The sequence below is a fragment of the Streptococcus mitis genome (assembly GCF_946188695.1).
GTDB classification, from domain to species: domain Bacteria; phylum Bacillota; class Bacilli; order Lactobacillales; family Streptococcaceae; genus Streptococcus; species Streptococcus mitis_DF.
On record NZ_CAMHWI010000001.1, the window covers coordinates 1 to 57,671 of the forward strand.

Below are 57,671 nucleotides of genomic sequence, written 5' to 3' on the forward strand. Positions count from 1 at the left end.
CCGAGGGAAATCAATGGGCTTGGCTGTCAGATATCCTAGCTTGGCATGTCGATACACCGTAGCTTTCGACACAGGTAGGTTATGTGTCTGAATGATATGGTAGATGCTTTGTTTCTTCTGGATGCCTAGGGTTAAGACCTTGTCCATCTGATAAAAACTTTCCTTGTTTAGGGGAATGCCCTCTCTGGATTCCCTCAACATAGTCTTGTACTGTTCCTGCGCCTTTTTCGCGTAGTAAAGATAGCGGTTAAACCCACAATCCGTCCTCTTTTTTTGACAGTTGTTACAGACATAAGGAGCTTTTTTGAGAAGAGGGCAATCCGTGCAATCAGATTTGACAGATGTTGGATGAATGATGCGATTGCGCTTGATTTCCTTTGAAATCGTTGACGGGTCTTTCCCCATCTTCTCAGCGATGGAACGGAAAGTCTCCTGTTGGCTGATTCCAGTTTGGATGTCAATACGGTCTTCTAGAGTGAGATGTTTTTGTTTTTTCGTCATGAGGTGCCTCCTCACGAAAAGTCTCAGACTTAATTCTAGCATAATTCGTCGTCTGAGACTAACTTCCAGTTTTGGGAGAGAGATGGAAGTTACTTTGAGAAGTTACGTCTAAAAATTAAATTTAACAAAATGCTTGACAGAAGCTACCGAATAGATTATAATTTATATAATCTTAATGAACGAGTGCCGTCGCGCTCATGGAACGGGTCTTGCTGTCGCAAGACCTTTTCTTATTTTCTTGGAGGTATTCAGTGGATAAACCCTTTAAAAATATTGATGAACAATTAGACATATTACGGTCACGAAATTTAGAAATTGATGATGAAAAAGAGGCAAGAGAAGCTTTGACTATTTACGGCTATTATGAAATAGTCAACGGATATAAATCCTTTATTCTGGAATCGGACGATAGCGATAACTTCAAAACAGGTGAAACATTTTCTCATCTGTACTCTCTATATCAGCTAGATAAAGATATTCGGAACGGTGTTTTAAGGGCCACTCTAGAAGTTGAGCTAAGTCTCAGAACTGCTATTGCTTATACAATAGCAGAAGACTTTGGAGAAAAGCAAACCGATTATCTAAACCCCAGAAACTACAGAAGAGGTCATAGACGCCAAAATTCCAACCGATATCCACTTTACCAGTTGCTAGATAAATTAAATAATATAGCGAATGACGATATCGAACCTTATAAGCATTATCGAGAAAATCACGGAAATATTCCTCCTTGGATACTTTTAAAAGGGACAAGTTTTGGAAATTTGGTGAACTTTTATAAATTGCTAAAACCAAAACAAAAAGATAAAGTTATTTCAATTTGTACTGGACTCCCTGAACAATTTATAACTGATTCAATAAAATTAATGTTTGCCCAGGCTCTTCGTATGATCCATTCATACCGCAATCGTGCAGCACATAGTGGTAGATTGTTTAGCTATCGTTCACAAAACATAATGGAATACAACGAAGCTCTACATGAGAAAATCATGGAAATCACAAGAGAAGAATATAATAATGGTGTTGGTCAAACTGGACTCTTCACACTCCAAAATATTTTAAGTATATTTAAAAATCGGCGTTCTGGGTTCTTATTTGAATTTAGTGTTTACTATTCAATAGGCTACCATTGTCAGTACTACCCATCAGATTTAGATTTATTATGTGAACAAACGATGATAAATAAAACCGATATGTTAAGAGGTATCGAAAAATACTCTAAATAAAATAAAAAAATCCCCACACTCGCCATCGCCAAATTTTGAGTGTGAGGAACTTCGTATAAGAAACAACCATTCAAAAGGTCGTTTTCTTATACCCATTTTATCAAGAAATGAGGTAAAAATCAATGGAAATAAAGTCTTATAAAAAGAAAAACGGAGAGACGGCTTATATGTTCCGTGCATACATCGGGAAAATTAACGGATATAGTCAATACGCTACTCGACGTGGATTTGAAACGAAAGCAAAAGCAAGAGCAGCACTACTTCAGCTTCAGGACGATATTGAGAGTGGTGAGCAAAGCAGGAAAGAAATCACGGTTGAGGAGATTGCTAAAAAATGGCTTAAAGATTATTCTGAAACCGTACAAGACAGCACCTATATCAAGACATCTAGGAACTTCAAGAATCACATCTATCCAGTTTTCGGCAATAAAAAAATAGCTAGTATCACTCCTCTTCAAATGCAAGAGCAGGCCAATGAATGGTCTAGAAAATTAGTCTATGGTCGTAAATTAAAAGGATTGATGAACAATGTTTTTAAATACGCAATTAGGCATGGATATATTGATACAAATCCAGTTGATAGCGTGATTACTTCGACAAGAAAGAAATCAGATGGCAAAAGCGACTTTTACAACAAAGATGAACTTCAAAAATTCTTAAAACTTGTCTCCAAAACAAAGAATCTAGAGAAGATAACTCTATTCCGTCTTCTGGCCTTCACAGGAGCAAGAAAAGGGGAAATTTTAGCCCTTGAGTGGAACGACTGGACAGATAATACTCTGGACATAAACAAGGCTATTACAAGAGGTTTTGCAGGCGAAGAGATAGGAAACACCAAAACGGTTAGCAGTAATCGACTAATAAGCTTAGATAAGAAAACAAAAAGCATTTTAAAAAAATGGAAAAAGCAAAATCCAAACACCAAATACATTTTTGAAAATGAATTTAAAAAGCCAATTCCAAGTACATTGCCCAGAAAATGGCTTATCAAAATTGTGGAAGGCAGCGACTTGCGTCCAATTAAAATCCACGGATTCAGACATACACATGCCAGTCTATGTTTCGATGCCGGTATGACCTTGAAGCAAGTCCAACATCGCTTGGGACATTCAGACTTGAAAACGACCATGAACGTTTATACCCACATAACCAAGCAAGCTAAGGACGACATCGGAGAACGCTTTGCAAAGTATATCGATTTTTAAGGAGGTTCGCCTCCTTTTTGTGACTCCTTTTGTGACTCCCTTTTTCGCAAAAGAATACCAAGGAATACCAAAGATAAAAACAAAAAACGTTGATTTAACAACGTTTTACCAAGGAATGCAAAAGAATGCAAAGGAATAATGGAGCCGGTGGGAGTCGAACCCACGTCCAAACACCTGCCAACATATTTGTCTACAACCATAGGTTATGTATTATTTTAACAGTCTCTCGACACATAACTCAAGCCTAGAAACTGCGAGTCTATCAATCTCTTATCAAGCCGCTAGACAAGACTTGATCGTATCTCGCTAATAATAAGACCTGTCATTGAACACGAGCAATCCAAATCGGGTCACGCCTGCTGGTTTTTAGGCAGCTAGAGCGTAAGAAGTGTTATTTTTTGCAGTTATATTTAACTGAGCGTTTACGTCGCCACACGAGTCGCAAAATATGCCTCATAATGCCTGTCGAATCCGTAACGACCCCAAAAGATAATAAAACTATTATACCTCATCTAACACAAAAATGCAAAAAGGAAATCAATTAACTAGAAAAGATAGTCTTTCAAAGCTTTTGACAAAATCTGATAACCAGCAATACTGAGGTGCAGTCCGTCAGTAGTGTAGTCTTTTTTTAGTTGGCCTGCTTGGTCTGTCAAACAATCAAATACTGGCACAAATTCCACCTGCATATAGGCAGAAGCAAGCTCTTGATAGACTTGATTCCACTCTTGTATCTTTTCATTCGTGCGGATATAGACTGTCTGCTTGTACTCCTCACCCTCATTGACAGGCAAAATGGAAAGCACTTTAATCTCAGTCAATGGATAATCGCGAGCAATGGATTGTATGATCGCTTCGAGATTATTGAGAGCCTCATTCGAAGGCACATCCTTTCCGATATCGTTTGTCCCAATCAAAAGGACAATTTTATCTACTGCTCCACCGTATAGATGCGCATCAAGATTCTCTCGTAACAGCCCTGTCTGATATCCTCGAATGCCTCGATTGACAATAATCTTTGCAGTCCCAAACAACTCCTGCAGAGGATAATATTCGACAATAGAATCCCCTATAAAAAGAATATCTGGCTCTAGAACAGAAACCTGATTTAAGTGACGATACTTGGTTTGGATTTTTTCTTGTTCCTTTAGGAGCCAATTTTCTAATAACTGTACTGCCACTTCATTCTCCTTTTTCTAACCAGTTTTCCAAGACTTGGTAAACTCCTCCTTGGCTGTTGGCTGGTGCTAGAGCAGTCGCCACAGCTTTGGCCTTATCATCAGCATTTTCCATCGCATAAGCAATTCCAGCCATTTCAAGCATTTCAACATCATTTTCACTGTCACCAAAAGCAATAATTTGTTGGGAGTTCAAGTCCCAACGCTTGAGTAATTCTTCCAAGCCCCATGCTTTATGAATCCCAGCTTGGAGAATATCAATACAACCATAGCCACTCGAAACAGCCCGAACACGGCCATCAAAGAGGTCATTAATCTCTGCCAAGACCGAACTCAAACGCTCCTCACCAACAACCATGCTCATCTTGAGAACCCCACCAAAGAGGTCAGATGTTAACTCATCCACAAAATGCATCCGTTGGTAGAATTTTTCAATCATTTCTGGAGTCATAAAACTTTCAAGGTCTGTAAAAATCGTACCTTCTTTGACGAAACCACCCTTCATAGCCGTCACAACAAACTGATCCTGACACGCTCGACCCTTGAAATGAGCCAAAGCCTTATCGACAATGGCATCATCCCAAGTCTGCGCCTGAATCAGTTCATTGTTTTCAAAAATACGAGCACCGTTTGCAACAACCAGAACCACTCGATCGACCAAGTGCTCCAGTAGTTGCCTCATGCGATGAATTTCATTGCCCGTCGCGATGACAAAACGAATACCCCTTTGATCCAACTGATCTAAAATCTTTTCCAAACGTGGGAGATCAAGCTGGCCTCTAGCATCCAGCAAGGTCCCATCCATATCTGTCGCAATTACTTTAATCGTCATTTACTTCCCTCTGGATTCAAGCTAATCCCACTTCAATCCCACATGTTCGTTCATTTCTTTATAGGCTGTATCAATTCGTTCCTTAGTCGCTTCATCTAATTGATCACGATGACTGCCACCCTCTATGAAATCTTCCAAGATATAGGTTTGATAATGATATAGGGGATATCCTTCTGGTGAAAAAGTTCCCTTTGGTGTTCGATTGACCCAAGTAGGATGAGCTTTAGCTGTTCCGATAGTTGTTTTTCCATCCTTCTTCTTAATGGTCACGTCCATGAGAACGCCACGTTCAGTCCACTTAGCATTTTCTACCCCTTGCATGGTCTCAATTCGTTGATTGGAAATGAAGTTCCCCATTGAATAGATGATGAGTTTCTTGTCCCCATCTTTTTCAACAATTTCAGACGGTTCAACTACGTGTGGATGCCCTCCAAAGATAATATCTGCTCCCCAATCAATCATCTTGTGATAAAGAGCCTTTTGCTCTTCAGTCGGTTCTATGCGATACTCAACACCCATTTGTGGCATGATAATGGTGATATCTGCTTCCTTTTCCGCCCGTTCAATTTCAGACTTCATTTTATTCTCATCTAAATCTGAAAGATAGTGATTATAATCCTCTTGAGAAATATTTTGCTCAATTCCATTAAATCCATAAGAATAAGCCAAAAGTGCAACCTTGATACCATTCACTTCCTTAATGACCAGCGGAGCCTGATCACGTGGCTCATGCGTATAAACTCCGATTGGAGTGATTCCAGCTTTCTCAATAATATCGGCCGTTGAAATAACTCCCTCAATTTGCGAATCCAAAATGTGATTATGAGCTAAATCTAGAACATGATAACCTGCATCCTTAATGGCATCCATAACTTCAGCAGGAGCATTAAAGAGAGGATAACCTGCTAAATAATGATCCTTATTAATGGTTCCTTCAAAGTCACCAATAGCTAAGTCTGCTTGCTTAAGCCAAGGAGTAACATACTCAAAATTCTCATGAAAATCATACGTTCCATCATCCTTTTTTGCTGAAAAGTAAAGAATATCATGATAAAGCAAATCACCATGAGCCATAATTCTAGCAGTTTTTTCCTCTTCCTGCTCCTGAGACTTTTTCTTAGTTCCTTCTTGAGAAATAGTATCTCGTTTTTGACTGGTCATAGGCATGCCTTGGAAGCTTTCAAACAACAAAACCAAGCCCATTGATAAAGCAACTGCTAGCAAGAGTACCGCCACAAATCCCTTGTTACTCCACTTACGATAACGTCTAAAAAAGTTGACCAAACCTTTCACAAAGCGAAAAACTGGTCCACGTTTATGTCTATCTTGTCTTCTTTGCATCTTCATTCTCCCTACTTTCTAATGCAAGCCTTTTCTTTTTATTATAACACAGATAAGTATTTCTTTCACAATTGAATCGAACCTAAAAGGCATTTTCTATAAAAGCTCGATGCCGTAATGCTTTCAATCCTTGTCATTTTGTGATATCATGTAGAGGTAATGAAAGGAGAGAAAATGTCTGCTATAGAACGTATTACAAAAGCTGCTCACTTAATTGATATGAACGATATTATCCGCGAGGGGAATCCGACTCTTCGCGCAGTTGCTGAGGAAGTTACTTTCCCCTTGTCTGACCAGGAAATCATTCTTGGCGAAAAGATGATGCAATTCCTCAAACATTCCCAAGATCCTGTCATGGCTGAAAAGATGGGGCTCCGCGGTGGGGTTGGACTTGCTGCTCCTCAATTAGATATCTCAAAACGCATTATCGCTGTTTTGGTGCCAAATATTGTTGAAGAAGGCGAAACTCCAGAGGAAGCCTACGATTTGCAAGCCATTATGTACAATCCAAAAATCGTCTCTCACTCTGTTCAAGACGCTGCTCTTGGCGAAGGAGAAGGTTGTCTGTCTGTTGACCGCAACGTGCCTGGCTATGTGGTGCGTCATGCTCGCGTTACTGTTGACTACTTTGACAAGGATGGAGAAAAACACCGTATCAAACTCAAAGGCTACAACTCCATCGTTGTTCAGCATGAAATTGACCACATTAACGGAATCATGTTTTACGATCGTATCAATGAAAAAGACCCATTTGCAGTTAAAGATGGTTTACTAATTCTAGAATAAAGAAAATCCCGTTGCAAGACGGGGTTTTGTGTTATAATAGAGGCATGAAAACAAATGATATTGTCTATGGCGTTCACGCCGTTACCGAAGCCCTCCTTGCAAACACAGGAAACAAACTTTACCTCCAAGAAGATCTCCGAGGTAAGAATGTTGAGAAAGTCAAAGAACTGGCTACAGAAAAGAAGGTATCCATTTCTTGGACTTCAAAAAAATCCCTCTCTGAGATGACTGAAGGTGCTGTCCACCAAGGTTTTGTTCTACGAGTGTCTGAATTTGCCTATAGCGAGCTGGATAACATCCTTGCCAAAACGCGTCAAGAAGAAAATCCACTTCTATTGATTCTAGATGGTTTAACCGATCCCCATAATCTGGGTTCTATCTTGCGAACAGCCGATGCGACCAATGTTTCCGGAGTCATCATTCCCAAGCACCGTGCTGTCGGAGTAACACCTGTCGTTGCCAAAACAGCCACAGGTGCTATTGAGCACGTTCCAATTGCTCGAGTGACCAATCTAAGCCAAACTCTGGACAAACTCAAGGATGAAGGCTTCTGGACCTTTGGAACGGATATGAACGGTACTCCTTGCCACAAGTGGAATACAAAAGGGAAAATTGCCCTCATCATTGGAAATGAAGGAAAAGGTATCTCTAGCAACATCAAAAAACAGGTTGATGAGATGATTACCATTCCGATGAATGGACATGTTCAAAGTCTCAATGCCAGTGTTGCTGCGGCTATTCTCATGTATGAAGTTTTCCGAAATCGCCTATAAAAGAGGCTGGACAAAAACTAACTTCTAGCTAAAAGAACACAGTGATTTTTAAATAACTGATTTGTAGATTGAATTCTTGGACAATTTTGTAACCCCCATGCTCATTAAGATGAATCCTAGCTCTACTACGCTGGCCTACTTGTCTCTAACACACACTCTTAGCACGCCAAAAATATTCTCTAATTTGCGAAAAACGAGATCAGTTGCCCTCCTCCATTTGACATAGATGCTAAATTCTTCTTCGATATATCATGTGTTCTGAACGAAGTTTCCTAAAGAAATTCTAATACTCAATGAAAATCAAAGAGCAAACTAGGAAGCTAGCCGCAGGCTGGACTTAAGTACGGCAAGGCGAATCTGATGCGGTTTGAAGAGATTTTCGAAGAATATAAGTTGTATCATAACAAATTGATTTCTGAATTTCTTATATAAGAAAATGAGCATCTCCAACTACGAGAATGCTCATTTTTAGGATTGTATAGGCAAATTTTACATATGTTTCAAACGCTCAATCCGTTCTGAAATAGGTGGGTGGGTATAAAATAGTTTTTGGAACCCTCCCCCTTTCTTGGGATCATTGATATAAAGTGCGCTACTAGCATCATCGACATGGTGATGCATCGGCTCGCTATTGTCCAACTTACGTAGAGCATTGATCATCCCTTGAGGATTGCGAGTCAACTCGACACTAGAAGCATCAGCTAGAAATTCCCTCTGACGAGAAATAGCTAGTTGTACCAAGGTTGCAGCGAGAGGTGCCAGCACAATAGCTAGTAGGGAAACCACTAGCATAATGATTTCTAAGCCATTTCCATCTCGATCATCGTCACTTCGTCTACGACCTGCGCCACCCCACCACATCATACGACCTGCCATACTAGAAAGCATGGTGATAGCACTAGCGAGAGCGACAGCAATAGTCGAAATACGGATATCGTAATTACGAATATGACTAACCTCATGTCCCATAACAGCTTCTAGCTCCTCGCGATTCATGATAGCTAGGAGACCTGACGTCGCAGCAACCGCCGCATTTTGAGGATTAGAACCTGTCGCAAAAGCATTTAAGGCTGGATCATCAATGATGAAAACTCGTGGCATGGGAATCTGACCCATCATAGCCATATCTTCCACTACATGGTAAAGGTCTGGTGCCGTTTGCTCATCAACCTCACGCGCTCCATTCATGGACATGACAATCTCTGTTGATTGAAAAATCATGGACAAAGCATAGATAAAGCCGATAATCAGTGCGATAACCAAACCACCAAGCCCAGATCGCATAAAGAGGTAACCAACCGCATAGCCAACAAGAGCTAAGAGTAGGAAAAATACCAGCAACAAAATCCACGTTTTTCGTTTATTGCTTGCAATTTGATCAAACAACATCTTAGTCACCTAAACCGCTAAAATCAACTTTAGGAACTGCCTTTTCCTCTTCTGGTGTTTGAAGGAAATCTGCTGCTTTAAAGCCAAACATTCCAGCGATAATATTGCTTGGGAAAGTTTCTAATTTTACATTGTAGTTGCTGACAACACTGTTGTAGAGTTGACGGGAGTAAGAAATTTTATTTTCTGTGTTTGTCAACTCCTCTTGCAATTTAACAAAGTTGGCACTAGCTTTCAAATCTGGATAGCTTTCTGCAACTGCAAAAATACCTGAAACCTGACGAGTGAGGGCATCACTAGCTTTCATAGCTTCTGCTGGTGAAGTCGTTGCTGCCACTTGGTTACGCAGTTCTGCCACCTTTTCAAGGGTAGAACCTTCATATTTGGCATAACCTTTTACAGTCTCAATCAAGTTTGGCAAGAGATCATTTCGACGTTTCAACTGAACATCAATCTGACTCCAAGCCTCCTTTGTTTGCATACGATTCTTAACCAAACCGTTATAGCTAACGATCACAAAAATAACAACAAGAGCTAAAACTCCAAGAATAATCCAAGTCATTATATAAGTCCTTTCTACTTTTAGATTAGTACCAGTATATCAAATTTTTAATGATTGTGGTAAAATAAGATGATACTAAAGAAGGAAATAACTATGAAACCAGAAACATTTTACAACTTGCTCGCCGAGCAAAATCTTCCACTTTCGGACCAGCAAAAAAAACAATTTGAACGTTATTTTGAGCTCTTGGTCGAATGGAATGAAAAAATTAATCTAACAGCTATTACAGACAAGGAAGAAGTTTATCTCAAACATTTTTACGATTCGATTGCACCCATTCTTCAAGGTTTGATTCCCAATGAAACTATCAAACTTCTTGATATTGGAGCTGGGGCAGGATTTCCTAGTCTGCCGATGAAAATTCTCTATCCTCAGCTTGATGTGACTATCATTGATTCGCTCAATAAGCGCATCAACTTCCTCCAACTTTTGTCTCAAGAACTGGATTTGGACGGTGTTCATTTCTACCATGGACGTGCAGAAGATTTTGCCCAAGACAAGAATTTCCGTGCTCAATATGATTTTGTAACAGCTCGTGCGGTTGCCCGTATGCAGGTCTTGTCTGAATTGACAATTCCTTACCTTAAAGTTGGCGGAAAACTATTGGCACTCAAGGCCAGCAATGCGCCTGAGGAATTATTAGAAGCTAAGAATGCCCTCAACCTCCTTTTTAGTAAGGTCGAAGACAATCTCAGCTACGCTCTACCTAATGGAGATCCGCGCTACATCACAGTGGTAGAAAAGAAAAAAGAAACGCCAAATAAATATCCAAGAAAGGCTGGCATGCCCAACAAACGCCCGCTTTAAATTTTTTAGTAAAAAATATTTACAAAGTTTGTAATTTTTGCTATACTATCACAAGCAAAGGTTTTTAATGTCATCCCGTGAGGTGACGAAGACGCAGAAATATTTAAAACTCTTTAAAGTCTAGATTTTAGAGAAGTCTTACTCTGAGGGCCTATTGCTGTAAAATAATGGGCTCTTTTTTGATGCCCAAAAGTGAGGTTTATATGAAACAAGAATCAACTGTTGATTTGTTACTAGACGTTGACCAACGTCCTTCGGCTGGAAAAGGAATTCTCCTTAGTTTCCAACACGTTTTTGCCATGTTTGGAGCAACCATCTTGGTACCATTGATTTTGGGAATGCCTGTATCTGTTGCCCTTTTTGCTTCAGGTGTAGGAACACTCATCTATATGATTTCAACTGGTTTTAGAGTTCCAGTTTATCTAGGTTCTTCATTTGCCTTTATCACAGCTATGTCACTGGCTATGAAAGAAATGGGTGGTGATGTATCTGCTGCCCAAACAGGGGTTATCTTGACTGGTTTGGTCTATGTCCTTGTGGCTGCTGGTGTTCGTTTTGCAGGTACAAAATGGATTGATAAACTCTTGCCACCAATCATCATCGGACCTATGATCATCGTTATCGGTCTTGGACTTGCAGGTTCAGCTGTTACCAACGCTGGTCTTGTAGCTGATGGAAACTGGAAAAATGCTCTTGTAGCAGTTGTTACTTTCTTAATCGCTGCCTTTATCAACACAAAAGGAAAAGGCTTCCTACGAATCATTCCATTCCTTTTTGCCATTATCGGTGGTTACCTCTTCGCACTAACTCTTGGCTTGGTTGACTTTACACCAGTTCTAAAAGCTAACTGGTTTGAAATTCCTGGTTTCTACTTGCCATTTAGCACAGGTGGTGCCTTTAAAGAATACAATCTTTACTTTGGGCCAGAAACCATCGCTATCTTGCCAATCGCTATCGTAACAATTTCTGAACATATCGGAGACCATACTGTTTTGGGTCAAATCTGTGGCCGTCAATTCTTGAAAGAACCAGGTCTTCACCGTACTCTTCTTGGTGATGGTATCGCAACTTCTGTTTCTGCCTTCCTTGGTGGACCAGCCAATACAACTTACGGAGAAAATACAGGGGTTATCGGTATGACTCGTATCGCTTCTGTCTCAGTTATCCGTAACGCTGCCTTTATCGCGATTGCCCTTAGCTTCCTTGGTAAATTCACTGCCTTGATTTCAACCATTCCAAATGCTGTACTTGGTGGTATGTCAATCCTTCTCTATGGAGTTATCGCCAGCAATGGTTTGAAAGTCTTGATTAAAGAACGTGTTGATTTCGCTCAAATGCGTAACCTAATCATCGCAAGTGCTATGTTGGTCCTTGGACTTGGGGGAGCTATCCTTAAACTTGGTCCAGTTACCCTTTCAGGTACTGCCCTATCAGCCATGACAGGAATCATCTTGAACTTGATCTTACCATACGAAAATAAAGATTAAGAGACTTGACACAGAAAGAGAATGAACAAAAACGAGCTTCTCTTTACTAACCCCAAAAAGTTGCACAAATAATTATTGAAAGGATTTAGTTCTGTACTGCACAAGACTAAGTCCTTTTATAGTAAAAGGAAGCAAAACAGTACATAATGTGGTATCGTCAATTGAAACAAGGACAAGATAAAAGAGCATCAAAAAAAGGTATTGCAACTTGGCAATACCTTTTTTGAGGTGCTTTTTGAAAGCCATCAAATGATGACTTTTCAGAGGGAGCAAAAAACTGTCCTCTTTATATTTTAAACATTTAAATGTCTTCTTTAAACAGTTTATTAAAGAAACCGTCTGTATTTTTAAGAAGGGCTTTGAATACTTTAGATTTAAGAGCTACAGTATGAGAGAAGTCATCTGTTTTTTTCAAATCTTCTTCGACTGCTTTATCAAATAAAGGCCTTAACTCATCATAGTTACTGATATGGACGCCATCAATATCAATACCTTCAAAGCCTTTCTTAGCTTTAGCAAGAACCTCCTCGTACCAATGTCTCTTCCACTCTTCAAGTGTCTTGAACTTGTCTCCAGATACTTTCTTGATGATAAAATCATCGCCTAGCAAACCTTTATTCTCTTTAATAGCTGCATCTTTGTATTTGTTAGATACATAACTAGTGAAACCTTTGTCATATCCAAAATAACCCCACATGCGGAAGGCATTGTGTTTGAATGATAATGAACCAGGAGCTCCAAGACTAGTATTACCACCATAAATACCAGCCATCATATTGACGTTTACATATGCTGAGTTGACAGCATAATCTTCAGGGCGATAACGTCCGTTACCTGGATTTCCATGTTTTGTCATGAAGTTATTATCCACTAAATCATTGACGCTAGATAAAGTCATTACCTTTTCTTCACCTTTCAAATCACGGACACTATCCCATTGGTTTGGACCTAAAAGATCATTGTACTGAATCTTAGAGCGCATTTCTTTGTCGATTTTCTTGAACCACTTACTATTGTCTCCTTTAATTTTAGGAAGTACAGCATCAGCTTCTACATAATCAAGCAACATCATAGCTTCATTGTAGTTTCTCATGTAGCGGTCAATGTCATTACGTGTCTTTAATTTGTCAGGATCTGGGTTGTACCATTGGTTACCGTCATTTGGACGATGGTAAGCCATGTTAATTCCAAGTGCGCCGTATTCACCATTAGTCGTTGAACTATCAGGTGTTTGCAGCATACCTTGTGCATAGGCTTCTGCATTTGTACCAACACGTTGACTGTATCCTCCGTAATAGAGCATTCGGTCATTGACGTGTGTTGTTTCGTGAGTAAAGGCTGAAATACCAAATTGTGATATTAAATCGGTTACCATAAAGTAAACTTGGTCATTATTGTTTGCACTATCGTAAATACTAGCCATAGCTCCCATGGCTCCATTTGTTGCGTGGAATTTGCCAGTTGGACCATACAATTCTCTAATAGGTCTGATAATTGCCCCGTTCTTTCCGTACCCCATGCTGTTGGCACCGTCGACTCCATGGTAGTTTTGGTTATCCCAAACTGGTGTCGGTACCATATTTTGACTCTTAAGAAGTCTATCACGAACATTAGATAATGATAAACGTGACCAGAAATCTAAATAAGTTTGTTGAGCATGTGCAACTTCATCAATCTTAGTTTTGAACTCATTACGAGCTTCTTCTGTATGTTTTCCATATTTCTCAAATGAACTGTACGCCATCGTGTTATATGTTGAAATTAAGAACATATGGGCATCTTTAAGCGTTAGAAGTGGTAAAATCATACGACCATGAACGCCGTTATCTAGCCCATCAAAGACTCTATGACGTTTATTGACAAAGTCAGGATTTGTAGTTTTAGGTTCTGAAACATAAACATTCTTAGCTGAGTGGATAAACCAATCATTGATGTCTTTATCCTCTGTAAACAAACGCATGTTGTATTCTAGGAAGTTACGAAGACTACCTTTACCAGTATTACTTGCAATGATTTCACGATAAGCATCCTGAGTTCGGTCACCCTTTAAGTTCTTTTCACTTGAACCGATGTTGATGAGTCTGTCAATAACACTTGGTGTCTTACCATAAAAATCAGGTTTGAACATCATGATGTTTTTTATACTCATGTCACCGTATTTGATATCATAGTAACGATTGAGATAAGTCAGAGCCATCATGATTTTAGCTTTATTGGTTTCTACTTTCTTGAGAAGTGCGTTTATCGCAGCTTCATCACTATTCAATTGATGGTCTTCATTTTCGACCAAGGCTTTGACTAACTTATCTAGATTTTGCTTCACTTCGGCAAAGCTTTCTTCTAAGTATAGATTGCGAATATATCCATCTTTACGTGTGTTGGTATTTTCTTCAGCTTTCTGACGATTATCCATTAGCGCGCGTACTTCAGATGAAATTAAGTCAACACTTGAAAGTCTTTCTTTCACATCCGCAATCAGTTTGTCTCGATTTTTAACAACCATATTTGGTGTATAGACAACATCACCAAGACCAGATACGCTATATTCACGCACTTGTTGGACTTTAGAATCCTTGAGTGTGACCCCCATTTCTTCTTTTGTACCATCTGCATAGTGAATCATTATTTTATCGATATCCGATAAATCGGTCACGAATTGACCATCCTTCATTCCCGTAACAGAAAGGACTTCTTTCTTAGCTAAGTTTGAATCTTCTGCAAGTTTGTTACCTTGGTTGACAATCCATTCTTTGTTATAAAATGGTTGAAGTTTCTCAATATTACGATAAGCCAGATCTCGATCTACTTTATAGTCTTGGGTTGACTTATATTCATCTTCTCTTCTGGTTAAACGATTTAAGCGATTGACCACAGGTTCGTTGATTTCGTATTTGTCAGCAGTAATATTAAAGGCTGCAATTCTCTTGTTAGCTTCATCTTGACTAATTTCTTTAATTTTGTCACGAGAATATTTGTATGAATGCTTACCTGAACTGACACCTTTGACAACAAAATTACGCTCTAACCATCCATTTGTGAAATAACCACCATCGTAGTCCAAATCCGAAGAACCAAAGAACTCTTCACCATTTTCAACTCTCATCATTGAAATATTATCTTCCAGTTTACCAAAAGGAAGATTGCTATTGATAAATCCACCTGTTTCAAACAAAACTTTAGTCTTAATGGTTCCTTTGGTGACCGACTTACGAATTGAACCATATTTACCAATTCCCATAGAGTCGTTGCCATTATCTGTTTTAGCAACTAAACCACCTATACGGGCTCTGTTAGCAACAATATCAGCCTCGACATATGCTTTTGCAATATTACCTCTCCAAATCTCACCGGCAATGCCAGCCATATATTGACCTTTATCACCAACACCCGTGAGTTTACCGATGAAGGCTACATTTGTCAACTGACCACCACTATCGATTTTATTGACGATACCCGCAATATTGTTATTAGCAACTACATTACCAGTCACCTTAACATCTTCAACAGTTGCATTTTTCACCATGTTGGCAACAGGTGCTATTCCGTCAGCCCAAGGCATATTGATATCCACATTACCTAAATTAATATTTTTCACAGAACCATTTTCAACACGGTCAAATAAGGGACGGGCAATGTTATGAATTGTATATTGTTTACCATCAACACTTGATAGATGTCCCTTAAACGTACCTGGAACATATTGTTTGTTAGGCGTTGGTACATTCGTTGCATTCAAATCTGCTCCGATTTTAAATGTACCATTTTTATTAACATTCATAGCCTCTACTAAATCTTTAAAGTTATAGTAGACATTATCTTCTTTAGGATGGGGTTTTTCTATATAATAAACATACTTATTGCGCGCCTTAGATGGATCAATGTGTTGAATCAAATCTTGAGCTTCAGCCGTAATTTTATAAAGTTTTTGACCTTCTTCAGTTACTTCCTCAATTTTATCAACTGCTAAACGTGTTACTTTATTATCACGACTAGTGATTTTTAAGTACATTTTCTTCACATCTTCATCAGAAGGTTTTTCGCTCATGAAATCACTAGGTGTTTCAGTACCATCATCATTTACCTTCACTAAATTAGTAGATGCGATATTTTTAATTTCAACTTTTTTCAACTCTAAACGTAAAGGTTTTTCATCTAATTTAGATGTTTCATCACCTTCACCACGGTTGTAAGTCATTGTTGTTGCAATTTTATAATCTTTGAATAAATCCAAACCTTGAATAGCGTCTGTCAATTTTTCTTTAGATAAATCAACTCGCTTAACAACAGTGTCCCCATCTTTAATCTCAGCTATAATGCTCTTGATTTCAGCATTACCTGTATTTTCAAGAGTGTAATACAATTTAGCTGAACGATCCATCGCATCTTCTGTAACCTTATCTAAAGTCAAAGTTGGAGCAACTTTTGACGTATATTCTGGCAACTCAGCTTGAACTTCTGGTTCTCCCTTTTCTGTGACTACTGCTTCTGGTAACACTGGTTGTACTTCTGGTTCCCCTTTCTCAGTCACAACAGCTTCTGGCAACACTGGTTGAACTTCTGGTTCCCCTTTGTCAGTCACAACAGCTTCTGGCAACTCAGCTTGAACTTCTGGTTCTCCCTTTTCTGTGACTACTGCTTCGGGTAAGGCTGGTTGTACTGCGGGTTCTCCCTTTTCTGTGACTACTGCTTCGGGTAACACTGGTTGAACTTCAGGTTTCCCTTTGTCGGTCACAACAGCTTCTGGTAAGGCCGGTTGTACTTCTGGTTCGCCTTTGTCAGTTACAACAGCTTCCGGTAAGGCTGGTTGTACTGCGGGTTCCCCTTTGTCAGTCACAACAGCTTCGGGTAATGCTGGCTGAACTTCTGGTTCCCCTTTGTCAGTCACAACAGCTTCTGGTAACACTGGTTGTACTTCTGGTTCGCCTTTGTCAGTCACAACAGCTTCTGGTAACGCTGGCTGAACTTCTGGTTCCCCTTTATCAGTTACAACAGCTTCTGGTAACGCTGGCTGAACTTCTGGTTCCCCTTTATCAGTTACAACAGCTTCTGGTAACGCTGGCTGAACTTCTGGTTCCCCTTTATCAGTTACAACAGCTTCTGGTAACGCTGGTTGAACTTCAGGTTCCCCTTTGTCAGTCACAACAGCTTCTGGTAACGCTGGTTGAACTTCAGGTTCTACAAGGTTTGTACCTATTGGTTGCGTATAGTCAGGCTTCTCTGCTTTAGGAGCCTCGTCTGGAACAGTACCTACAGGTTCAGTGTATGCTGGTTTTTCATGAACTGCTGGTTCAACTAAATTACCGCCAATTGGACCTGTATATTCGTGTTTCTCATGAACTGCTGGCTCTACAAGGTTTGTACCTATTGGCTGCGTATAGTCAGGCTTCTCTGCTTTAGGAGCCTCGTCTGGAACAGTACCTACAGGTTCAGTGTACTCTGGTTTTTCATGAACTACTGATTCTACAAGGTTTGCACCTATTGGTGCTGTATAGTCAGGCTTCTCTGCTTTAGGAGCCTCGTCTGGGACTGTACTTACAGGCTCAGTGTATTTAGGTTTCTCAGCTTTAGGCGCTTCATTAGGGATACTTTCCTGAGTTTCAGATACTGGAACATTCTTTGTTCCCTCATCCTTATGTTGAATTTCTGAAATTGCATCATCATCAAGGGATAAGTATCCAATATAACGATATCCAGCAATTTGAACTACTCCTTCATCACTTGGAGCTTTCAAAGGATTGCCTATATCGAGAGCTTGCATACTAGAAAGACTAATCAGTCCGATAGTAGTAACTAAGAACAGACTAGCAACTTTTTTCTTTTTATGAACTAAAAGAACTAAACTACCAACAGCTAATAGACCTAAAGCTGTAAGCACAGAAGTCGATGAACCTGTTGCAGGAAGAGCTTCCTGCTGATAAATAAGAGCATAACTTGCTTCATTATCAGTAGGAATTCCTGCCTGAATCTTACTTTGTTCTTCCTTTGTAAGAGCGCTTTTTTCAACATAATGATAGGTAGAAGCATGAATTACTGACGGTGCAACCAAGACACTTCCGAGTAACACCGAACCAACAATCCCACAGATTTTTCGGATCGAAAATCGTTCTTTTTTAAATAATGACAAGCGTAATCACCTTCTTTAATTTTATTTCCTAACAGTAAACACTATTTTTTATTCTCAAAAATTGAACTTCTAAAATCATCAGTTTGGTCAAGATAAGCTTTAAAGATTGCTCTCTTCAACTTATGAACTGCACTGTCTGTTTCTGGATTATAGTTATCCCAATGAGGAGTTTCTGTATCCTTGCGGACAGCTTCATTCATTAGTTGTTGCAACTCATCTATATTGCTTGTAGTTTTGGTTGCAAAGCTTGTCCATGATTTACTTGTATCATTAAAGGTAACTTTATTCAATTTGCTGAATTTTTCTTGTCGCTCTTTATACATGGCCTTTTTAAAATCACTCCAAGTGTCGTATTTACCATTAAATAATTTTTGAAGTACTAATTTATCTGTTACCAATCCTTTAGTCTTACCATATGAGGTAATCGTTTTATTATTTGCCCTAGCATCGGGTTCAAATTGATTTGAAATATATGGCACCATACCATCTTTAAATCCTTTAGCAGCTAATAGTTCATAGGCCATACGACGTCCCATCAGGTCACCTGGCGTTCCGTCATCATTACTTAATGCTGCATAAATCGGCGCAAATAATTTAATAGTGAAGTAGCCATTTCTTTCGTATTCACCTAAGGCATATTCCCTAGACGAAATAATATTATTCTCAATCAAATCATTAAATGAATGTAATTTTTCAGCTTCTTCTGCGGTTAAATCTCTGACAACATTTGTTGCGTAGACATTATTTCCATCTGGATCCTTAACAAATTTATTCTCGATTTTTCTTAGAGTATTCATTTTTTCGTAAACACTCAATTTATTCACAACAGACTGCCCTTCAAGATATTCCAACATATAAACAACATCAAACATATTGTGGACATATTGCTTCAAATCATCAGAGTTCTTAAATCTCGTAGTTGGATCGAGTATTTGTAATCGTTCTCCTTCTTTACTATCCGATTTTAAATGTTTCAAGATCGAGTTGATGGTGATGGTTGCGTCATTTGGATGGTCTGGTGCTTGCAATAAGCCTTTTGCAAAGAACTCTGGTCCCAAGCCACTTCTTCGACCATAGCCACCAAGATAGATGTCCTGATCTGAGTCATGCGTCATCTCATGTGTATATGTGATAGCTCCATCCTTATCTAACATACGATAACCCATATAATAAACGGCGTCACCGGTAGCATAAGCACCGTGTCCATTATGACCAACTTTGTTTCCAACAGGTCCAAAGAAATGTTTCATTGCAGGATTTGGACTATCAAAATCTGATACTGTTTGGGCTTTTCCATTGGTATGGTCATCTCCAAATTTATAGGCATCATAAAGCAAGATATTTCGGTAAAGCTTCTCACGCCCTTCCTTATCTAGAATACGATACCAATAATCGTAGTGATCTCGTTGACGCTCTGCTGTTTCGTGAGCACTCTTTTCAACAAATCTATTCAAATCACCACTTGCTTGATGATCTTTATTACGATAGCGATCATAAGCACCAAAACCTATACTAGAGATAGTTGAAATGACAAATACTGATTTTTCTGGCAAGGTAAGTAGAGGCAGTACCATATTACGGTATTTCCAGCTGTCGCTAGTGATGCGATCATAGACACCGATAGAATACTTGCTGCCAGATTTTTCCTGATTAGCTCTCACTTTTGGAATATTAGATTTTTCTTCAACGATGTAAGCCTTGGTCTGAGTTTTAAACCAGTCATTGTTGCTTGTGTTTGGTAGAAAGACTTTTCGGTAATTTTCAAGCGTGTTAAATAAATCTTTCGTTCCATGATAGCTAGCTAAACTAATAGCATAAGTATCAACGTTGTTCTTGGCAAGAAGATTATTAAATCCTGATTTACCTAACTCTATTAAGGTATCTAACGGAGAAGCATTTCCTTTGCCAAAGAAATCTAGATGGTACATTACAAGGTCTTTTGCACTCACTTTATCATAACTAAAGTTATACCAGCGTTCTAGGTAGCTCATACCAAGTAGTAAAGCTTCCTTGTTACGCTTGATTTTATCTACAATATAACCCGTCATCACTTGATTGTTTTCCACTAGAGCAGCATCCGCAGACAAGAGTTTTTTTAGACTTTCTTCAAGATGATCCTTCGTTTTAGCAAACTGGTCTTCTAGATATAGCTCGGTTAACTTAACTTCTGGAGAAATACCGAGTGTCTTTCTGATAGCCTCTGAGTGGTAGGACACCTGCTGCAATTCAGGTAAGACTTGCTTGATGATAGAGGTTTGGTCATACAAGAATTGGTTAGGAGTATAGAGAAGACCTGTATCTCCTAGGCTATATTCTGCTAGCTTGGCAAAATCAGTCTGATACTTGAGATCAAGCTTCTCAGATGAATGGTCCTTGTAGTGAAGCAAGAGTTTGTTTGCAGTCTGTTTGTTAGAAACAATATCTGTGATTACTTGATTATCCTTCATCATAACTGCAGACAAGAGTTCTTTTTGATATAAGAGACTATTCTCCTTGACCAGATTTCCGTATTTGACGATGGTTGCTTTATTGTAGAAAGGTAACAATTTTTCAATGTTCTTATAAGCCAAGGCTCGCTTAGCTTGATAATTGGCTACCTTAGAAAAATCACTTTCTTTCTTGCCACTTGTTGAAAGAGGCTCCACTGTTGGTAGAGTGAGAGGATTAATGGCTGATTTTTTGCTTGCGATTTGGGAAGCATCTAGCATTGTTCCTCTTTCTTCAAAGGATTCCTTGCTGACGACCTCATCGTTTTCCAAGGCAACTTTGATAACTCTATTAGCTTTATTGCTGAATGTAGCTGTCACCTTCATATTGTTATAGTGGTAAGCGGTGATGGCGTTCCCGTTTGTTACATTGACATCGCTAAGAACATTGGTCAAGCTTCCAGCATGCTGTTCCTTACCAGAAGTTCGATCCCATAAATAGCCTGCTACACCAGCGACTTCTCCGAACTGTTTGACATTATTAATATCTCCCTCAGCATAACTATCACGGACATGTGCATCATTGTCCACAAGTCCCACAAGACCACCGACAGTCTGATCTGAACTATTTGCATTTGATGAAATGGCTATTGTAGCTTTGGATTTAGCAATAGACGCGTTTTCACCTGTCAAATGTCCAACCAAGCCACCAATATTGTAGGTAGCAGTTGTTTCATAGGTATTAATAATCCTTCCCTTGAAACTACTGTCAGTGATGGTTGATTGTTCGGACTTGGCAAGCAATCCACCAATACCACGTTCCCCAGCTAAGACACCGTCGACATGAACCTGGTTAATTTTTGTCCCATTTTTAGCTTCATTTGCCAGTGAACCGATATCATTCTTTCCTGAAATAGAGACATTTTTCAGGCTCAGTTTTTCTACTGTAGCATTACTTAAGTTGTTAAATAAAGGTTTTTTCAAATTATAGATAGCATAATGTTTGCCATCTTTTTCACCAATCAACCTACCAGTAAAGTTGCCCTTAATATAAGACTTCGCATCAGACTCCAGTTCCATTTCGTTAGCATTCAAGCTAGCTGATAAATAATAGGTTCCACCAAGATTTTGGTTGATGGCATGAACTAGATTACTAAAGGAAGTAAAGTTTGTCGTTTCCTCTGTAGTCTTCTTAGCTAAATAGAAACTGAAATTTTCAACATATTTATGGTCTATCTCCTGCTGGAGTTTATCAACTCTCGCTGTAATTTTATAAAATGTGCGTCCATCTTTTAACTCCTCGGATATCGATGCAACCGGAAGGTAAACATCTTTAAACGCAGAAGATTTTACCTTTACAAAATAAGTATCTGGATTACTTGGAACACTGTCCAAAGAAACATGTTGTTTGTAAGTTCCATTAGTATGACTATACAATTCAATATCCGAAACATTTCTTAATTCAAGTGTTTTCTCTGGATCTGTTTCTTTTGGCTTCTCAACGGGAGTTTCAGGTTTTAGTTGCTCAATATTCCCCTTGTATTCAGGAAGTGGATCTACCTGTTCTGGTTCTACTATTGCTCCGGCCTGTGGACCTGTGTATTCTGGTAGGGGGGCAATCTGCTCTGGTTCAACAATAGCCCCAGCCTGTACGCCTGTGTATTCTGGTAGGGGGGCTACCTGCTCTGGTTCGACAATAGCTCCAGCTTGTGGGCCTGTGTATTCTGGTAGGGGGGCTACTTGTTCTGGTTCTACTATTGCTCCGGCTTGCACTCCTGTGTATTCTTTCGGTGCTTCTACCTTCTCTGGTTCTACTATTGCTCCAGCTTGTACTCCTGTATATTCTGGTAGGGGGGCTACTTGTTCTGGTTCTACTATTGCTCCGGCTTGCACTCCTGTGTATTCCTTCGGTGCTTCTACCTTCTCTGGTTCTACTATCGCTCCAGCCTGAACTCCTGTATATTCTGGAAGCGGTGCTACCTGTTCAGGTTCTCCTTTATCACTTACCACAGTATCTGGCGACTCTGGTTGAACCTCAGTCTCACCTTTGTCAGTCACAACCGCTTCCGGTAGCCCTGGTTGGACTGCTGGTTCGCCTTTTTCAGTTACAACTGCTTCGGGTAACGCTGGTTGGATTGCAGGTTCAACTACTGCCCCTGCCTGTGGACCTGTGTATTCTGGTAGTGGTGCTACCTGCTCTGGTTCAACAATAGCTCCGGCTTGTGGTCCTTTATATTCTGGAAGCGGTGCCACCTGTTCAGGTTCTCTTTTATCACTTACCACAGTATCTGGCGACTCTGGTTGAACCTCAGTCTCACCTTTGTCAGTCACAACCGCTTCCGGTAGCTCTGGTTGGACTGCTGGTTCGCCTTTTTCAGTTACAACAGCTTCGGGTAACGCTGGTTGGACTGCTGGTACACCTTTATCTGTTACAACTGCTTCTGGCAACTCTGGTTGGACTGCTGGCTCACCTTTGTCGGTTACTACAGCTGCTGGTAGTTCAGGCTGAATTGCGGGTTCAACAATAGCTCCAGACTGTACTTCCTTATGTTCTGCACCAGTCTCAGGTTGTTCCTTTATAACTTGAGCTTTTTTAGTACCTTTTTCGACTATTCTTATAACAGGCGCAGTCGTTGAAGTTGAAACAATTTCTCGTGAAACCTCTTCCTTATTTACAGAGAATATTCTGATGATTTCAACTTTCTTACCTAATTTACCTTCTTGTTTTACTCTTACAGTTCCTTCAGCTAAATCAGGATTTTCTTGAATTTCTTCTTGAAAATCTATTTTTGTTTCTATAGTTTCGTCACGATATAAGAGTTCAGGTTTATTCAACTGGCCTGATAGAACTTCATCCTGTGGATTTAGTGTATTTACGCCAGTCTTTTCATTTGGAGACACCTTCTCGTCTTTCTTCGTTTCTAGACTCTTATGTTCGGCTAATTGTTCTTGAGAATCTGAAGATTGTTTCTCTTCTTTTCTTGGATTCGTTAATTCAGTAGAGAAAGGTTTTTCAACTACTTGAACTTCTGTCGACTTAGTTGAAGAAACAGGTGTTTTTTCCTGAATAGCTTGTACTGTTGATGGATGTTCTACAAAATTCGGTGTAACACTATATTCCACCTTTTGTTGTTTTGTAGGAGTGGCTACTGATTTCTCTTGATTACTTACTTTAGAATCAGAAGTCGTTTTTTCCTCTTTGATATATCCAATATAAGTGTACCCTGAAATGTCTTTAGGAAGAGGCAATTTTTCTCCAGAGGTCAATTCATAGTCAGTATTGTAATTTAGCAAAAGATTATTTTCTAAAGCATGAGCTGACACTAGGACACCGTTTCCTATTCCTGCAACCAATACTAAATGTAATACCGTTTTATTCTTGACCTTTTTCTTAGATACAGCAAAAATTAAAATCCCCAGAGCAGCTAAGCTAGCACCAGCAACTAGGGCTTGCATCTCATTCTTGCTTCCAGTATTTGGCAATTCCGCCAGTTGATTTTGGGAATTTAACTTATAAACAAGATAATAAGTCTCATCATCATTCTCCATGTATGTCGGAATAGCATAGACAAGCTGCTTTTTTTCTTCTGATGATAGCTCTGACTCTGTCACATATTTATAGTGAACCCCTGTAGTTTCTTGAGCATCCACAGATGAATTAGCTAATACAGACATAAAAAATAAACTTGAAATCGTTGCAGATACAAGTCCTACTGATAATTTTCTAAATGAAAAACGCTCTTGTTTTTCACCATAATACTTTTCCATTATTCCTCCTTGAAATAAAATTTTTAAATATGTAAGGCAAACTTTATTATATTAGCTTGTTATCTTATAAAAAAGTAGCATACTCTAATTATACTCTTAATTTACAAAAAAGTCTTAAAATTGCGTTGCGCTTTCATACTTTGTTTTATATATAAAATACCAAGCAGTAGTTTTGTAACTCCCTATTATTTTTTTGGATAAAATGTAACCTACCATGGAATTTCCACGGTAGGTGTTACTCATATCAATAATCGTTCTAAAAATGGTTTGATGCAGTTGATAAGAATCCCTTCTATCCAGCTTTCTTGTGCTGAGGATAGATGTTCTGTCTGAAGGCTTTCTTTTAAAAAGTCTCGGACTTGTTCTGGTGCGATTTCAAATTCAAAGGCTTTCATTTTATAGAAAAAGTCGATGAGATGATCTGACAGATATTCAGTTGAAAAGGGAACTTCTCCACTTTTTCGATATTCTAATAAGAGCCTAGAAAATCGGGCTTTTTCTTCTGGAAGCTCACGAAAATAGGAATTGAGGAGCCAGATCTGCTTCTGTTTTCTTTCAATTGGATCCTGACTGGCAATTCGTTGGTCTTTTTCCAACTCTTTTTGGTATTGTTTGGCCTTGATAGCCCGTTCTGTTCTATTTTTACCAAAAAGTATTTTCTCCCACTTGCGTTCTTCTTGAGTCAGGGTCTCTGTAAAGCCAAAGTAATCTTGGTAGGCACGCTCTGCTGGCCCCATGGCTAGAACCAGATTGTCTGCATACTGCTTGGCGATTTTATCCCTCTTCTTGCGCTCTTTCTCTGCTTGGATACGGAGTTCTTGTTCGTAGTCAATTTTCTCCTTACCTAGCTTGACAAGGTAGAGTTGGTCATCTGGTTTTCCAAGTAAAAAGGGTTTGATATACTTTTCAAGGACTTCTTCCATACGAGCCTTCTTCTTGGGCTCTGCCTTGGTCCAACTTCCTCCTTGAAAGACTTCTAGGAAGAGCTGGTAGTCTTTCTCAGGTGAGAACTGATTTCCACGATTGGGTTTAAAAACACCTTTTTCCCAGAGCCACTTTAGAAGACGCTCGTCAAAGTCACTTTTATTGACCTTGATTTTCTCCTTTTTCTGGGCTTTTCTGGTCAGATTTTCAACCTTTCTGAGCAGTTTTTCTTCCTCTTCCAGTTGCTGGTCAAGGGACAATCGATGAAAATGACGAACACAGTCGCTACCAATCGGAAAGAGGCGTTGGCCTGTGACACCGTTAAAGAGTTCGTAGGCGTACTTGATGGCATTCCCACAGACACAATTGCTACGGCCGATACCGTTAAAAATCAAGGAAACTTCATTCCATTCCTTGGTAGCTTGTTCCCAAGTATCAGCTTTTGAAGCCTGTAAAACCGCATCGTGCAGGGATTTTCTAACTGGAAGTGTCATGAGGTCTCCTTTCTAAATTATACTTTTACAACTTGAACTTCGTCTTTACCGAGTAAAATCAAGTATTTTTCAATATTTTCAATCGAATAGGCTCGAGATAAAGCCTCTCCGTATAGGGCTAACTGACCACGATAGCGATCTATGAGTTGACTTGGTTCATCATAGCGGTCTGTCTTGTAGTCGAAAAGAACGATTCTATCCTCATAAAGCAGATAGCCGTCCAAGATTCCACGGACAACAAAGTCTTCCTGACTCTTTTGGTCTCGTTTGAGCATGGAGAAAGGTTGCTCGCGATAAAGATGGTTGGTATTAGCGATAATTTCCTGACCGAGTGCTGTGTCAAAGAATGCAAGAATTTTCGAAAGATTAATCTTGTCTCTGACAGCTGGGCTGGTTTGAACTTGTTTGAGAGTTTCTGTCAGGTTAGCAAGCGTTGGTCTCTGGCTGAGGTCCATTCTCTGCATCAGTTCGTGGGTGGCACTACCAATCTCAGCTCCTGTCATCTTTTCTTTGCTTGAAAAATCTGGCAAATCAAAGCTGATTTTCTTGTCTACTGACTGGCCTTGACTTGCAATCTCAACACCTTCCATATCCATAACAGGTTCGTAGAATTTCTTGATTTGACTTGGGGTTTGAACACTAGGAAGTTCAATGGCTGAGCGGTGAAGAGTATTATAAACTTCAACTTCTTTCAGCATTTCAAGAGCTTCTTTAATGGTTTCTGACTGGCGATTGTCTGCTTGGGAGCTAACTTGGAGAGGACTTTTGTTTTCCAACTGACCAATAGCTTCTCTAGTCAGCTGATCTTCACCAACAAAACGATAGCTAAAGTTGAGATGATCCTTGGCAAATACTTTACTGATAGCCCAAATCCAATCTTGGAAATTCCTTGCTTGAAGTCTAGTGTTGCTATTTAGTTTCCCATTTTTAGCTGCTGGGTATTCTTTGGATTCCAGCTTTTCACGAGATCCCTTACCGACAAGATAGAGCTTTTTCTCAGCACGCGTCATGGCAACGTAGAGGAGACGCATTTGCTCAGAATAACTTGCCAGCTGTAATTCCTCTTCGTTCTGCCTATAGGTCAGACTAGGAATGGAGAGTTTGATGGTTTTAGGATAGTGATCTTCCACTGCTCCTGTATCCATTTTGGCAATATATTTGACACCAAGACCATTCTGACGGCTGAGAATGACCTCTGACATAGAGTCTTGCTTGTTGAAATCTTGATCCATATTGAGGATGAAGACGTAAGGAAACTCTAGCCCTTTACTCTTGTGAATGGTCATGAGCTCTACTGCATCTTTTGGCGGTGCGACTGCCACGCTTGCAAGATCGTGCTGGGCTTCTAGGACCTTGTCAATCATGCTAATAAAACGTGACAAGCCCTTGAAATTGCTCTTTTCAAATTGATCAGCACGCAGTGCTAGGGCATAGAGATTGGCCTGTCTAGCAGAACCATTTGGCAAAGCCCCAACATAATCATAATAAAAGCGGTCGTTGTAAATCTTCCAAATCAGGTCATATAGGGAGTGGGTTTTGGCATACAAGCGCCAAGAAGCCAAGATATCCATGAATTGGTTTAGTTTCTCAGCTAGAGCCGTGTGAATCAAGTTTTTCTGGCTTGTTACCATTTTTTGTGCATTGATCAGTTTTTCATGGAGATTTTCGTGGACTTTATCCTCTGCTTTCTGAAGGGACAAACGTGCTAACTCGTCCTCATCAAAGCCAAACATAGGAGACTTCATAAGGGCAACCAAGGCATAGTCTTGGAGAGGATTGTGAATGACACGAAGGGTGTCTAGCATGACTTGCACTTCTAGGGATTGGAGATAATTGTTTTGCTCTCCATCGGTTTTGACAGGAATCCCGTACTCAGACAGGGCTAGAAGAATCTGGTCATTACGACTGCGACTGGAGGTCAGAAGGGCAATTTCTTTAAAAGCAACACCTTTTTCCTTATGGAGTTTAAGAATTTCCTTGATAACCAGACGCATTTCGCCTGTTAGTTTCGTTTCTGTTTGACTCTCTTCTTCCTCACCTGTATCGCCCTTGTCGTAGAGAAGAAATTCTGCCTTGTTGTCTGTATTAGGAGTCAGTTTGGTATTGGCAAAAACAAGCTGGTGCATGTTATCATAGTTGATTTCGCCGACCTCTTGGTCCATGAGACGTTCAAAGACATCATTGGTTGCTGACAGCAATTCTGAACTACTACGGAAATTTTCCTTCAGGAGAATCAGCTTGCCCTCTTTTGGATTTTGCGCATAGCGTTGGAACTTCTCATTGAAAATCTGCGGGTCTGCTTGACGGAATCGGTAGATGGACTGCTTGATATCTCCCACCATAAAGCGATTGTGGCCATTAGATAGCAATTCCAGCATCCGTTCTTGAATATGGTTGGTATCCTGATACTCGTCTACCATGACTTCATGGAAACGTTCCTGATAAGCTTCACGGACTTGCGGGAATTTCTCTAAAATCTCAATGGTGTAATGGCTGATATCAGCGAATTCAAAGGCATTTTCCTGACGTTTACGCTGACGATAAGCCTCCACAAAATCGCTCATAAAGGTTTGGAAGGTTTTAGCTAGTTTCCAAGTGTCTCCATGATAACGTTCTTGATAGTCGAGAATTGTTATCTGGTCTGCTAGTTGTCCTAGTTTTGCAATCTGGGATTTTCTTTCTTCATTGTAGGCATCGGCCAGTGGCTTCAAATCAGCCTTGCGACTGGCATTGGTCAGAGCTCGGCCGTTTTTCTCTTTCGAAATTGCGACAACACGCGAAAGCACCGCTTGATAATCCTGACTATCCGACTCTTGATTTAAGGAGCCAATTTCATCCAGAATAAACTGGACATTTTCTAGATAAGCAGCCTTTGGAAACTCCTTGGCATCATTATCCAGATGATAACGGAAGAAACTTTCCAAGTCCCAAAGAGCTTGCTGGATTTGTGTGGTCAGTTTTTCTTTTTCACTGCTAAAATCAGCTTTCTCAAAGCCTTTGAGAAAAGATTCACTCAGCCATTTCTGAGGATTACTGGTAGATTGGAGGAAGTCATAGATTTTATAGACTTGCTGGCGCAGTCCCCGTTCATCCTTGCCACGCCCAGCAAAATTTTTCAGCAAATGACTAAAGTTCTCTTTCTGTTTACCTTGGTAATGGGCTTCAAAGACCTCATGGAAGACTTCATTTTTTAGAAGGAGTTGCTCGCTTTGGTTTTGTAAAATACGGAAATTAGGCGCAATATCAAGTAGATAACCGTATTTGCCAAGGAACTTTTGTGTGAAAGAGTCCATGGTTCCGATAGCAGAGTTGGGTAGGTCTGCCAACTGGCGACCCAAGTGTTGTTTGAGGTCGACATCGCTGCTTTCTTGGATTTGCTTGCTGATTTTTTTCTCTAAACGTTCTTTAAGTTCTGTCGCAGCCTTAACCGTAAAGGTTGAGATAAAGAGTTGAGAAATTTCGACACCACGCGCCAATTGGTCCAGAATACGCTCGGCCATGACAAAGGTCTTCCCAGAACCAGCCGATGCTGAGACCAGGATATTCTGGCCAAAAGTGTAGATAGCTTCGATTTGCTCGGCAGTTTTCTTCTGTTCCTTACTCGAATTCGCTTCTGCTTCTTGCAGTTTTTGAATTTCCTCCTCAGTTAAAAAGGGAATGGGCTTCATCGATTCAACTCCTCTCTTATTTTTTCAAACCAAGCTTGCTTGAGTTTTTCTCCGACCAGACGCTTGCCGTCAGCCAAGTCCAACTTTTCTAGGAAACGGGCTTGACCTAAGTGGTAATTGGCTTCAAATCCTGTGATGGCTTGATGTTGCTGAACGTATGGAGCAATGCTTCTGCCATTTTCAGTATAGGGATTGATAGCGAACTGGCCTGCTAAAATCTTCTCAGCTGCTTTCTTGTAAAGATGGGCATTGTAGTCCAGTAGGAGCTGGAATTCCTCATCTGTCAGCTGATTAGCCTTGTTTTTATTGTAAAATTCACCCAAATGACTGCTTTCTTTTTCTAAAAAGAGGCCTTGGTATTTCATAGACTTGCTGGCTTCTACTACTGCACCTGCTAGACTTTTAACGGCCATCAGAGATTGGACAGGCTCAGCCATTTCCAAGTACATGGCACCGAAAAAGTTCTGCTCCCCTTCTCTTTTTAGTGCAGCAAGATAGGTTGGCAACTGGGAATTGAGTCCATTAAAGAAATGAGGAAACAGGAATTGAATTAGACTCGACTTGTAATCTACTACTCCTATCGCTCCATCAGCTTTCAATCGGTCAATGCGGTCAACCTTGCCTCGTACAAAGACACTGCGACCATTATCCAATTGAATAAAGGCCTGCTCTTTCCCACCAAAATTTGCCTCTTCTTTAATAGTCTCGATGGCTGGATTGTGACGAAGAATATGGCCAGTCGTCCGTGCAACATCAAGCAGAACTTCCTTGGTAAACTGGGCTTCCAAACTTTCCTGATAAATAGCTTCAAATTCCCGTTCCTGACTGGTTTCTTGGATAGCCTGTTCTAGACGTTGGTCAAAGGAATTTTCGTCAGGTAATTGCAAGGTCCGTTCAAAAATGCGGTGCAAGAAATTCCCATGACTACGAGCATCAGGGCGAAGGCGCAATTCTTCCTGTAAGCCTAAAACGTAGCGGAGGAAATAACTGTATTGGTTACGGTAAAACTCCGTCAAACCAGACGTAGACAGGTAAAATTCCTGTTCAGCAGGATAGAGAGCCTGTAAGGTGTCCGTAGCCAACTGCTTACTGCTTGGACTGGTTGGGAGGGCTGGATTTTCCAAACCTTGCTGGTCTAGTTTTTTCCCCATAACACGCGACAGAACCTTGACAAAGGTCAAATCTTGCCCCCTATCACTCGTCTCGCCCTGTTGGTGATAGGCAACCAGACTAGACAAAAGACTGTGATATGAACCCATATCTTCTTTAGACAGCCCTTTGTGATTCATCCTCTTCTCTTTCCGACTAAATCCAAAATGGACCAGCTCTTGAAGATAGATCGATTCCTTACTTTCACTTTCATTAAAAAGGCTTGGAGCCGACAAGACCAACTGCTTACGAGCAGAATTGACCAAGGAAAGCATAGTGTAGCGATTTTTCTTGAGGTTTTCACTGCTGGCAATCTGCAATTGCGCTCCCTCTTCAGTCGTTTGGTTTAAATTTTGTCTTTCTTCATCTGTCAAAAGGCTGGTATTCTGCGCGATTTTTGGTAAATTGTCCTGAGTTAGCCCAATGGCATAGACAAAGTCAGCAGTCAGTGGTGCAATCAAATCGTAACTCTGCACCAGAACGGTGTTCACTGTCGCTGGAATAGTACGGTACTGAGATAGGCTCATTCCAGAATGGAGCAAGGCTAGGAAGTCTTCTATACTAACTGGTGAACCAGCAAAAACAGTCGCAAATTGTTCTAAAATATGACAGAATGCCTTCCAAACTTCAGCTTGTCTTTCCTGTTCAAGAGCTTCCATAGTGGCTGTCAAATCTTGCAGTTGCTTGGTTACAGCTCCTTCTTTTAGAAAAGAATTCCACTTTTGCAAGAGATTTTCAGTCTTTTGTTTTCGGCTAGCAAAAAGAGTCTCAAGAGGGGTTAAAATACGCAGACGAAGAGCATTTAAACGTTCCAGATTAAATTTTCCATGGTGGGATTTGGTGAAGGTTTGCTGAAAGGCTGGCAAGCCATTGATACCAAGATAGCGTATATATTGCTCAAAAGAATCAATATCAGCCTGACTAAGGTCGGTATACAAACCTGTTCTAAGAAAGTTAATCAAGTCCTCCTGACGGAAACGGTAGCGTTTCAAAGCCAAAATAGACTCAACAAACTGTGTCAAGGGATGGTGCGCCATGGATTCGCTTCTACCAAGATAGAAAGGAATCTGGTACTGGTCAAAAATCGTTTTTAGAGATAATTGATAAGAAGCTACATCCCCCAAGAGAATACGAAAATGCTTGTAACTCAGATCTGAGTTCTCATGTAATTTCTGACGAATGCTACGGGCTACTAGCTCCAACTCCTCCTTTTGCGTCAAACAAGACCAGATTTGTAAGTTTTCACGGTCTTTCTCATCGATATCTAAAATAAGCTCTGAAAAGTCATAAGAAGATTCCAGCAAACGAGAGGCCTTGTCAAAACTATCCATCTGCTCATGAGTTTGAGAACAATCCAGAGCAGGAGTTTGGTATTTAGAGGCTAGATGATGGAGAAACTCCACACTGGCTTGGTAGAGATTGCCCTCGCTAAAGGGACTGGTATAAGCTTTCTTACTAGCATAAGCCCCAATGACAATCTCAACACCCTTGCCGTGAAGTAAGTCTACAATCCGCTCTTCCTCAGCAGAAAAACGGGTAAATCCATCAATAACCAAGGCGATTTGACTAAAATCACTACTAACTTTGTTATTCTCAATAGCCTCAATCAAATGGGACAATTGACTTCCCTGAGCCAACTGACCTTGATTGAGATAAGCCATTACCTTCTCAAAAATCAAGACTAAATCGGCCCTCTTGTCCTCATCCGTCAAACTTTCCAAGTCCAAAAAAGTCATCTGAGCTTTGGTCATCTCGTGGTAAAGCTCAATCAACTGCTGGATAAATTGAGGATCCTGCTTGATAGCTCCATAAACACGTAAATCCTTAGGATCAAGTTCGGCAAGGCATTTGTAAAAGGCCATCCCAAGACCGATGTCATCTAGACTGGTCTTGGCAGGCAAGTCATTCAAAATCAGGTAACGAGCCATTTGAGCAAAGCGCGTGACAGTAATCGCAAAAGAAGCCCGCTGGGACAAGCATGTCAGCACGGCGCGTTCCTTTTCAAATGAAAGAGAGTTGGGGGCAATGTAGAAGACCCGCTTGCCAGCAGCAACTAGCTCTTCAGCCTCCCTAGTTAGAATTTCAGTCAAAGAAGTCCGAATATCAGTATAAAGTAATTTCATCTCTGCCTCGTTGGAATTTTTCATTACCTTTTATTATACCATGATTAGCCACCCAAGTCTGAAAATAATCAGTTCTTGCTCATCTATTGAAAAGAAAATGCCGGAAAGTTCCGACATTGTTTTAGTAAGCTAACTTCCTGAAAATAGGAGTAACCACACATTCCAGAAAGCAGTGATATTGATGAGAATATGAACTAGTATTGGATAGTAGAGATTTTTAGTCATGCGATACAATAGAGCCAAAATGAGACCTCCACTAGCATAAATGAAAAAAGCAAGAGGAGTTAAAGCGAAATTGATATGAATATAACCGAAAATAATAGCAGAAAGCAAGACATCTCCGTACCAAGGCGAGTTTTTGAAAAAGGTTGTCATAAGCACACCGCGATAAATCAATTCCTCAGCAATAGGGCCGATGAAGCAAGCTATGAGCAAGAAATAGGGTAATTCCTGTCTCCCTATCATTTCTATCGTTTCATTCAAAGAAATTTGATTTGAAGACGTGGATATGAAATACGAAAAGAGGAAGTCCGACATATACAAAATGATATAGCCCAGTAAAAGGTAGATAAAGTACCTCGGCTGCCATTTAAAATGAAAAGTTTGCTTTCCTGCAAAAACTAGTAGATAGATGACTGCTGACAAAAGAACACCACTCTCCATCAAAAGCAGAATCTGAAAAAATTCACGACTTGCTGGTAGATAGGACTTTGCAAGATGATTGAAAAGCCTCCAAAACCAAGTTGAGTTGTAAAAAATTAAGGACAATGTTAGTAAAATTTGAATAGTCCGTTTTTTCATCTTAAATCCTCTGTTTTCCTTGGCTAGATTATTGAATATAATGGTTTACTTAACTGCATAACAAGTTTAGTATAGAATATCTTTACAAAATATCCTCTTCAAATCATAAATTGTCATCAAAACATCCTAAACTGTAAAATCAATTACCCCCTACCCTTTTACCATTATCTTCTCTAACAAAGGAAGACCTATAATTAAGTTACTAACCTTGGACATAGATTGATTTCTCCTAAATGAATCCAAAGCCCCCAAAAAATCAGGTGGTTTAGTTAGCCTGAACCTTACGGAGCGAGACAAATAAAAGCCAGTATTGCTACTGACTCTTACATCATTTTAATTTAACAAGATAAAATTATGCTTCTGGTTTCGTCGTAACTGACTAACTTCCTTTTAGCAAAGCAAGTAATTTTTCTGCTTCTGCCATGATGCCATTATTATCCATGGTTTGGAGACTCAGATTATTTCGTAAACCAGCTAGGCTCTCTGTCACATTGTTTTTCAAGCTAGCATCCGTTACTTTATCAAGTAAAGCTTCTACTTCTTTAAGTTTGGCTTCTACTTTTTCTGTTTCTACTTGAGGGACTTCAGCTTCGTCTGTTGTATCGTTAGCTACTCCCTCTGTCTCGTCTTCATCAGTGCTTGGTTTATAAAGATCATCTACTGAAGGGTTTAAACCTGCATGATTCTCTTTTTCATCAGATTCAGGGCGAGTTGGCTCACTTACTTCATCATGTTCCTTATCTTCATCAGGTTTACTGTCTTGGTCTGCCTTATTTTTACGAACATGGTCGCTGGCATTTCCCCAACCATTATCTGAGTGAGGACGTTCGTTTGGATGTTCTACATAGTATTTTACAGTCGCAAAAAGATCCTCCAAGCTATAACCCTTAGGAGCCTCATATAGTCCTTCGTCAAACCAAGCAAATTTAATGTTATGGTAATGATCATAATGAGGTATAATCAAGCTACCGTTTTTAACTTCAACAGTATGTTGGAGATTGTAAGGCATGTGATCAAGTGGAACCTTTTTAGCTGCTTTCACTTTATTATAGATTGCTTCTACTCCTTTAACCTCAGGATTTCCTGAACCCTGATTATCTGTTGAAGGAGGCGTCAAACCTTTCTCTTTAGCATAAGCCTGAGCTGCTGCTCTTTCAGCTTCAGATAAACTTTCTTTCTTAATCCAATGACTATGAGTCATATGTGGAGTGACATAGGCATCTCCTTCATCGCTAGTTATATCACGAGGATCAAAGATATAGCCATCTTCTGTTGTATACTTACCTGCTAATTTCGCTAATTTAATTTCATCGTCCGTATAAGCAATTTGAGCATTTGGTTTGCCAAGTCTCTCTGGATGGGTAATTGGCGCTAGGAAGGTAAGAATATCATCAACTAACTTGACCTTATCACTTGAGACATCATTAAGACGTTCCAAAAGTGTATCCAAAGCGTCAAAATCAGCTTGACGGCCTTTATTAGAAATCAAATCTTTATGAACTCTTGCTAGTAAATCATAAACCTTGTTGTAAAATTCTTGCTCACTAGAAGGGATGGTACTTTTCTTAGCTCCTAACACATGAGACAAACTTTCTTGTTTAGCAAGTTTATTATCAATGGCTACAACAGTTTCTGCTGAAAGCTCCTTAGTAGAGATATAGCGCGAGTTTCCATTCTCCTCAAAGACATAACCATCAGCTACTTTTCGAACCGCCTGTTTCACCAATTTTCCATCAATTGGATTGCTTGGAGCTGGTTGAGGATTTGGGGTAGGTTGCGGACTTGGTACTGGGGTAAGCTCTGGAGCAGGGATTAGATTTGGTCTTGATGGTAACAAATGACTTGAACTATAATGAAGTGGAATCATTCTTGCAATCTTCTGCTCTAGATCAGACATTTGTGAATAAGGAATAAAGTGATAATGGTCTCCGTGAGGCACTGCTACACCGTTAGCTGTACGTTTGATGATTTGTGCCGGATCAAAGACTAGACCATCCGATTCCACATGTCTCTCTGATAAAGGTTTGGCATACAATTCACTTAAAAGTGTTGAAATGTCTTCCCCTTGATTTTGATGATAAGTTGGGGTGACAGTCAGGTTTGGAGTCTCTGTCAAACTTGGTTGGGCTGGTTTAGCATTATCACTACTTGGTTTACTTGAACTTGTAGCAGAATGTGAGCCCTGCTTCCCATTCCAATAGGCTTGGGCGGCAGCTAATTCTCCTGCTGATAAATCACTCTTAGGTATATAGTGGAAATGATTGCCGTGCGGGACAACAAAAGCGTCACCTGTATCTTCAATCACATCTGTCGGACTAAATACATACCCATCATCCGTTGTATAAGCGCCTCCAGTTCCTCGATTTGGTGCCTGCGTATTGAGATTAAAGTTTGGTTTAATCGTTGAACTTGGTGTTGAACTTGGTTTATCTGTACTGCTTGGTTTCGGATTGTCATCATGACTTTGAACTGGCTGACCTCCAATTGGTAGATTTCGAGCCAATTTTTCTTCCAAAGCAGACATTTGCGAATAAGGAATGAAATGGAAATGATCCCCGTGAGGCACTGCCACACCATTTGCTGTACGTTTTGTAATCTGTGCTGGGTCAAATACTAATCCATCAGACTCCACATGACGTTGGCTAAGTGGCAAAGCGTACAATTCTTGAAGGAGATTAGCTAAATCTTCACTTTGACTTTCAGAATCTGTTGCAGGATTTTGAGGTGTCTCAGATTGACTAGTTCTCACACTAGATCTTGTTTCTCCCCTGCTTGAACGATATTCAACCGTACTTAATTGGCCACCTTTTCCAGATAAGAAGGCTTGGGCAGCAGCTAATTCACTGGCAGACAAATCACTCTTAGGAATATAATGGAAGTGATTGCCATGAGGAACGATATAAGCATCACCCGTGTCCTCAATGATATCAGATGCATTAAAGATATACCCATCATCCGTTGTATAGCGTCCTTGAGCTCTGGCTGCAGCAACAGCATTATCTGTGCTTGTATTATGATTATGACTGTGTTCCTGCTTCTGACGTTTAATCTCTTCTTTTGTCCGAATATTATCCGCGTGGGCAGCATCCTTAAGGTAAACATAGTATTTCCCGTCTACCTTAATCACATAGCCACCCTTGATTTCATTGACAATGTCTGAATCCTTCAACTGATAATTCGGATCTTTCATGAGGAGTTCTTCACTGATGATAGCATCATAAGGAACCTTCCCATTATAGTAGTGATAATGGTCTCCATGAGAGGTCACATAACCTTGATCCGTAATCTTGATGACGATCTGTTCTGCGTTGATTCCCTCTCTTTTACTAACTTCATCTGGTGTCAAGTTCTCTGCCTTTTGACCAGCCTGATCACCATCTATATAAGCTACTCGATTAGAATCTTTCTTAACTTGACCAGCTTGGTAACGACCAAGTTCATAGGAACAAACACTTAGGGCAAGAACTACCACCGAACCCGCCACATATTTTTTATTGATTTTCATTCTTTTCTCTTTTCTTAAGCCTATTTGATTCACCACAAAACGATGAACCGGTTAATTAACTAGTTAATAGTTTACTCTTTTTAGTATTACTTGTCAAGAATTTTTCGTATATACATAATAAAAATGAAAGCCTCTTTATCGAGACTTTCATTTTTCATTAGTTTATTTTTCTTTGCTTACAGATGTAGGATTACTACCTTTTAACAAAGCAAGTAATTTTTCTGCTTCTGTCATGATACCATTATTATCCAAGGTTTGGAGACTCAGATTATTTCGTAAACCAGCTAGGGTTTCCGTTGCTTTGGCTTTCAAACTAGCATCTGTTACTTTAGCAAGTAAAGCTTCTGCTTCTTTGAGCTTGGCTTCTACTTTTTCAGTCTCTACTTGAGGGACTTCTGGTTCAGCAGGTGTTTCCTCTACTGGCTCTTCATCTGCTTTGAAGTTCTTATTTGGATCTTCACTGTGGTCTTTCTTACCTAAGACATGCTCGCTGGCATTACCCCATCCATCATTAGAATGTGGACGTTCGTCAGGATGTTCAACATAATACTTAATCGTCGCAAATAAATCTTCCAAGGTATAACCGTTTGGAGCCTTGTATGAGTGATCATCAAACCAAGCAAATTTAATGTTATGGTAATGATCCTTATGAGGAATGATTAAATTACCATTTTTTATCTCAACTGTATGCTCTACCATGTATGGAAGTCGAACGAGTGGAATTCGTTTCTCACCTTTCACACGATTGTAAATGGCCGCTGCACTATCTCCAGTTGGATTTGCTTGAGCGTCTGCATCTGGAGATGGAGGTAGGATACCTTTTTCTTTAGTATAGGCTTGAGCTGCAGCTTTTTCCTTATCAGAAAGACTATCTTTTCCAATCCAGTGACTATGACCCATATGAGGCGTTACATAGGCATCTCCTTCATCACTGATAATATCATGTTCGTCAAAAATGTAACCATCTGACGTTGTATACTTATCAGCTAATTGAGCAATACGAACTTCGGCCTCAGTATATTCAATTTGAGAATTTGGTTTACCAAGTCGCTCTGGATGGGTAATTGGTGCTAGGAATGCCAATAAATCGTCTACTAATTTTCCTTTATTAGAAGATTCATCATTCAAGCGTTCTGCTAATTTGTCTAAGGCTTGGAAATCAGAAATACGACCCTTATTTTCAGACAAGGCTTTATGAGCCTCGGCCAATAAATTATATGCTTTATCATAAAATTCTTGGTCACGAGGAGCGACATTTTCTTTCTTCGCAACTAGATTGTGTGTTTCTTGAGTTTTCTTAGACAAGAGATTTTCAATAGCGTCAATCTTATCCTTGGCCAAATCTTTAGCAAGAACATAACGACTGACTCCCTTATCCTCTATAATATATCCATCACCAACTTTTCTAACAACCTGGTTGACATCAAATTCTGTCGGTTTATTTTCCACTGGTGCTAGAGGTTTGGTAGTAGGGGCTGGCTTCAGAGGAGTAATACTTGGCAAGACACTGCCATTTTGTCCCTTAACAGCTATCATACGAGCCAATTTTTCTTCCAGCGGTGACATTTGTGAATAAGGAATAAAGTGATAATGGTCTCCGTGAGGCACTGCTACACCGTTAGCTGTACGTTTGATGATTTGTGCCGGATCAAAGACTAGACCATCCGATTCCACATGTCTCTCTGATAAAGGTTTGGCATACAATTCACTTAAAAGTGTTGAAATGTCTTCCCCTTGATTTTGATGATATGTTGGGGTGACAGTCAGGTTTGGACTCTCTGTCAAACTTGGTTGGGCTGGTTTAGCATTATCACTACTTGGTTTACTTGAGCTTGTAGAAGAATGAGAACCCTGTTTACCATTCCAATAAGCTTGGGCGGCAGCTAATTCTCCTGCTGACAAATCACTCTTAGGTATATAGTGGAAATGATTTCCGTGCGGTACAACAAAAGCGTCACCTGTATCTTCAATCACATCTGTCGGACTAAAGACATACCCATCATCCGTTGTATAGGCGCCTCCAGTTCCTCTATTCGGTGTCGGCGTATTGAGATTAAAGTTTGGTTTAATCGGTGAACTTGGTGTTGAACTTGGTTTCTCTGTACTGCTTGTTTTCGGATTGTCAGAATGACTTTGAACTGGCTGACCTCCAATTGGTAGATTTCGAGCCAATTTTTCTTCCAGCGGTGACATTTGTGAATAAGGAATGAAATGGAAATGATCTCCGTGAGGAACTGCCACACCATTGGCTGTACGTTTTGTAATCTGTGCTGGGTCAAATACTAATCCATCAGACTCCACATGACGTTGGCTAAGTGGCAAAGCGTACAATTCTTGAAGGAGACTAGCTAAATCCTCACTTTGACTTTCAGAATCTGTTGCAGGATTTTGAGGTGTCTCAGATGGACTCGTTCTCACACTAGATCTTGTTTCAGCTCTACTTGAACGATATTCAACCGTACTTAATTGACCACCTTTTCCAGATAAGAAGGCTTGGGCAGCAGCTAATTCACTAGCAGACAAATCACTCTTAGGAATATAGTGGAAGTGATTGCCATGAGGAACGATATAAGCATCACCCGTGTCCTCAATGATATCAGAGGCATTGAAGATATAACCATCATCCGTTGTATAACGACCTTGGGCTCTGGCTGCAACTACCGCCTGATCATTAGAACCGCCTCCATGATTATGACTATGTTCCTGCTTCTGACGTTTAATCTCTTCTTTTGTCCGAATATTGTCCGCATGAGCCGCATCTTTAAGGTAAACATAGTATTTCCCGTCTACCTTAATCACATAGCCACCCTTGATTTCATTGACAATGTCTGAATCCTTCAACTGATAATTCGGATCTTTCATCAGCAGTTCTTCACTGATAATAGCATCATAAGGAACCTTACCATTATAGTAATGATAATGGTCTCCATGAGAGGTCACATAACCTTGATCCGTAATCTTGATAACAATTTGTTCGGCGTTGATGCCCTCTCTCTTACTGACTTCATCTGGTGTCAAATTTTCTGCCTTTTGACCAGCCTGATCACCGTCTATATAAGAAACTCGATTAGAATCTTTCTTAACTTGACCAGCTTGATACCGACCAAGCTCATAGGAGCAAACACTTAGGGCAAGGACTGCCACCGAACCCACCACATATTTTTTATTGATTTTCATTCTTTCCTCATTTCAATTCTTCTGCAAGAACACTCATATTTTCTTCCAGATTTTCTAAATAAGTCTTGTCATTTTGTGGGTCTGCCTCTAAAGGATTCAGAGTTTTAAGCCCCACACCTGTTGATTTGACAAGAGTTTCAGCTACTTTTGAAGAAGCATTACTTTCTGTAAAAATCGTTTTAACCTTATAGGTTTTAACAAATTCCTGAATTTCTGTTAGTTGTCTTGGACTTGGTTCTTGTTCAGGAGAGATGCCTGCAATACCAAGTTGATTAAGTCCAAATCTCTTCGCTAGATAAGAAAAGGCTGTATGTTGTGTTACAAAAGTTTTCTGAGTCGCTTTTTCAAATTTAGGCTGGAATTTCTTAGTTAGTTCTTGAGCTTTTTTGATAAAGGCTTGCGCATTTTTCTGGTAAGTTTCTTTATGCTCACTATCCACCTCTGAAAGTTTATCAGCGATAATCTGAGCTTCTTCGCCAGCTTTTTCAGGATCTAGCCAAGTGTGAGGATCATAGAGCGTTTTTTCATCAACTCCATCCCCTGCTTCCACATCTTCTAGCCCTGGGACGCGGTCTAAAGTCATTCCCTCAGAAGCCTCTAAAACCTTAACTTTAGATTTTTTTAGATTGGGATCTAAACTTCCTGCCCAAGATTCTAGCGTATGAGAATGGTAAACAAAGACATCTGCATCATAGATGGCCGCGATGTCATTTGCCGAAGGTTCAAAGGAGTGAATTCCGCTACTTGACTGAATCATCCGAACATCATTCAAATCTCCAGATACTTCCTTGACCATAGCGTAGATAGGATAGAAACTGGTCACAATTTTCATCCCTTTCCCTGTCTGGCTTTCCTTTTGACCACAAGCACCTAAACACAAAAGAAAGACACTTAACAATACTAAAAATAAACTTTGTTTTTTCATGGATAACCCCTTAACTATTTAATTAACTGGTAAACATTCTACTCCTAAAAATTTAATCTGTCAAGCTATTTTAAGAAAAAAATTGAAATTTCTTTCACATATAAAAATCTGCTGAGTTTCAACAACTCAACAGATTCTCACTTTATATACTCAATGAAAATCAAAGAGCAAATTAGGAAGCTAGCCGCAGGCTGCTCAAAGCACGACTTTGAGGTTGCAGATAGAACTGACGAAGTCAGCTCAAAACATGTTTTTGAGGTTGTAGATGAAACTGACGAAGTCAGTAACCATACATACGGCAAGGCGAAGCTGACGTGGTTTGAAGAGATTTTCGAAGAGTATTATTCTTCTATGGTAGAATGCTTATAGCCATAAGTGAAGTAAATAATACTTCCTACTAACAACGCAACTAGGAAAGCAATCCAAGTTTCCATATTATACTGCAACATGAAGGACAAACAAATGATGATTGATAAAATTGGTAATAATGGTACCAGTGGTGTTTTAAATTCTCCAGCTTTGGGCATTCCCTTTTCTCTCCGTAAGCGAATCAAGCCGTAAGCAAGCATAATCAAGTAGGCCAAGGTACAAATGTTTAAGAAGGCTGCTATACTGGCTAGTGGGAATATTCCTGCAGCTACTGCTGAAGCTAGACCTGTCAAGATAGTAGCATTCTTTGGTACCTTGCTAGTCTTCGTTAGTTCTTTAAAGGCGGCAGGCATCAATCCGTCACGCGCTAAACTGTAAATCATACGCGATAGGGCATAGGTCATCGAAATACAAACTGTAATCAAGGTCAAGATAGCCACCAATGACACATAGTTGGCTGCCCAACTGATCCCAACGCTACGAAGGGCAAAGGCAACGGCATCGTCGACATTTAGATGGCTATAATGGACCACACCAGTTAAGACAAGCGTCACCAAGGCATAAAGAATAGTTACGATAGAAAGCGATAAGACAATCCCTCTAGGAATATTTTTTTGAGGAGTCTTGACCTCATCTACGGCCATAGAGATGGATTCAAATCCCAAAAAGCCGAAGAACATCAAGGACGCACCAGCCATAATACCAGTACTAGCACCATAGATTTGTCCAAAACCATAAGGAGCAAAATTACTCCAGTTGTCAAGTTTAATATGCCAAATTCCTACTAAAACAAAGAGAGCTAAAGCGGAAAATTTCAAAATAACTAGAATAGAATTAAAGCGTAAGGCTGCCTTGGCATTTAGTAAAACAAGCGAAGTCACCAAGACCAAGACAAGAATAGGCAATAAATCAACAAATGTTCCTGCTTGAGGATTAAAGGTACCATTTAAAGCCTGAGGAAGGGCTATCCCATATTGAGAAAGCAAGCCTTTAAAATAAGCTGCCCAACCCGAAGCCACACCAGATATGGCTGTCATGAACTCCATCATGGTTAACCAACCAGCCAACCAGGCAGGAAATTCTCCTAAAATAGCATAAAGATAACTGTAGGCACCACCTGTAGCGGGTACTCGCGAAGCAAATTCTGCAAAAAAGAGGGCTGATAATCCTACACACAAGGCAGAAATGACAATTGAAATCACTAGGGCTGGACCCGCTAGAGTTGCGGCTGCAGTACCTGTTATTGTAAAGACACCTGTCCCTACCATGGCTCCGATACCCAGCAAAATCAAATCCCATAACTTCAAATGCCTATGCATCTCCGTTTTATCTAAACTAACATTTTTTGTTCTAAATATATTCATCTTTAACTCCAAAATAAAATGATGATTCTATTTTACCATAAATATAGGAGATTTGTGAATATTTATAAAACATTTTTCTGAAAAAATCTGACTACCTTTTTGTAATAGCTTATACTCAATGAAAATCAAAGAGCAAACTAGGAAACTAGCCGCAGGCTGTACTTGAGTACGGCAAGGCGATGTTGACGTGGTTTGAATTTGATTTTCGAAGAGTATTAAGAACCAAAACTCTTGAAGAAGTTGACAATGGCTTGCCAGAGGGAGCTTAAGAAGTTACCACCTTCTTCTAGCGCCTTATCAGCATCAAAGTTAAGGTTGATATTTTTAAAACTGTCGCCAGCTTGTGATACAATGCTTTGTTTCAGGTCCTTTAAGGTTTTAGTGAAGTCTGCATTGCTGAGGATATCACTCTTTGAGAGATTCAAAGCAAAATTGATGATGATATTGATCTGGTTTCCTGTTATCACCTGATCAAGTTTGTAATTTTTTAAGGTATCTTCAACGATTTTACGGACATCTTCCTCTGTCAGATTTCCCTTGCTTTCTTTAGCTTTGGCAAGTCCTGACTTGATATCGGCTAGGGCAACGTTTAATTTATTAGCATCATAGCCAGTTTTGTCCTTGTTTTCAGCATTGATATCAGACAAAGCCTTTAGCTCTTCTTGAGCCAAATCTTTATTGGCTTGTGGCACCTTGGCTCCATTAGCTTCTAGAGAATAGTATATCCCTGCTAAAGCACTCTCACCTGTAACTGGAATAGGTGCTGCTACAGTGATTTTGGCGTGTTCCACACCCAAAGTTACGGCCGCATTGCGGTACATATCCTGCGTCACCTTAGTAATGTTTTCTGGTGTTTCAATCTTGACCTCAAGTGGTGATTTGTCACCTAGCTTTTGAATCTTGGCTGATGAATACAATTGTAAGCTAGAATCATTGGCAACATTCATAATCTTAGAATAGACATCAGGTGTCATGGTCTTGAGTTCTTTGGTGTCTGTTGAGGCATTGTAGCCCAGTTTTTTAAGGGTTTGATTTTTTTGGTCTTCAGACAATGATGAACCTAGGACATATTCAGGTTGAACATAGGTTTCATCGATGACTTTTTGAACATCTGTTGCTGCATGGACACTATTCATAGCTGTTACTGCCCACAAGACCGCAGCACTAGTCAGAAAGAGTTTCTTTCTCATAGGGAATTTCCTCCTTTACCTTTCTAGAGTAATATATCTATCTTAAAGAAAACTTATAAAAAAACACCTGGGCTAGCCAGATGTCGAAAAGAGAGTGAAACATTTGATGATGTAAAGGTTGAGTTGCACCTGTCTAGAATAGTAATAGTTTCCTCCATTTACATAGAGTTCGGCACCGTGAAAAATGGAAATAGGGTGAATATAACTATAAGTCTTTCCAGTGGTATTACCAAGCAAGGGAGCAACAGTCTCACGAGAGTACTGTTTGGCCAGAGCCAAGGTATTTTCCTTGCCATTTTGGGCGATAAAATCGATATAGGCAGGTCCAAAATTATAGGCTTGAACAGCCGTCCAGACATCTACATCCTTCTTCTGGGCCAGATAGAGATTGTCTGTCAGAGTTTGAACACCTTGCCGAATGCTAGAGGCATTATCATTGATGGTGTTGGTGGAACCACTTGCAGACTCACTAGACTGCATAACATCGCCTTCTTTTCCTTTTGTTTCAGTATAAATCATAGCGAGCACAAGCTCTTCGTTTGCTGGGGTGTCTTTTTCACTCAAGATTTCTCGCACCATGGGTTGATAGGTCATGACTTGCTTGACATCTTGGTGAACGCGATAAGCTTTATAGCCAGCAAAAAGGAAGACTGCTAGTACAAGCACTCTTCGAATTCGTTTAAACATTATTTACTTTGGATATCCTCGATATTTTTGATTAAGATAGAGTAGGTTCCATTGTCATTTTGGATAAACTCAACAGACTCGGCGTCTTGATAGACGTTATTGGGAACGATGAGCTCAATTCCATTTGACAAGGAGAGTTTTTGATTTTCAAATTTCTTTAATTGGCGACTAGTATCAATTTCATCAAATTGAACTGGTTCTGGTACGGCTTCTTTGACTTGGTCAATAAAGCTCAAACGAGCCGTCAGATTATTGTCAAAAAGGTCATTGGCCAATTTCTCAGGCGACAATTCATTGCTTTCTTCCAGGTTATTGAAAATCGCTGATTTTACCTTGGATTGAAATTGAAAATCATCTGTATTAAAAGATTCAGCAATTCTCTGAGCTGTTTTTTCCAGTTCTTTGATAGATTTCTTGGGTGAAATTTTAGGGGTGACAGCAAGAAGATTTTCTGAAAAATAGTTCAAGAAATCCCCGTTGTACTTGATTCGTTTTTCAATCAGATGGTACTTGCGACTCTGAAGATTAACCACCAAGGCCTCATCAGCCCCTGTTCCAAATCCAGGCAAGTTATTCTGAGTCAGCTTGATTGGATTATCAACTTCTCCACCAAGGTGGGTCAAGGTTTCCCGCAGGGCAATTCGTAAGAAAGCAAAATGTTCTACACCTTCTTTAGAAAATTGTACAAAAATCAAGTCATTGGTCTTGAGATTTTCTGAAATGCTGAACTCCTCTTTCCAGAGATTAGCCAGTGTTACTGATGTCTCCAACAAATCGTCTGTGATATGATTGAAGAAGGGATTTTCTTCCTCGAAAATCCCAGTCTTGGCTTCATCTGAATACACACGTTCAATTTTTTTACGCAAGTATTCTTCGATTTTTGGAGTAATATTGAGAAATTTATCCGCTAGGAACAGCTCGGTATCATCCGGACTGAACTGGTGAATAATGGCTTTCTTAATATAAATGTCCATAAAAGTTCTAGTCCTCGTATAATGGGAAGGCATCTGTTAATTCTTTAACTGCACTTCTCACTTCTTCTAAGACAGCTTCATTTTCTGCATTTTTAAGGGTTTTAATGATGAGTTCAGCCACTTTGCGACTTTCTTCTTCACCAAATCCACGCGCAGTAATGGCTGCAGATCCAATACGAATCCCACTTGTCTTGAATGGTGACAAGGTTTCGTAAGGAATTGAGTTTTTATTTAGGGTAATATTGACTTCATCCAGCAAGTTTTGAGCAACTTTTCCGTTTTCTACAACCTTAGTCACATCCACTAGGAAGAGGTGGTTTTCAGTTCCACCAGAAATGATACGGAAATCAGGGTCTTGCAAGAAGACAGCTGCCATAGCCTTGCTGTTCTTGATAACATTAGCAGCATATTCCTTGAAGGCTGGATCTAAGACTTCTTTGAAAGAAACAGCTTTAGCTGCCACAACATGCTCCAAAGGACCGCCCTGAATACCTGGGAAAATAGCTGAATTGATTTTCTTAGCAAGTTCTTCGTCATTAGTCAAAATCAAACCACCACGAGGTCCACGAAGGGTTTTGTGAGTCGTTGTTGTCGTGATATGAGCGTATGGTACTGGACTTGGGTGAAGACCAGCAGCAACCAAACCAGCGATATGAGCCATATCTACCATGAGCTTAGCTCCAACAGCATCAGCAATTTCACGGAATTTTGAAAAATCGATAATTTGAGAATAGGCTGAAGCACCTGCTACGATCAATTTTGGTTTTACTTCTTGGGCTTGTTTCAAGATAGCATCAAAATCCAAGAGTTCTGTTTCAGGGTCAACACTGTAAGACACAAAGTTGTAGGTTTGACCTGAGAAGCTAACTGGAGCTCCGTGGGTCAAGTGTCCACCTGCTGCCAAATCCATTCCCATAACCGTATCACCTGGTTCAATCAAGGCCATGTAAGTCGCACAGTTGGCTTGACTTCCTGAGTGTGGTTGGACATTGGCAAATTTTGCACCGAAAATTTCTTTTGCGCGTTCAATGGCTAGAGATTCTACCACGTCTACTACATCTGTTCCACCATAATAACGGCGTCCTGGGTAACCTTCGGCGTATTTATTCGTCAAGATAGACCCTTGAGCTGCCATAACAGCCTTGGAAACTACGTTTTCCGAAGCAATCAACTCAATGTTGTTTTGTTGGCGTTCTTCTTCTTTGGCAATAGCATTCCAGAGATCAGCATCATATGCTTTAAAATCATCTTTGTCAAAAATCATAGGTCTTCTCCTTTTATTGTGTGACTAGTCCATTAGTTTCACTTTCTTATTAGAAAATCAAACTAAAAGATGCGAATAAACCGTTTTTGCATTTTATCACAAGTATAACCAACTTTTTCATAAAATGCATGAGCACCCAGACGATGATCGGCAGAGTTTAAGCGGATAAACCCATAAGCACGTCTTTTTGCTTCTTGATCCAACCCTTGCAGTAAGCTTTTACCAATACCTTGACCTTGCGCTTGAGGTGAAACTGCTAAGGCTAAAATATTAAATCCTGCTTTAGAATAAAGTGATTCATAGACCTCAGCGTGGACATAGCCAAGTAAGACATGACTAGCTTCATCCTCATAGCCAAGAAGGAAATGATGGGAATCCTGAGATAGTCTAGCTAATTGACTAGCCGTTTCCTCTGAACTAAAAGAATAGCCCAAAGCCTCTTGGTTGATATCACATATAGCTTTCACATCAGTTTCTCTTAAATTTCTGAGCATCTCATTCCTCCTCAAAAGAAACCTCTGGCAACCGAGCAAGAATATCTTCTCGCTTAATGGCCCCTTGGCGTAAGATTTTCACCTTATCTCCCGACAAATCCAAAATAGTTGAATCCTGTCCAGTTAGAAAAGCATCGTCTTCCAGACCCAGAACCTCTTGGTCAAAATCCTTCAGAATTTGTTCAAAGGTTACTCCACTTGCCTGACCTGAAATATTGGCAGACGGTCCAATCAGGGGTCCTGTCACTCGAATTAAATCCAGTGTGATAGGGTGACTGGGCATCCGAAATCCAACAGTTGCAAGACCAGAATTGACCCAATATGGAACTCGGTCATTGGCTTCGAGAATAATGGTCAAGGGACCTGGTAAAAAGGTCTCGACAAGTTTTTGTAGATAAGCTGGCTGATTTTTTGAAAAGTGCAAGATGTCTTCTAGAGAGGCAACATTGAGGTTAAGCGCCTTGTCTCTAGGTCGACGTTTAAGTTGGTATACATGATCAACTGCTTTTTCGTCTAGAGCCTTGGCAAAAAGACCGTAAACAGTCTCTGTAGGCAGAACGACAGCTCCACCATTTTCCAACTCTTGTCTAATCTTGTTTATCATCAACGACAACCATCCTATCTTGACCAAACCGGTCCTTGAGTGTTCGAACTCGCTTTTCAGGAAGTTGTTTCCTAAAAAGTTCAGTAACACTTTGACCTTGCTTGTATCCAATTTCAAAGTAAATCCTACCACCATCTTTGAGATAGTCTTTTGCATCTTCTGCAATTCTACGGTAAATAGCTAGGCCATCCTCGTCTGCAAAGAGAGCTAGATGAGGCTCCGAATGCAAAACATTCAAACCGACTTCTGACTCATCTTCACGAGAGATATAGGGTGGATTGGAAACAATTATATCATATTTTTCAGAAATTTCTGTAAAACAGTCAGATTTTTTTAAAAATATTTGAAGATTTTGATTTTTAGCATTTTCGCTAGCTACATCTAAAGCATCTTGGGAAATATCTGCTGCTGTCACTGACCAATCTTGTTTGTTTTTTGCTAGAGCGAGAGCAATAGCTCCACTACCTGTTCCAATATCCAGAACTGAAAGATTCGTCTCAGGATTTTCAGCCAGGATAAGCTCCACCAACTCCTCTGTTTCTGGACGAGGGATCAATACTCGCTCATCAACTTTTAACTGCAATCCATAAAAATCTACCTGTCCAATGATGTACTGTGCCGGTTTATGAGCTGCTAACTGTTGGAAAATTCCTTTTACAAATACTTCTTCCTCTTCCGTCACTTCCTGCTGGAGGGCAAAAACAAAGTCCGTAAAAGATAGATTTTTCAGGCTACGATAGACAAAAGAGAGGCTTTCAGCTTCCTCTCCTTGTCTTATCAACTCTTCTTCAAAATCTGAAAATAATTGAGCTAATTTCATTATTTGTTTAATTCTTCTAATTTTTGTGTTTGGTCATAGAGCACCAAGGCATCCACAACCTCATCCAATTTACCAGACAAAATCGTATCTAGTTTTTGGAGAGTCAAGCCGATACGGTGGTCTGTGACACGGTTTTGTGGGAAGTTATAAGTACGAATCCGTTCTGAACGGTCACCAGTACCGATTGTTGACTTACGCTCAGCGTCTTGTTCGTCTTGTGCAATCTGAGCAAAGTGGTCAGCAACACGCGCACGGATAATCTTCATAGCCTTCTCGCGGTTCTTCTGCTGGGTACGTTCTTCCTGCATCTCAACCTTGATATTGGTTGGCAAGTGAACGATACGAACGGCAGTCGCAACCTTATTGACGTTCTGTCCACCAGCACCAGAGGCATGATAGATGTCGACACGAAGGTCTTTTGGATCAATGTCGTATTCAACCTCTTCCACTTCTGGCATAATAAGAACTGTCGCTGTCGAAGTATGAACACGGCCTTGGCTTTCTGTCACAGGGACACGTTGCACACGGTGAGCACCTGATTCGTACTTGAGTTTAGAGTATACAGACTGACCAGAAACCATAGCAACCACTTCTTTGAAACCACCGACACCGTTTATAGAGGCTTCCATAACTTCAAAGCGCCAGCCTTGGGCTTCCGCATACTTTTGGTACATGGTTAGCAAATCTCCAGCGAAAAGTGCTGCTTCGTCACCACCAGCCGCGCCACGGATTTCAAGGATGATATTCTTGTCATCGTTTGGATCTTTAGGAAGGAGCAAGATTTTCAGTTTTTCTTCGTATTCTTCTTTTTCAGCCTTGGCATCTTTGAGTTCTTGCTTGGCCATTTCTTCCAAGTCCGCATCGCCACCTGATTCCTTAATCATCTCCTCAGCATCAACGATGTTTTGAAGGACTTGTTTGTACTCACGGTAGGCTGTTACCGTATCACGAGTAGAAGCCTCTTCTTTGGAAAGCTCCATGAAACGCTTGGTGTCTGAGACGACATCTGGGTCACTGAGCAACTCTCCTAATTCTTCATAACGGTCTTCTACAGCTTGTAGTTGATCATAGATGTTCATTTTTCTTCATTCTCCTTATTGATTTCAGGGGCAAAATAATGTTTACGGCAAACCGAGATATAGGTTTCATTACCACCAATCTGGATCTGCTCACCGTCATAAACGGGCAGTCCATCCTGTGTTCGCAAAACCATAGTCGCCTTTTTCTTACAATACTGACAGATGGTCTTGATTTCGTCAATCTTGTCTGCTAAGAGCAAGAGATACTTGGAACCTTCGAACAGTTCATTGCGAAAGTCATTTTTCAAGCCAAAAGCCATGACAGGTATGTCTAACTCATCAACAACACGAGCTAGATCGTAAACATGGTGACGCTTGAGAAACTGGGCTTCATCGACCAACACACAGTAAGGTTTTTCTGGTAAATCTCGGATATAGCCGAAGATATCCGTCGACTCCTCGATCGCAATGGCAGGGCGTTTCATGCCAATTCGACTCGACACATAACCAACACCGTCACGCGTATCCAGAGCCGAGGTCATAATCACAACACCTTTTCCTTGCTCCTCATAGTTATAGGCCACCTTGAGAATCTCAATCGTCTTACCAGAGTTCATGGTCCCATAACGATAATACAACTGTGCCATGTTTCTTGCTTCACGTCCATTTCTAAATTTTTGCTACATTCTAGTATATCATAATTTTCTTAAGCTTTAAACGGCAAAATGTGGTAAAATAGAAGAAATCAAAAACTAGTGGAGGAAGCTATTATGCCATTTGTACGCATCGATTTATTTGAAGGACGCACGCTCGAGCAAAAGAAGGCTCTTGCTAAGGAAATAACAGAAGCTGTTGTTCGCAACACTGGAGCACCTCAATCTGCTGTCCATGTCATCATCAACGACATGCCAGAAGGAACTTACTTCCCACAAGGGGAAATGCGCACCAAATAAGCTAGCTTAAGCAGAATTGCTTAGGCTTTTTCAATCTCCAAGTAGCATCCATTGAAGAAATAGTTCAAATTTGTTACAATTTGAAAAGAGACTTGGAATATTCCAAGGAAAGAGCTATTTATTAAAGGAAACATTATGATTACACGTGAATTTGATACCATCGCTGCTATCTCTACTCCACTAGGTGAAGGGGCTATTGGTATTGTCCGCCTGAGCGGAACAGACAGTTTTGCTATTGTGCAAAAGATTTTCAAAGGAAAAGACTTGAGCAAGGTTGCTAGCCACACTCTCAACTACGGTCACATCGTTGACCCTCTGACTGGTAAAGTCATGGACGAGGTCATGGTGGGAGCTATGAAGTCTCCAAAAACCTTCACTCGTGAGGATATTATCGAGATTAACACTCACGGCGGGATTGCCGTGACCAATGAAATTCTCCAACTAGCTATCCGTGAAGGAGCTCGGTTAGCAGAACCTGGTGAATTTACCAAACGTGCCTTTTTAAACGGTCGCGTAGATTTGACACAGGCTGAAGCAGTGATGGACATCATCCGTGCAAAGACTGACAAGGCCATGAACATTGCGGTCAAACAATTAGATGGTTCCCTTTCTGATCTTATCAATAATACCCGTCAAGAAATCCTCAATACACTTGCCCAAGTTGAGGTCAATATCGACTATCCTGAGTATGACGATGTTGAGGAAGCCACTACTGCTGTTGTCCGTGAGAAGACTATGGAGTTTGAGCAATTGCTAACTAATCTCCTTAGGACAGCCCGTCGCGGCAAAATCCTCCGTGAAGGAATTTCCACTGCTATCATCGGTCGTCCTAACGTTGGAAAATCCAGCCTCCTCAACAACCTCTTGCGTGAGGACAAGGCTATCGTTACAGATATCGCTGGTACAACCCGTGATGTCATCGAAGAATACGTCAACATCAATGGTGTTCCCCTAAAATTGATTGACACAGCTGGTATTCGTGAAACGGATGATATCGTTGAACAAATTGGAGTTGAGCGTTCGAAAAAAGCTCTTAAGGAAGCCGACTTAGTTCTTCTAGTGCTAAATGCCAGTGAACCACTAACCGCCCAAGACCAACAACTTCTTGAGATTAGCCAAGATACAAACCGTATTATTCTTCTTAATAAAACCGACCTGCCTGAAGCGATTGAAACTTCGGAACTACCTGAAGACGTTATTCGTATTTCAGTCCTTAAAAACCAAAACATCGATAAGATTGAAGAGCGAATCAACAACCTCTTCTTTGAAAATGCTGGTCTAGTCGAGCAAGATGCAACCTACTTGTCCAACGCCCGTCATATTTCCTTGATTGAGAAGGCTGTTGAAAGTTTGCAAGCTGTTAATGAAGGGCTGGAACTAGGTATGCCAGTTGACTTGCTTCAAGTTGACTTGACTCGTACTTGGGAAATCCTCGGAGAAATCACTGGAGATGCTGCTCCAGATGAACTCATCACCCAACTCTTTAGCCAATTCTGTTTAGGAAAATAAGAAATCCATGATCGTTCATTCGGTCATGGATTTTATTGTCTTTATTAGTAATCTGGTCTAAGGACACCTGTTACGGTTGCCTTGGTCGCTTCGTAGTCGCCATCTACGACAACCTTGATAATGCGTTTAGCATCTTCTTCTGGTGCTGGAACAAGAGGTAGACGAGTTGGACCAGCTTCAAATCCCATATAGTTCAGAACGGCCTTGACAGGAGCAGGACTTGGATATGAGAAGAGGGCATTAACCTTAGGAATGAACTTGCGCTGAATAGCTGCAGCTTTCTTCATATCGCTTTCTGCAATGGCAGTAAACATCTCGTGCATTTCATCCCCATTTGTATGAGAGGCAACAGAAATAACCCCATCCGCACCAAGGTTCATGGCATGGAAAGCATCTCCATCCTCACCAGTATAAATCAAGAACTCTTCTGGCTTATGCTCAATCAAGTAAGCCATATTAGCCAAGCTAGTACATTCTTTGACACCAATAATATTTGGATGGTCAGCCAAACGAAGCATGGTTTCTGGAGTCAATTCGACAACCACACGACCTGGAATATTATAGATAATAATTGGTAGGTCAGAAGCATCTGCAATGGCTTTAAAATGCTGATACATCCCTTCTTGAGAAGGTTTGTTGTAGTAAGGAACAATAGCAAGCCCAGCTGCGAAACCACCAAATTCCGCTACTTCTTTGACAAACTCGATAGAGTCACGCGTATCATTGGTACCCACACCCGCAATCAAAGGAACGCGTCCATTGACAATCTTTTGTACAGCCGCAAAGAGTTCCAACTCTTCATCGTGAGTCAAAGTTGGACTCTCAGCTGTCGTCCCTGCAAGGAGAATTCCGTCTGTATGATGCGCCAACAAATGCTCAATCAAGGCTGGAATGGCATCAAAGTTGATGGAACCATCCTCGTGGAAGGGGGTAATAAAGGCTGTGATGATTTTACACTCTTTTAAATCTTGATAAGACATGAAAACACCTCTCTATTTCAAAGAAGGAGTTCATCTGAACTCCTAAACGATATGACTATTTTAATTCAAATTTCAATTCAGCTGTTGGACGAACCAAGCCACGTTCGTGCAAAGTTTCAGCAATCTGAACTGAGTTCCAAGCAGCACCTTTGAGAAGGTTATCTGAAACAACCCACATGTGGATTCCTTTTTCAGCATCCAAGTCTTTACGGATACGACCAACAAAGGTATCACGTGAACCCACTGCATTGATAGCTTGAGGATAAATTTGATGAGCTACATCATCCTCAAGAACAGCACCTGGGAAGGCTGCGATAGCTGCTTTCACTTCTTCAATTGGAGCCACTTCTTTTGTTTCGATATAAACTGACTCAGAGTGAGCTGACAAGACTGGAATACGCACACATGTTGCAGATACTGCAATGCTGTCATCTTCCATGATTTTCTTAGTTTCCTTAGTCATCTTCATCTCTTCGTAAGTGTAATCATTGTCAGTGAAGACATCAATTTGTGGAAGAGCATTGAAGGCGATAGGATAATGTTTCTTGTCACCGCCTGAAGGCAAGATTTCCGCATGCAAATCACGTGGAGTTACACCATCATTCAACACTTCACGAAGTTCACGTTGTGTCTCAAGAATTGCTCCCATACCAGCACCTGAAACTGCTTGGTAAGTTGAAACAATGATACGATCCAAGCCCCATTTTTGACGAACGGGTTCAAGGGCCACCATCATTTGAATTGTTGAACAGTTAGGGCAGGCAATGATACCGTTGTGGGCATCAAGTGCATGAGCATTAACCTCTGGAACAACCAATGGAACGTCTGGATTTTGACGGAAGTAAGATGTATTATCTACTACTACCGCTCCAGCTTTCACTGCGTATGGTGCATACTTTGCTGATGTAGAACCACCTGCTGAAAAGAGAGCAATATCAACTCCCTCAAAAGCAGTTTCAGTCGTTTCTTCAATCGTAATATCTTGATCTTTAAATTTCAAAGTCTTGCCCGCTGAACGTGCAGAAGCAAGTAAACGGATTTTATCGATTGGAAGTGTTGATTCTTCCAACATTTTTATCATCTGAGCACCGACAGCACCTGTCGCGCCGACTACAGCAACTGTATATCCCATACATAACCTCTTTCGGAATTTTCTAAAAATTTCTATAATAGATGTATTATACTACTTTTTCCATGAATTGCAAAGCTTTTTCATCATTTTTTGGAAAATAAAAATCCCCAGTCGCTAGACCAGGGACTAAGAGGCATCTTCATGTGATGAGCAGGTTCACACAACTCATCAAGGTCCGCTCCTGCGTTATGACCTCCTTATGCTCAATAGTAGTCCGAAGACTACCTATCGACTCATCGCATCTACTATTCTACTAAAGAGAATGACTTTTGTCAACAGACGAAACTCTTTATACTCTTCGAAAATCTCTTCAAACTTCGTCAGCGTCGCTTTACCGTATGTATGGTTACTGACTCTACAACCTCAAAAACATGTTTTGAGCTGACTTCGTCAGTCTTATCTACAACCTCAAAACAGTGTTTTGATCAACCTGCGGCTAGCTTCCTAGTTTGCTCTTTGATTTTCATTGAGTATTAGTTTTATTTACACAGATACATAAGAAATATCTTTGAAAAATTTGAGGCAGACATAACAAAAAACCTTGTAAATAAAGGTTTTTTCTGTCTATTTAATGCTAATTGCCGGGATTGAACCGGCGACCTCATCCTTACCATGGATGCGCTCTGCCAACTGAGCTAAATCAGCTTACTTAAAAAGTATACTACAGTTAGAAAATCTTGTCAAGTTTCCTAAGAAATTTTCCTAAAGAAAAAGCCAGGTAAGAGCTACCTAGCTTATCTTCTTCTATTTGCTTAAATCAATTCGACGACCAATTTTACCAATAATAATCGCTCCAATAATCAATGAGGCAAATTCACCAACTCCTGTTGTAAACCAAGTAAGGAAAAATGGTAATTCTGCTACAATATTTAACTCTGCAGCGATAGTAAACATGGAAATTGAAAAGAGGATTGAAAAAAAGAAATGATCTTTTCGAATTAATCCATTAAAGAGGTAATCTTTGCTGTATTTTGCAAAAAGCCAAACACCTAGACTGAGGAATACTAGGGTTGATCCACCACCAACAAAGACATCTAGCAGTCCGAAGCTAAAGAAATTAGCAATCATACAACCGATGGTAACTCCGATGATGTACTTAGGATTGTAAAAAGCCATAAAGTTCATCATTTCTGAAATACGGAACTGATAAGCACCATAGCTAATGGCATTTAGAGGTGGTGTGACAGTTAAAACGACATAGATAGCAGCAACGATTGCAATGTCTGCAACATCACGAATAGTTAATTTTTTCATCTTTTCTCCTTTAGCGGTTGCCCGCGTGTAATATGCTTGGTGAAAGAAGCTAAGCACCAAGGGTTGCTTTATTCAACCTTACCAGTATAGCACAATAGCCTGCTTTATGCTATACTTAAACCATGAAAATTCCTATTCAAAAATTTTTTAACAATGAAATCTTAGCCTATCTCTTCTTTGGCCTTGCAACAACTTTAGTTTCGATTCTCTCGCGATTGGTCATTTATCAAATAAGTCATCAGGAACTCCTTGCTACGACCTTGGCAAATATAATTGGTATCCTATTTGCCTTTAGCACAAATGATAGGATTGTATTTAAGCAAGCTAGGCAGAATTGGCCAAGCCGTTTAGTGAAATTTTTTCTTGCCCGCCTTTCTACCTTTCTATTAGACTTGCTCTTTACTTTTCTGTTTGTGACTAGATTTCCTAATATTATTGGTCAGTTCGTAAACGGGAATCTTAACAAAATCAATACAATCGAAACAGTTCTTGCACAATTGTTGATAATTATCCTTAATTACATTTTTAGTAAGGTTTTTATTTTTAAAAAATAAAATTTCTGAGCATATATCTTGCAAGCTTTTCTTAATTAATATATAATGAAGTGTAAACTTTTTTGAAAGGAAATTATGAAAATGTTAAAAGATCTTAAAGCATTTTTGCTTCGTGGTAATGTTGTTGACCTTGCTGTCGGTGTGATCATTGCCTCTGCTTTTGGTGCAATCGTTACATCACTTGTTAACGATATCATCACTCCACTTATTTTGAATCCAGCCTTGGAAGCTGCGAAAGTACAAAACATCGCTGAGCTTGCTTGGAATGGTGTTACATATGGTAAATTCTTGAGCGCTGTTATCAACTTCCTAGTTATCGGTACTGTTCTCTTCTTTGTTATCAAAGGTATCGAAAAAGCTCAAAGCCTTACTAAGAAAGAAGAGGCTGCTGAGGAAGCTCCAGCTGCTCCAACTGAGTTGGAAGTACTTCAAGAAATCAAAGCTCTTCTTGAGAAAAAATAATCATTTAAAAGGATCTAGCACAAAGCTAAATCCTTTTTTCTTTACTCTTTCGGTAACTTGCCTGCTTTCTCAAGCATTTTCTTGATCAAATAAGGCATCTTAACATTTTCACGACCTTTTTTCTCAATCAGTTTTTTCACAAATTCTGGCATTTGTAAATCTTCAGATTCGGCCAAAATGTTTTTCGTCTCATCTGAAGGAACTAATTCATCAAAGGTTTCTTCTTCTGGGAGAAATTCCTTAAATTCTTTGTCCTCATTAGCTCTGACGGTATTAACCAAGGCATCAATCAAACGAGAATCTGTATTTGGCATTGGTGGACGATGGTAGTTTACACCAAATTCCTGACATAAGTCATAACATTCCACATCATTGTCAAACAAGACTTCAATATGCTCGCTAATGAAGCTGATAGGAACAAAAATATAATGGTCTGGATGTTCTTTCTGTTCTCTGAGATACTCCAAAACATCTGGCTTAATCCATGGAATCCCGATATCACTTTCACTCTGCCAAGTATTAGTATATTGCTCAGAACTCAAACCTAGTTTTTCAGCGACTAGCTTGCTATTTTCAAAAATTTGGTCGATATATGGGTCACCAAAATCCAAGGCAAAAATGGGGACACTGTGGGCTGAAAAGATGACTTTAAAGCTCTCTTGCTTTACTTCTTCTTTTAAAATCTTAGCAATTTCATCTGCCCAATAGTTTAAGAGCGCTTCTTCCTGATACCAGTCCTTAATGACCAAAAATTGAATTTGTTTGCTTTCTAAAAATTTCTCATAACCCATGACAGAGTAGAAAGAATAATGGGGCTCCAAAATCAAGCAAATACACTGTTCAATGCCGTCTGCTTCCATCTGACCAATCA

At 40.1% G+C, this 57,671-nt stretch carries 39 protein-coding genes, 1 tRNA gene, 1 other RNA gene and 1 riboswitch (1 of these 42 running past the window's edge); of the genes, 10 read left to right on the forward strand and 31 right to left on the reverse strand.

Translation table 11 applies throughout. The features are described 5' to 3' along the window. Positions 1–501, reverse strand: a 501-nt coding sequence (locus tag N8L33_RS00005; RefSeq protein WP_261057952.1) for a helix-turn-helix domain-containing protein, incomplete at its 3' end; no start/stop codon positions are given. 251 nt (positions 502–752) lie between these two features. On the opposite strand from N8L33_RS00005, the gene N8L33_RS00010 reads away from it, so the two are divergent. Further along, positions 753–1,727, forward strand: a complete 975-nt coding sequence (locus N8L33_RS00010; protein WP_261057953.1) for an Abi family protein — start codon at positions 753–755, stop codon at positions 1,725–1,727. 122 nt (positions 1,728–1,849) lie between these two features. Continuing rightward, positions 1,850–2,932, forward strand: a complete 1,083-nt coding sequence (locus N8L33_RS00015; RefSeq protein ID WP_261057954.1) for a tyrosine-type recombinase/integrase — start codon at positions 1,850–1,852, stop codon at positions 2,930–2,932. 136 nt (positions 2,933–3,068) lie between these two features. On the opposite strand, the gene ssrA is transcribed toward N8L33_RS00015, so the two are convergent. From ssrA to N8L33_RS00035, 4 genes are all read right to left on the reverse strand, one after another. After that, positions 3,069–3,416, reverse strand: a transfer-messenger RNA (tmRNA) gene (gene ssrA, locus N8L33_RS00020). Positions 3,417–3,477: 61 nt separating this feature from the next. Then, positions 3,478–4,113 carry an SGNH/GDSL hydrolase family protein gene (locus tag N8L33_RS00025; protein ID WP_261057955.1) on the reverse strand — a complete coding sequence of 212 codons (636 nt, stop codon included), beginning with the start codon at positions 4,111–4,113 and terminating at the stop codon, positions 3,478–3,480. Position 4,114: 1 nt separating this feature from the next. Beyond that, positions 4,115–4,942, reverse strand: a complete 828-nt coding sequence (locus N8L33_RS00030) for an HAD family hydrolase (RefSeq protein WP_261057956.1) — start codon at positions 4,940–4,942, stop codon at positions 4,115–4,117. Positions 4,943–4,963: 21 nt separating this feature from the next. Next, positions 4,964–6,283 carry a CapA family protein gene (locus N8L33_RS00035; protein ID WP_203175380.1) on the reverse strand — a complete coding sequence of 440 codons (1,320 nt, stop codon included), beginning with the start codon at positions 6,281–6,283 and terminating at the stop codon, positions 4,964–4,966. Positions 6,284–6,457: 174 nt separating this feature from the next. Between N8L33_RS00035 and def the strand changes: the two genes are divergently transcribed. Further along, positions 6,458–7,069, forward strand: a complete 612-nt coding sequence (def, locus tag N8L33_RS00040; RefSeq protein WP_004260025.1) for a peptide deformylase — start codon at positions 6,458–6,460, stop codon at positions 7,067–7,069. A gap of 44 nt (positions 7,070–7,113) precedes the next feature. After that, entirely contained in the window at positions 7,114–7,842 is a 729-nt protein-coding gene (gene rlmB, locus N8L33_RS00045) for a 23S rRNA (guanosine(2251)-2'-O)-methyltransferase RlmB (RefSeq protein WP_023944296.1), read from the forward strand. 489 nt (positions 7,843–8,331) lie between these two features. On the opposite strand, the gene htpX is transcribed toward rlmB, so the two are convergent. Next, positions 8,332–9,231 carry a zinc metalloprotease HtpX gene (gene htpX, locus N8L33_RS00050; protein ID WP_261057957.1) on the reverse strand — a complete coding sequence of 300 codons (900 nt, stop codon included), beginning with the start codon at positions 9,229–9,231 and terminating at the stop codon, positions 8,332–8,334. 1 nt (position 9,232) lies between these two features. Further along, positions 9,233–9,793, reverse strand: coding sequence for a LemA family protein (locus tag N8L33_RS00055; protein ID WP_261057958.1), 561 nt, complete (start codon positions 9,791–9,793; stop codon positions 9,233–9,235). A gap of 93 nt (positions 9,794–9,886) precedes the next feature. On the opposite strand from N8L33_RS00055, the gene rsmG reads away from it, so the two are divergent. Both rsmG and N8L33_RS00065 read left to right on the forward strand, forming a co-directional pair. Then, a complete protein-coding gene (rsmG, locus tag N8L33_RS00060; protein WP_023944292.1) occupies positions 9,887–10,600 on the forward strand; it encodes a 16S rRNA (guanine(527)-N(7))-methyltransferase RsmG in 714 nt (237 codons plus the stop codon). Between the two features lie 203 nt (positions 10,601–10,803). Then, positions 10,804–12,087 carry a uracil-xanthine permease family protein gene (locus tag N8L33_RS00065; RefSeq protein ID WP_004256659.1) on the forward strand — a complete coding sequence of 428 codons (1,284 nt, stop codon included), beginning with the start codon at positions 10,804–10,806 and terminating at the stop codon, positions 12,085–12,087. 301 nt (positions 12,088–12,388) lie between these two features. Here N8L33_RS00065 and N8L33_RS00070 read toward each other — a convergent pair whose 3' ends face one another. The 19 genes from N8L33_RS00070 to N8L33_RS00160 form a co-directional block, all read right to left on the reverse strand. After that, complete coding sequence (locus N8L33_RS00070; protein ID WP_261057959.1) at positions 12,389–18,211, reverse strand: SIALI-17 repeat-containing surface protein; 5,823 nt, start codon at positions 18,209–18,211, stop codon at positions 12,389–12,391. 41 nt (positions 18,212–18,252) lie between these two features. After that, positions 18,253–24,405: a ZmpA/ZmpB/ZmpC family metallo-endopeptidase gene (locus N8L33_RS00075; RefSeq protein WP_261057960.1), complete on the reverse strand. Its 6,153-nt coding sequence runs from the start codon at positions 24,403–24,405 to the stop codon at positions 18,253–18,255. Positions 24,406–24,644: 239 nt separating this feature from the next. Continuing rightward, positions 24,645–25,823, reverse strand: a complete 1,179-nt coding sequence (locus N8L33_RS00080) for a hypothetical protein (protein ID WP_261057961.1) — start codon at positions 25,821–25,823, stop codon at positions 24,645–24,647. 17 nt (positions 25,824–25,840) lie between these two features. Further along, a complete protein-coding gene (gene addA, locus N8L33_RS00085; RefSeq protein ID WP_261057962.1) occupies positions 25,841–29,491 on the reverse strand; it encodes a helicase-exonuclease AddAB subunit AddA in 3,651 nt (1,216 codons plus the stop codon). Beyond that, positions 29,488–32,763 carry an ATP-dependent nuclease subunit B gene (rexB, locus tag N8L33_RS00090; RefSeq protein ID WP_261057963.1) on the reverse strand — a complete coding sequence of 1,092 codons (3,276 nt, stop codon included), beginning with the start codon at positions 32,761–32,763 and terminating at the stop codon, positions 29,488–29,490. Before rexB ends, addA begins: the two co-directional genes overlap by 4 nt. A 129-nt stretch (positions 32,764–32,892) precedes the next feature. Further along, entirely contained in the window at positions 32,893–33,564 is a 672-nt protein-coding gene (locus tag N8L33_RS00095) for a CPBP family intramembrane glutamic endopeptidase (protein ID WP_261057964.1), read from the reverse strand. A 379-nt stretch (positions 33,565–33,943) separates the two neighbouring features. Beyond that, a complete protein-coding gene (locus N8L33_RS00100; RefSeq protein ID WP_261057965.1) occupies positions 33,944–37,069 on the reverse strand; it encodes a pneumococcal-type histidine triad protein in 3,126 nt (1,041 codons plus the stop codon). 162 nt (positions 37,070–37,231) lie between these two features. Then, complete coding sequence (locus tag N8L33_RS00105) at positions 37,232–40,246, reverse strand: pneumococcal-type histidine triad protein (RefSeq protein ID WP_261057966.1); 3,015 nt, start codon at positions 40,244–40,246, stop codon at positions 37,232–37,234. Between the two features lie 7 nt (positions 40,247–40,253). Further along, positions 40,254–41,171 carry a zinc-binding lipoprotein AdcAII gene (adcAII, locus tag N8L33_RS00110; RefSeq protein WP_000744916.1) on the reverse strand — a complete coding sequence of 306 codons (918 nt, stop codon included), beginning with the start codon at positions 41,169–41,171 and terminating at the stop codon, positions 40,254–40,256. A 341-nt stretch (positions 41,172–41,512) separates the two neighbouring features. Further along, the gene (locus N8L33_RS00115; protein WP_219966701.1) at positions 41,513–42,904 is read right to left on the reverse strand and encodes an APC family permease; all 1,392 of its coding nucleotides are present in this window, start codon (positions 42,902–42,904) and stop codon (positions 41,513–41,515) included. Positions 42,905–43,119: 215 nt separating this feature from the next. After that, a complete protein-coding gene (locus N8L33_RS00120; protein WP_261057967.1) occupies positions 43,120–44,094 on the reverse strand; it encodes a DUF1002 domain-containing protein in 975 nt (324 codons plus the stop codon). 72 nt (positions 44,095–44,166) lie between these two features. After that, complete coding sequence (pmp23, locus tag N8L33_RS00125) at positions 44,167–44,781, reverse strand: cell wall hydrolase Pmp23 (RefSeq protein ID WP_061439446.1); 615 nt, start codon at positions 44,779–44,781, stop codon at positions 44,167–44,169. Continuing rightward, positions 44,781–45,755 carry a nucleoid-associated protein gene (locus tag N8L33_RS00130; RefSeq protein WP_261057968.1) on the reverse strand — a complete coding sequence of 325 codons (975 nt, stop codon included), beginning with the start codon at positions 45,753–45,755 and terminating at the stop codon, positions 44,781–44,783. The genes pmp23 and N8L33_RS00130 overlap by 1 nt, the downstream gene beginning before the upstream one ends. Positions 45,756–45,762: 7 nt before the next feature. Then, positions 45,763–47,019 (reverse strand): serine hydroxymethyltransferase, encoded by a 1,257-nt coding sequence (gene glyA, locus N8L33_RS00135; protein WP_261057969.1) that lies wholly within the window; start codon positions 47,017–47,019, stop codon positions 45,763–45,765. A gap of 62 nt (positions 47,020–47,081) precedes the next feature. Continuing rightward, on the reverse strand, positions 47,082–47,513 hold the full coding sequence (locus N8L33_RS00140; RefSeq protein ID WP_261057970.1) for a GNAT family N-acetyltransferase: 432 nt from the start codon (positions 47,511–47,513) through the stop codon (positions 47,082–47,084). A gap of 1 nt (position 47,514) precedes the next feature. After that, positions 47,515–48,117, reverse strand: coding sequence for an L-threonylcarbamoyladenylate synthase (locus N8L33_RS00145; protein WP_261057971.1), 603 nt, complete (start codon positions 48,115–48,117; stop codon positions 47,515–47,517). Next, positions 48,101–48,937 (reverse strand): peptide chain release factor N(5)-glutamine methyltransferase, encoded by an 837-nt coding sequence (gene prmC, locus N8L33_RS00150; protein ID WP_261057972.1) that lies wholly within the window; start codon positions 48,935–48,937, stop codon positions 48,101–48,103. Before prmC ends, N8L33_RS00145 begins: the two co-directional genes overlap by 17 nt. Then, a complete protein-coding gene (gene prfA, locus N8L33_RS00155; protein WP_173218343.1) occupies positions 48,937–50,016 on the reverse strand; it encodes a peptide chain release factor 1 in 1,080 nt (359 codons plus the stop codon). The genes prmC and prfA overlap by 1 nt, the downstream gene beginning before the upstream one ends. Continuing rightward, a complete protein-coding gene (locus N8L33_RS00160) occupies positions 50,013–50,603 on the reverse strand; it encodes a thymidine kinase (protein WP_261057973.1) in 591 nt (196 codons plus the stop codon). Before N8L33_RS00160 ends, prfA begins: the two co-directional genes overlap by 4 nt. A 123-nt stretch (positions 50,604–50,726) precedes the next feature. Between N8L33_RS00160 and N8L33_RS00165 the strand changes: the two genes are divergently transcribed. Both N8L33_RS00165 and mnmE read left to right on the forward strand, forming a co-directional pair. Further along, positions 50,727–50,909 carry a 4-oxalocrotonate tautomerase gene (locus N8L33_RS00165; RefSeq protein ID WP_001117395.1) on the forward strand — a complete coding sequence of 61 codons (183 nt, stop codon included), beginning with the start codon at positions 50,727–50,729 and terminating at the stop codon, positions 50,907–50,909. 135 nt (positions 50,910–51,044) lie between these two features. Then, positions 51,045–52,418, forward strand: coding sequence for a tRNA uridine-5-carboxymethylaminomethyl(34) synthesis GTPase MnmE (mnmE, locus tag N8L33_RS00170; RefSeq protein ID WP_261057974.1), 1,374 nt, complete (start codon positions 51,045–51,047; stop codon positions 52,416–52,418). Between the two features lie 44 nt (positions 52,419–52,462). Here mnmE and dapA read toward each other — a convergent pair whose 3' ends face one another. From dapA to N8L33_RS00190, 4 genes are all read right to left on the reverse strand, one after another. Further along, complete coding sequence (gene dapA, locus N8L33_RS00175) at positions 52,463–53,398, reverse strand: 4-hydroxy-tetrahydrodipicolinate synthase (RefSeq protein WP_000121606.1); 936 nt, start codon at positions 53,396–53,398, stop codon at positions 52,463–52,465. A gap of 55 nt (positions 53,399–53,453) precedes the next feature. After that, the gene (locus N8L33_RS00180) at positions 53,454–54,530 is read right to left on the reverse strand and encodes an aspartate-semialdehyde dehydrogenase (RefSeq protein WP_000542464.1); all 1,077 of its coding nucleotides are present in this window, start codon (positions 54,528–54,530) and stop codon (positions 53,454–53,456) included. Positions 54,531–55,102: 572 nt separating this feature from the next. Further along, positions 55,103–55,175 (reverse strand) — tRNA-Thr (locus N8L33_RS00185). A gap of 99 nt (positions 55,176–55,274) precedes the next feature. Further along, complete coding sequence (locus N8L33_RS00190) at positions 55,275–55,784, reverse strand: QueT transporter family protein (protein WP_049532600.1); 510 nt, start codon at positions 55,782–55,784, stop codon at positions 55,275–55,277. Further along, a riboswitch (PreQ1 riboswitch) is annotated at positions 55,782–55,878 on the reverse strand. Its footprint overlaps the gene before it by 3 nt. Before the next feature lie 28 nt (positions 55,879–55,906). On the opposite strand from N8L33_RS00190, the gene N8L33_RS00195 reads away from it, so the two are divergent. After that, a complete protein-coding gene (locus N8L33_RS00195; RefSeq protein ID WP_261057975.1) occupies positions 55,907–56,338 on the forward strand; it encodes a GtrA family protein in 432 nt (143 codons plus the stop codon). Between the two features lie 81 nt (positions 56,339–56,419). Then, positions 56,420–56,800: a large conductance mechanosensitive channel protein MscL gene (mscL, locus tag N8L33_RS00200; protein WP_049544643.1), complete on the forward strand. Its 381-nt coding sequence runs from the start codon at positions 56,420–56,422 to the stop codon at positions 56,798–56,800. Positions 56,801–56,841: 41 nt separating this feature from the next. Here mscL and hemH read toward each other — a convergent pair whose 3' ends face one another. Beyond that, positions 56,842–57,671, reverse strand: the 3' portion of a protein-coding gene (gene hemH, locus N8L33_RS00205; protein ID WP_261057976.1) for a ferrochelatase. It continues 265 nt past the right edge of the window; the window shows 830 of its 1,095 coding nt (coding positions 266–1,095); its start codon lies off the right edge, out of view; its stop codon occupies positions 56,842–56,844.

Bases quoted from the DNA above. Each gene is read 5' to 3' on its own strand.
- N8L33_RS00105 (WP_261057966.1), bottom strand. From the start codon at position 40,246: ATGAAAATCAATAAAAAATATGTGGTGGGTTCGGTGGCAGTCCTTGCC.
- N8L33_RS00115 (WP_219966701.1), bottom strand. From the start codon at position 42,904: ATGAATATATTTAGAACAAAAAATGTTAGTTTAGATAAAACGGAGATG.
- N8L33_RS00075 (WP_261057960.1), bottom strand. From the start codon at position 24,405: ATGGAAAAGTATTATGGTGAAAAACAAGAGCGTTTTTCATTTAGAAAA.
- N8L33_RS00120 (WP_261057967.1), bottom strand. From the start codon at position 44,094: ATGAGAAAGAAACTCTTTCTGACTAGTGCTGCGGTCTTGTGGGCAGTA.
- N8L33_RS00065 (WP_004256659.1), top strand. From the start codon at position 10,804: ATGAAACAAGAATCAACTGTTGATTTGTTACTAGACGTTGACCAACGT.
- N8L33_RS00190 (WP_049532600.1), bottom strand. From the start codon at position 55,784: ATGAAAAAATTAACTATTCGTGATGTTGCAGACATTGCAATCGTTGCT.
- dapA (WP_000121606.1), bottom strand. From the start codon at position 53,398: ATGTCTTATCAAGATTTAAAAGAGTGTAAAATCATCACAGCCTTTATT.
- rexB (WP_261057963.1), bottom strand. From the start codon at position 32,763: ATGAAATTACTTTATACTGATATTCGGACTTCTTTGACTGAAATTCTA.
- N8L33_RS00030 (WP_261057956.1), bottom strand. From the start codon at position 4,942: ATGACGATTAAAGTAATTGCGACAGATATGGATGGGACCTTGCTGGAT.
- rlmB (WP_023944296.1), top strand. From the start codon at position 7,114: ATGAAAACAAATGATATTGTCTATGGCGTTCACGCCGTTACCGAAGCC.
- mnmE (WP_261057974.1), top strand. From the start codon at position 51,045: ATGATTACACGTGAATTTGATACCATCGCTGCTATCTCTACTCCACTA.
- N8L33_RS00195 (WP_261057975.1), top strand. From the start codon at position 55,907: ATGAAAATTCCTATTCAAAAATTTTTTAACAATGAAATCTTAGCCTAT.
- htpX (WP_261057957.1), bottom strand. From the start codon at position 9,231: ATGTTGTTTGATCAAATTGCAAGCAATAAACGAAAAACGTGGATTTTG.
- mscL (WP_049544643.1), top strand. From the start codon at position 56,420: ATGTTAAAAGATCTTAAAGCATTTTTGCTTCGTGGTAATGTTGTTGAC.
- N8L33_RS00140 (WP_261057970.1), bottom strand. From the start codon at position 47,513: ATGCTCAGAAATTTAAGAGAAACTGATGTGAAAGCTATATGTGATATC.
- N8L33_RS00055 (WP_261057958.1), bottom strand. From the start codon at position 9,793: ATGACTTGGATTATTCTTGGAGTTTTAGCTCTTGTTGTTATTTTTGTG.
- prfA (WP_173218343.1), bottom strand. From the start codon at position 50,016: ATGAACATCTATGATCAACTACAAGCTGTAGAAGACCGTTATGAAGAA.
- N8L33_RS00015 (WP_261057954.1), top strand. From the start codon at position 1,850: ATGGAAATAAAGTCTTATAAAAAGAAAAACGGAGAGACGGCTTATATG.
- prmC (WP_261057972.1), bottom strand. From the start codon at position 48,937: ATGAAATTAGCTCAATTATTTTCAGATTTTGAAGAAGAGTTGATAAGA.
- N8L33_RS00160 (WP_261057973.1), bottom strand. From the start codon at position 50,603: ATGGCACAGTTGTATTATCGTTATGGGACCATGAACTCTGGTAAGACG.
- N8L33_RS00165 (WP_001117395.1), top strand. From the start codon at position 50,727: ATGCCATTTGTACGCATCGATTTATTTGAAGGACGCACGCTCGAGCAA.
- N8L33_RS00145 (WP_261057971.1), bottom strand. From the start codon at position 48,117: ATGATAAACAAGATTAGACAAGAGTTGGAAAATGGTGGAGCTGTCGTT.
- def (WP_004260025.1), top strand. From the start codon at position 6,458: ATGTCTGCTATAGAACGTATTACAAAAGCTGCTCACTTAATTGATATG.
- N8L33_RS00130 (WP_261057968.1), bottom strand. From the start codon at position 45,755: ATGGACATTTATATTAAGAAAGCCATTATTCACCAGTTCAGTCCGGAT.
- pmp23 (WP_061439446.1), bottom strand. From the start codon at position 44,781: ATGTTTAAACGAATTCGAAGAGTGCTTGTACTAGCAGTCTTCCTTTTT.
- N8L33_RS00095 (WP_261057964.1), bottom strand. From the start codon at position 33,564: ATGAAAAAACGGACTATTCAAATTTTACTAACATTGTCCTTAATTTTT.
- N8L33_RS00035 (WP_203175380.1), bottom strand. From the start codon at position 6,283: ATGCAAAGAAGACAAGATAGACATAAACGTGGACCAGTTTTTCGCTTT.
- N8L33_RS00180 (WP_000542464.1), bottom strand. From the start codon at position 54,530: ATGGGATATACAGTTGCTGTAGTCGGCGCGACAGGTGCTGTCGGTGCT.
- adcAII (WP_000744916.1), bottom strand. From the start codon at position 41,171: ATGAAAAAACAAAGTTTATTTTTAGTATTGTTAAGTGTCTTTCTTTTG.
- N8L33_RS00100 (WP_261057965.1), bottom strand. From the start codon at position 37,069: ATGAAAATCAATAAAAAATATGTGGCGGGTTCGGTGGTAGTTCTTGCC.
- N8L33_RS00080 (WP_261057961.1), bottom strand. From the start codon at position 25,823: ATGACACTTCCAGTTAGAAAATCCCTGCACGATGCGGTTTTACAGGCT.
- glyA (WP_261057969.1), bottom strand. From the start codon at position 47,019: ATGATTTTTGACAAAGATGATTTTAAAGCATATGATGCTGATCTCTGG.
- addA (WP_261057962.1), bottom strand. From the start codon at position 29,491: ATGAAGCCCATTCCCTTTTTAACTGAGGAGGAAATTCAAAAACTGCAA.
- rsmG (WP_023944292.1), top strand. From the start codon at position 9,887: ATGAAACCAGAAACATTTTACAACTTGCTCGCCGAGCAAAATCTTCCA.